The following is a 57,671-nucleotide window of genomic DNA, read 5'->3' as shown; positions in this document are numbered from 1 at the left end:
CGCTGACATTTACCAGCGGCGGCCCCGCGGGGATGTCCGCGCTCAGCTGCCCCGGTATGCCGGCGGCGCTGGGCACAACCAAGAACTGCACGTTCACGTACACGACGCAGGCGATGGACGTCGCGATCGGCAGCATCTCGGCGATCGGGCGCTGGCGCGCAACGCGCCCGAGCGGTGCCGCGCGCAGTGGCGCGACCAACACGCTGGTCGTCTCGTTCGCTGCACCGCGCCAGCCCGACGCACCGATCATTCGCACTGCTACGCCCGGCAACACACAGGCCACGGTGGCGTTCGACCCGCCGGATTTTGACGGCGGCTACCCCGTCGACAGCTACACCGTGACGTCGACCCCGGGCGCGCTGACCGCGACCGGCACCGGCGGTCCGATCACGGTTACCGGCCTGACCAACGGTGTCGCGTACCGGTTCTCGGTTACCGCGACGAACATCATGGGTACGAGCGCCGCGTCGGGCTTGTCCAATAGCGTTACGCCGACAGCGCCGCAGACGATCACGTTCGCGCATCCGGGCGCGCAGAACTTCGGCACCACGCCGACGCTGACGGCCACGTCGACCTCGGGTCTGACCGTAACCTTCAGCTCGACCACGATCGGCGTTTGCACCGTCACCTCGGGTGGCGCGCTGACGTTCGTATCGGCTGGCACCTGCAGCATCGATGCGGATCAGTCGGGCGACAGCGCGACGAATGCCGCGGCGACCGTGTCGCGCAGCTTCACCGTCGCAGCCGTCGCGCCGGGTGCGCCGACGATCGGCACTGCAACCGCAGGCGACGCGCAGGCGATCGTCTCGTTCGTCGCACCCGCCTCGACGGGTGGAGCCGCGGTCACGAGCTACACTGTGACGTCGATGCCCGGCGGAATCACCGCGACCGGTGGCACGTCGCCGATCACGATCAACGGCCTCACCAACGGTGTCGCGTACGCGTTCGTAGTTACCGCGACGAATTCGGCGGGCGCAGGCGCAGCGTCGTCGCAATCCAATAGCGTTACCCCGGCAGGACCGCAGGTCATCACGTTCGCGAATCCGGGCGCGCAGTCGTACGGCACCTCGCCGACGCTGACCGCCACGTCGACATCTGGCCTGCCGGTGTCGTTCGATTCGTCGACGCCCGCGGTGTGCTCGATCACGTCGTCGGGCACGCTGACGTTCGTTGCCGCCGGCACGTGCACGATCGACGCCGACCAGACGGGCGATGCCGCGTATCTGCCCGCGTCTCGCGTCAGTCGCAGCTTCACCGTCAATGCCGTCGTTCCTGGCGCGCCGACCTCGGCGAGCGCGGTCGCGGGCGATGCGCAGGCAACGGTCTCGTTCACGGCCCCGTCGAACACCGGCGGCGCGGCGGTCACCGGTTACACGGTGACGTCGGCACCTGGTGGGTTTACCGCATCGGGTGCGTCGAGCCCGATCGTCGTGTCGGGTCTCGTCAACGGCACCGCATACACGTTCACCGTTACCGCGACGAACACCGCAGGTGCGGGCGCTGCGTCGGCGCCGTCCAATGCCGTTACGCCGAAGCCGCCGCTCGCTGCAGGGCCGGTTAGCGCAACGGTGCCGTACGCGGCAGGTGCCACGCCGATCACGCTCGACATCCTCGGCACGGCGACGTCCATCGCGATCGGCACGGCGCCGTCGCACGGCACGGCCATTGCGAGCGGCACGACGATCACCTACCAGCCCGCAACCGGTTACGCGGGTGCCGACAGCTTCACGTACACGGCGAATGACGGCCTGACGACGACCGCGCCCGCGATCGTCACGATCACGGTCAGTGATGCGACCGTCACCGTCACGCCGTCCGGCAGCCTCAACGCGACCGTCGGTGCGGCATATACGCAGACGTTTACGTGGTCGGGCGGGAACGCCCCGTACCACGCGTACCAGGTGACCGGCCTCCCCGCGGGCGTCTCGATCGCATCGAACGCCACGAACAGCGTGACCGTATCCGGCACGCCGACGCAGGTGGGTACCTTCAACGTCGCCGTGCAGGCCACCGACAGCAGCACCGGCAATGGTCCGTACGCCGCCGGCCAGACCTTCGTAATTACGGTCGCCGCGCCCGTGCTTGCGCTGTCGCCGGCCAGCGGCTCGCTCACTGCGCCCTACGGCACTGCTTACACGCAGGCACTCGCCGCTTCCGGCGGTGTCGGCCCGTACACCTACGCAGTCACGGGTGCGCTGCCGGCCGGCATGTCGTTCAACGGCGCCGTCCTGTCGGGCACGCCGACCGTGCCGGGCAGCTACGGCATTACGATCACCGCGACCGACACCGGCTCCACCGGCGCCGGCGCGCCGTTCACCGCGTCGCAGACATACACGCTGCAGGTCGTCGCGCCATCGATCTCGCTGACGCCATCGACGCTGCCGAACGGCGCATCGACCGTGGCGTACTCGCAGTCGCTGTCGTCGACCGGTGGCGTCGCGCCGTACACCTATGACGTCGTCGCCGGAAACCTGCCCGCCGGCGTGACGCTCGCGCCCAACGGCCTGGTATCCGGCACGCCGACAGCTTCCGGCCACTTCGCGTTCACCGTCCGCGCGTCGGATGCACACGGGCAGTCGGGTACGCAGTCCTATGCGTTCGACATCGCGGCGCCGACGCTCGCGCTGTCGCCGACGACCGTCACGTCTGGCACCGCGGGCTCGCCGTATTCGCAGGCGTTCACCGTGACCGGCGGCATCGCGCCGTATACGACGACGCTGACCGGCACACTGCCGACCGGCATCACGTTCGATGCGGCCACACGTACGCTGTCGGGCACGCCGACGCAGTCCGGTTCGTTCGCGTTCGACGTCGACGTCGCCGATGCCACGACCGGCACGCCTGGCGCGACGAGTGCGCACTACACGCTGTCGATCGCGGCGCCCACGCTGACGATGACGCCTGCCACCGTGCCCGCCGGTACCGCGGAGACGGCCTACACGCAGACGTTCGTCGCAAGCGGTGGCATCGCGCCGTACCACTACGCGCTGGCATCCGGCACGTTGCCCGCCGGACTGACGCTCAATGCAGACACCGGCGTGCTGTCCGGCACCCCGACCGTCGCAGGCGCGTTCCCGATCTCGATCCGCGCGACCGACAGCACCGCAGGCACGCCGGCATCGACCGTCATCGCTTACACGCTGACGCTGTCCGCGCCATCCATCGCGATCACGCCGGCCACCTTGCCTGCCGGAGTCGCGAACACGGCCTACTCGCAGGCATTGAGCGCGAGCGGCGGCACAGCGCCGTATCGCTTCACCATCAGCGCGGGCACGCTGCCGACCGGTCTTTCGGTCGCGTCGAACGGTGGGCTGTCGGGCACGCCGACCGCGGATGGCGCATTTGCGTTCACCGTCACCGCGACCGACGCGCTCGGCTTCACCGCGACGCGTGCGTATGCGTTCGCCGTCGCTCCGCGTGCGGATCCGTCGCGTGACGCGCAAGTGCGTGGCCTCGTCCATGCGCAGGCACAGGCGACACACCGCTTTGCCGATGCGCAGATCAACAACTTCCAGTCGCGTCTGGAAAGCCTGCACGGTGGCGGTCGCGAAGGCAGTTCGCACAATTCGCTGAGCTTTAGCGACAGCGCACACTGCAGCGACAATCCGCATTCGACGAATGCCTGCATCGATACACGCATCGAACGCCCCGGCATCGGCGCGGCCGACGCCGGCGATGCAGATGTGGCGGCATCGAACGGTCCGACCGCGAAGGAAACGTCGTCTGCTGGCGGCCTCTGGATCGGCGGTGCATTGCGCTCGGGTAGTACCGGCGGGCATTCGGGCTCGTCGTCGCTCGACTTCGAAACCGACGGCGTCAGTGCCGGTGCAGACTACCGCGTCACCGATACGTTCGCGATCGGTGGAGGCGTCGGCTACGGCCGCGATGCCACCGACATCGGCAGTTTCGACACGCGCACGAAGGGCGAGTCCTACGCGCTGGCTGCCTACGCGAGCTTCCATCCGGGCGGCGCGCTCTTCATCGACGGTCTCGTCGGTTACGAGCGACTGTCGTTCGACACGCGTCGACATGTCACGGTGAACGGCGGCACGGTCGAAGGCTCGCGCGACGGTAGCCAGTGGTTCGGTTCCATATCGGCGGGTGCCGACCTGTTGCACGGCGGCTGGCTGGTCACGCCGTACGCGCGTGTCGACATCACCCGCGCGACGCTCGATGCGTACACCGAACACGGCGATGCTCTGTACGCACTCGCCTACAACGAGCAGTCGGTCGATGGCACCACCGGCGATCTCGGCATTCGCTTCGGCACGCGCCGCACCACGTCGTGGGGTGCATTCGCGCCGGAGTTCCGTGTCGAATACCAGCACGACTTCCAGGACGATGGGGACGCGTCGATGCACTACGCCGACCTGCCGTCCGGCGCGCTGTATACCGCGACCGTCGTCGGCTTCGACCGCACGCGCTACCTCATCGGCGCCGGCGCCACGTGGGTGCTGCGCAATGACTTCTCCATCCGCCTCGACTATCGCGGCATGTTTGGAACGTCGGGCGATCGCGACAACGGCATCCAGCTGAACTTCCAGAAGTCGTATTGAGGACGTAAGCGCGTCATCGGGCACGAGTGGCGCCCGCATTGCAGCCGAGGCGGGTCCGGAAGGGTCGCCTCGGCGGTGCTGCGATGCTGAAAGCGGCGCGTGACGAATAGGACCGGATAGCAAGCTCGGCTCGATGCGCTGTCGAACTTCGATAGGACCACTTCGTGAAGAACCGGTACGGCTGAACGAAGTCGCCTTAGGTGTATAGAGTGACGGCACTTATTCCGAAGGCTGCCCCCATGCCCAACCTCAATACCGTCCTGAAGACCGAGATCACGCGTCTGGCCCGCAAGGAGATCAAGACCGCGGTCGATCCGCTGCGCAAGTCGAATGCGGGCTACCGCCGGGAAATCGCGGAGCTCAAGCGCCAGGTGGCGCAGCTGCAGCGCCAGCTCAAGGCTTCGTCGAAGACGACGCGGGCGGCGGCACCGGCGGACGACGAGGGCGGCGTGCGTACGCGTTTCGTCGCAAAGGGCCTGAAATCACTGCGGGCTCGGCTCGGGCTGTCGGCTGCGGACTTCGGCCGCCTGGTCGGCGCGAGCGGCCAGTCGGTCTACAACTGGGAAGCCGGCAAGACGGTGCCGCGCGACGGCCAGCAGGCTGCGCTCGCCGCGGTGCGCGGCTTGGGCAAGCGCGAGGCTGTCAAGCGTCTCGAGGCGCTGTCCTGATCGATTGACGGCGCGGTCGGGCCGCTCCTTCGCGGGACGTTTTTCGACAACCGCGCGCGCCCCGACCGACCCCGAACAGCGCCGCTGTCCACGCGGCGCTGCGTACCCCTGACGTAAACTCCACGCTCCCACGGCTCGGCGCTCGACATGAATTCACGTGACGTAATGCGCGTGATCGAGTGCCTTCCGGGCAACTACGCGTTGCTGCGCGCGGTGCCGGGTTATCCGATCGCCGCGGTGAGCCGCCAGCTCGCAGGGTTCGCGACGGACGCCAACGACGTCATCGGACGGCCGCTTTTCGATGTGTTCCCGGAAGCCCCCGAAGCGCCGGGCAGCGTCGCGCGGCTGGCCGCGTCGTTCGACAACGTGATCACAACGCGTTTCGCCGCTCGTCACGAGCAACGCTTCGACGTCTTCAATCATGAAGCCGGCCGATTCGAAGAGCGCTACTGGTCGGCGTTCAACACGCCGATCTTCGATGACGACGGCAATGTCGCCTACATCCTCCATCACTCGGAAGATGCAGCGACCGAGGCCCGCCACGGTTCGACGGCCATCCTCGATGCGATGACGGAAGGCGTGTTCACGCTCGACCGGCAATGGCGCTTCAACTACGTCAATCCGGAGGCCTACCGCATCCTCAGGCACGAGCCGGGCTCGCTGCGCGGAAAGATGATCTGGGAGCATTTCCCGGGCACCGAAGAGAGCGCGTTCGGCGAGCACTACCGGCGCACGATGGAGGAGCGTCGCAAGAGTTCGTTCACCGCGTTCTATCCCGGCATGGACAGCTGGTACGAGGTGACGGCTTATCCGGCGCCCGAAGGCATCTCCGTCTACTTCCGCGACGTCACCACGCAGGTGCTGGCCGAGCAGGAGCGCGAGCGTGTCGCGTTCGATGCGGAGCGCCAGGCGCGCCTGTACGAGACCGCGCTCAACAACACGCCCGACTTCGTCTACATCTTCGATACCGACCACCGCGCGCTCTATGCGAACGAGGCGCTTCTGAAAGTCTGGGGCGTGGACGACGTGCGCGGCAAAACGTGGATGGAGCTCGGCTACGAGCAGTGGCATGCGGACATGCACGATCGCGAGCTCGCGCAGGTAATCGAAACGAAGGCGCCGATACGCGGTGAGATTCCGTTTACCGGAACGAATGGCCGGCGTATCTACGACTACATCTTCGCGCCGGTGCTCGACCCGTCGGGCGACGTGGTGGCCGTCGCCGGCACCACGCGCGACGTCACCGAGCGCAAGGCCGCCGAGCAGATCGTTCGCGACCACGCGGACCGCCTGAGCGACGCCGATCGCGCGAAGGACGCATTCCTCGCGACGCTTTCGCATGAACTGCGCAACCCGCTCGCGCCGCTGCGCAACGGCGTCGAAATCCTGCGGCGCATGTCCGACGCGACCGGGCCGCAGGCGCGCGTGCATTCGATGATGGAGCGACAGGTGAATCACTTGGTTCGCCTCGTCGATGACCTGATGGAGGTGTCGCGCATCACGCGCGGCAACGTGCCGCTGCACATGGAGACGTTCACGCTCGAATCGGTGATCGAGAGTGCAGTCGAGGCGGCGCGGCCGGTGATCGATGCCGGACGTCACGAGTTGTCTATCGAACTTCCGAACGAACCCGTCTGGCTGCAGGGCGATCGCGTGCGCATCGCGCAGATCGTCGCAAACCTGTTGAACAACGCCGCGAAGTATTCCGATCCCGATGGACAGATCGCAGTGCTGGCGTCCGTGGCACCCGGCAACGTCATGGTGTCGATCCGCGACACCGGCATCGGCATGGAGCTGTCGGAAATTCCGCACCTGTTCGAGATGTTCACGCGCGGCGATCGCGTCAAGGCGACGCACCAGGGCGGGCTCGGCATCGGGCTTGCGCTGGCACGGCGGTTGGCGACGCTGCACGGCGGTTCGCTAGACGCGATCAGCGACGGCCCGGGCACCGGAAGCACGTTTACGCTGACACTTCCGTGCATCCAAGGCGCCGACATGACCGAAACGGCGACGGTCGAGGTGTCGCTGCCGCAGCTTTCGTTGCGCGTGCTGGTCGTCGACGACAACGTCGACGTCGGCAACAGCCTCGCGCAGACGCTGGGCATGGCCGGTGCCGAGGTACAGGTGGAAGACAACGGCACCAGCGGCGTGGAGGCCTATGACCGCTTCCGTCCCGACGTCGCCATCGTCGACATCGGCATGCCGCAGGTCACCGGTTACGACGTCGCCGCGATGCTGCGTTCGAAAGGCGCGACGATTCCGCTGGTCGCACTCACGGGCTGGGGCCAGACGACCGATCGCGAACGCGCGCTGGCTGCGGGCTTTGACCACCATCTGGTAAAGCCGGTGGCGATTCCGCTGCTGATTCGACTGCTGAAGTCGATGGAAGACGGCGTGCGCGCTTCGAACTGAGTTGCGTTCGACGACGTTCGTTCGACTGCGCGTCGAACAATCGCGCTTCGTTCTAGCCGACGCCTGCCAGCGCGCGCGTCACGTCCGCCGCACTCATTCCGTCGAACCTGCCGCGCTTCATGCCCGACCACAACGGCGTGAAGTCGTCGCGCCCGGATGCTTCCGCGTGCGCGCGCAACGGCGCGAGTGCCTGCGATGCCCACGGAAACGTCGGCGCAAGATCGGACAGCGGGCCCAGATCGCGCATCAGGCGATTGACCAGCCCGCGTGCGGGCCGACCGCTGAAGAGGTTGGTGATCGCGGTTTCGCGTTCCACATCCTTCAGCGCCGCGCGATGCACCGACGTGGTCGTCGCTTCCGCGCAGGCGAGATACGCCGTGCCGACCTGCACGGCGATCGCGCCGGCGGCGAGCGCACGCTGCACGTCGCCGCCGTCGGCAATCCCACCGGCCGCGATGACAGGCAGCGAAAGATTCGACGACAGCGATGCGACGAGATCGAGCGTTGACGGCTGTAGCGCGAGGTCGTCCGACAGGAAATGCCCGCGATGCCCGCCGGCTTCGATGCCCTGCGCGATCACGACGTCCGCACCGTTGCGTTCGAGCCAGCGGCCTTCGTCGAGTGTTGTGGCCGAGGCCAGCACGAGCGCGCCCCACGCCTTGACGCGCGCCAGCAGTTCGGGCGCCGGCAGGCCGAAGTGGAAGCTGACCACGCGCGGCCGATAGCGTTCGAGTAGTGCGACGGTGTCGGCATCGATCGGTCGTCGCGCGCCCGCGTTGCTCGGCGGCGGCATCTCGATGCCGGCTTCGCGGTAGTACGGCGCAAGTACATCACGCCAGCGCTGCAGTTGCGTGGCGTTCGGTTCCGCCATCTCGTGGCAGAAGAAGTTGAGATTGATGGGGGCTTCGAGCGACGCGAAGCGATCGAGCGCACGTTCGAGCTGCTCGCGACCGAGAAGTGCGCAGGGCATGGAGCCCAGCGCACCGGCTGACGACGCGGCGATCGCGAGCGCTTCGTCCTGCACGCCCGCCATCGGCGCCTGGATGACGGGCAGTGCGATTCCGAGGGACTGCAGGACGCTCATGCATCGCTCCGCGCGGGGCCGCCGCATCGCGACGATACCGCGGTGAACACGACGGCGCGTCCATGCCGTCGTGTTCGTTGCAGCCAATTACGCCGCCTGCCGGTAACGTAGGTCGAAGCGGTCCAGCTCCATCACCTTCGTCCAAGCGGCGATGAAGTCGTGCACGAAGTCGGCTTCGCCATCGCTGGCCGCGTACACCTCGGAGAGCGCGCGCAGCTGCGAGTTGGAGCCGAAGATCAGGTCGACCAGCGTCGCCGTCCAGCGCAGTTCGCCGGTCTTGCGGTCGCGGCCTTCGAACACGCCCGGGTTGGATTCGGACTTCTGCCACGCGGTGCGCATGTCGAGAAGGTTGACGAAGAAATCCGGCGTCAACGTGCCGGGCCGCGCGGTGAATACGCCGTGCGGCGCGTGGCCGGTGTTGGCATCGAGCGCGCGCAGGCCACCGACGAGCACCGTCATCTCGGGTGCAGTGAGCGTGAGCAATGCGGCGCGATCGATGAGTGCCGTCGCGGCTGCGGCTTCGTTGCCGGCGCGCGTGTAGTTGCGGAAGCCGTCGGCCGCGGGTTCCAGCACTTCGAACGAGTCGACATCGGTCTGATCGAGCGATGCATCGACGCGGCCCGGCGTGAACGGCACGGTGATGTCGTGTCCCGCTTTGCGCGCTGCAGCTTCGACAGCCGCGCAACCGCCGAGCACGATGAGATCTGCCAGCGACACCTTCTTGCCGACGGATTGCGATGCATTGAAGTCGCGCTGGATCGCCTCCAGCGTCGACAGCACCTGCGCGAGTTCGGCGGGTTCGTTCGCTTCCCAGTTGTTCTGCGGCGCGAGTCGGATGCGTGCGCCGTTCGCACCGCCGCGAAGATCCGTGCCGCGGAACGTCGATGCCGATGCCCATGCCGTCTTGACCAGTTGCTGGATCGCGAGACCCGAGTCGAGCAGACGCTGCTTGAGCGACGCGATGTCGGCATCGTCCATCAGGGCATGGTCGATAGGTGGCAGCGGGTCCTGCCAGATCAGGTCTTCCTGCGGCACCAGCGGGCCGAGGTAGCGCACCTTCGGGCCCATGTCGCGATGCGTGAGCTTGAACCACGCCCGTGCGAATGCATCGGCGAACCTGTCGGGGTTCGCCATGAAGTCGCGCGAGATCTTTTCGTAGACCGGATCGAAACGCAGGGCGAGGTCGGCGGTGGTCATCATCGGCTGGTGCACCTTGCCGGGGATGTGCGCATCAGGCACGTTGCGGTTCGCATCGCCCTTGGGCTTCCACTGCTGTGCGCCGGCGGGGCTGGTGGTGAGTTCCCATTCGTTGCCGAACAGCGTCTCGAAGTAGCTCATGTCCCAGCGTGTCGGCGTCGCGGTCCACGCGCCTTCGAGGCCGCTCGTGATCGCATGCGCACCGATGCCGCTTTCGTACGAACTCTTCCAGCCCAAGCCGAGTTCCTCGATGTTCGAGCCTTCCGGTTCGGCGCCGACGTGATGCGCGGGACCTGCGCCGTGGCATTTGCCGAACGTGTGACCGCCCGCGACGAGCGCGACCGTCTCCTCGTCGTTCATCGCCATGCGGCCGAACGTGTCGCGGATGTCGCGCGCGGAACCAATGGGGTCGGGTTTGCCGTTCGGGCCTTCCGGATTCACGTAGATCAGGCCCATCTGCACCGCAGCAAGCGGGTTTGCGAGTTCGCGTTCCCCGCTGTAGCGCTCGTCGCCCAGCCACGTGGACTCCGGGCCCCAGTCGATCGGCTGCGGTTCCCAGATGTCCTCGCGCCCGCCGCCGAAACCGAACGTCTTGCAGCCCATCGATTCCAGCGCGACGTTGCCGGCGAGGATCATCAGGTCGGCCCACGACAGGCGCTTGCCGTACTTCTGCTTGATCGGCCACAGCAGGCGGCGCGCCTTGTCGAGATTGCCGTTGTCGGGCCAGGAATTGAGCGGCGCGAAACGCTGCTCGCCCGAGCGTGCACCGCCGCGACCGTCGAAGATGCGATACGTGCCTGCGGCATGCCAGGCCATGCGGATGAAGAACGGGCCGTAATGCCCGTAGTCGGCGGGCCACCACTCCTGCGAATCGGTCATCAGCGCATGCAGGTCGCGCATCACCGCATCGAAGTCGAGCTTCTGGAACTCGGCCTTGTAATCGAAGCCTTCGACCATCGGATCGGACAAGGCCGAGTGCTGATGCAGGACGCCGAGATTCAACTGGTCGGGCCACCAGTGCGCGTTGTTGCGCGTCTGTTTGGGATGGTGGGCGACCGGACACTTCGATTCGGCGTTCATTCGACGGCTCTCCTTGGGCGTTGCATGCATCGACTGTTGCGACCTGCGTGAATGCGGGATTCGTAGGCGACCTGCTTGTCGTGCGCGAACGCATCGGGACGTCGAAGTCGCGATGGATAGCGCCGCAGGATGCAGTGAACGATGCTATATCCGCGTCGTCGCCGGCCTAACGTAGGCCTGGACGACCGATTACGAAAATCGAATGTTCCGATCGCTGCTATAGCGCGGGGCTATAGGCGTCGAGGCGGAGGTTGTCCGGATGCGCGTCGTCGAGGCGAGCATCGTCGATCATGTCGACGCGCGATGCGTTTTGGACAGCGACTGGCGACGACGCTCAGCTCTTCGCGTCGTCACTCTTCGCCGAATCGTTCTTGGCGAGCTCGTCCTTCGCGGCCTTCGCATCCTTGCGCTTCTTCGCGAACCAGCCGAAAGCGGGCACGAGCAGCGTGGTCCAGACCCACTTGCCGTTGGCGTCGAGGAACGATGTCACGCGCTGGCGCGTGGTGACATCGACGTCGATCGGTTTGCGGAAGGTGCGCAGCGTGCGCGGCACGGTCTGGCCGTCCAGCGACACCAGCGCGTCCAGCGAGAGATTGAGCGTGTGATGCCCGGGCGCCTGCGGTGTGATCTCCCAGGCCCACTCGGTGACGCCGGACGACACCAGTTGGCGTTCGGGCGTCTGCGCGACGATGCGGAAGCCTTCGCCCGTAAGCCGCGCCTGCATCATGTTGGCGACCTGCACGGATTCGCTCGTAACCTTGCCCGGCCCTTCGATGCGCTCACGCAGCGTGGCTTCGTTCGCGTCGGGGCTGACGACGAGCTGCACGAGCACGGTCTGCTCGATGTTCACCGCCTGCGGCGCATTAAACGCGACGTGGCCGGGCTGCAGCTGCGCGAGAAGGCGATCGACGATGGCGGTCGAGCTTGCTGCGCTCGTGGTGACATCGTCGGGCGATGCTGCAGTTCGCGGCGTCGCGGTATCGCTCGCGTCCGCTTGGCTCGCCCGTGTTGCTGGCGCATTGCTCGCGCCCGTCGCTGCCGCTGCCGACGTTGTGTTGATTGCCGGTGTTGTGGGCGCCGACGCGTTGCCGTCGTTCGATGACGTCATCGCTGCGGATGACGCCGCGCGCCGCGACGGACGTGATGCATGCGGCGTCGCTGGTCCCGCAGCCCGCGTCGACCCATCGTCGACAGGCGGTGGCGGTGGCGGTGGCGGTGGCGGTGGAGGTGGAGGTGGAGGCGGAGGTGGAGGTGGAGGCGGAGGCGGCGGTGGTGGTGGTGGTGGTGGAACCGACATCACCGCAGTCGGCCCGCCTTCGCGCGTCGCGTGCATGCCCGCGCAGCCGGCCAGCAGCACGGCCGTCAGACCGAAGACGAGTAGCTTGCGCATCGATGGTCCCTCCCTCGGCCGCATGGTAGCCGAGCCGTCCCAGGGGCCGCGGCGCCACGGGACGCCTCATCGTTGCGAGCTGACGGCCGGCCGCCGACCCCGTCCCAATACCGTCCACCGGCACGTGCAATGCGCGAGCGCCCGCGCGCATGATCGGCAAGCGGCCCCGGGCGCCGGGCCGCGACAGGAAGATCGGAGGTGACATGACGTCGCTTGGGCTCCATCGTTCGCGCGTGGTCTGGATCGCGGTCGCATTGATCGTCGTGGCCACGGCATTGCCGGTCGTCGCATCGCTGCTGCTGGCGCGTGAGCAGGCGAGCGCCGACCAGGCGCGTCGCGCGTCGATCTATGCGCAGGACGTGCTGCGCCGTAGCGACAGTGCCGCCGGCCAGATCGAAGACGCGTTCAAGCATCTCGCCGCGACGCCCGGCGTCGACAGCTGCGGCCCGGCCGCGCGCAACGTGCTGCAGGGCATCGATGCGTCGTCCAGCTACGTGCAGTCGATCGGAATACTGCGCGGCAACCTGCTGTATTGCTCGTCGTACGGTGCGCTGGATCCGCCCATCGACCTCGGGCCGGTCGATTACACCTCCTCCGTCGGCATCCACGTGCGCCAGAACGTGGCGCTGCCGTTTGCACCAGCCAACCGCTTCATCGTGGTCGACAACGGCCACTTCGCGGCGGTCGTGCACAAGTTGCTGCCGGTCGACACCACGGTCACCGAATCGGGTACGTCACTCGCCGTCGTCGCGTTGACGGAGGACCGCCTGCTCGCGACGCGCGGGCGCTTCGACCCGGCGTGGGCCAAGGGCGCGACGTCGCTGAAGCCGGGCGCGCATCGCACGTTCACCGTCGACGGCCGCACGGTCGCGCAATACCGGTCGAAGCACTTCGCAATCGTTGCGGTGGCCACGCTCGACCCCGGCAGCTACAGCGGTGCGGTGGCGCGTGTCGCGCGCGTGCTGGTGCCGATCGGCGTGCTGCTCGGCGTGTTGATGGCCTACGCCACGCTGCGCGCTGCTCGCTCGCAGATGACATCGGCGGCGGCGATCCGCAGCGGCTTGCAGCGCGACGAATTCTTCGCCGTGTATCAACCGATCGTCAGCCTGATCGATCGCCGATGGGTCGGCGCGGAGGTGCTGCTGCGCTGGCAGCGGCCTGACGGCGCCATGGTGCGCCCGGACCTTTTCATTCCCGCCGCGGAAGATGCCGGCCTGATCGAGGCGGTCACCGCACGCGTATTGCGGCTGGTCGAACCCGTGCTCGCGGAACTCGCGATGCGCGAAGACCTGTTCTTCCTGTCGATCAACCTGTCGCCCGCCGACATGCTGCGCAACGAGACGCTCGAGTTGTTGCGTGACCTCGTCGAGCGCACCGGCGCGCGGCCGGGGCAGGTGCATGTCGAGGTGACGGAGCGTGCGTTCGCGAATACCGGCGAGGTGCGCGAGATGCTCAAGCGCATGCGTGCACTCGGCCTGCAGGTGTCGGTCGACGACTTCGGCACCGGTTATTCCAGCCTCGCCCAGCTCACCACGTTCGAACTCGATGCATTGAAGATCGACAAGGCGTTCGTCGACACCGTCGGCAGCGATGCGGTGACCAGCCACGTCGCGTTCCACATCGTCGAAATGGCGCGCGGGCTGTCGCTGGAAATGGTGGCCGAAGGCGTCGAGCAGGAACACCAGGCCGCGATCCTCGCCGAATGGCGTGTGCCGTTCGGACAGGGCTGGCTGTTCTCCAAGCCGCTTCCGGCCGACGAGTTCGTCGCGCGGCTGCCCGTGTTGTCACCCATCGATTCGACGGTCGCGTTCTAGTGCAGCGTGGCATCCGGTAGGCCGAACAGAAAGCCCTGCGCGTAGCAGACACCGGCCATGCGCAGTGCATCGGCTTCGGCCGCGGTTTCCACGCCTTCCGCCACAACGGTGACGCCGGTGCGCGCCGCGAACGCCATCATGCCGATTGCCAGCGCCTGCTTCACCGGATCGCCGTCGACGCTGCGGGTCAGGCTCATGTCGAGCTTGGCGATGTCCGGCGCGAGCTGCAGTACATGGCGCAGGCTGGAGTAACCCGCGCCGACGTCGTCGATCGCGATGCGCACGCCGACATCGCGTAGGCGCTTCGCGGCATCGAGCAGCGGCGCGTAGTCGTCGATCGCCGCGTGCTCGGTGATCTCGACGACGAGGCGTGATGCATCGACGCGCGCGATCGCCTCCATGAACTCCGCGCGCCCGACGGTTTCCGGCGATGCATTGAGCGAAAGGAACATGCCCTGCGGCAGTTGCTCGAGCACGGGCAGGGCGTTACGCACTGCGCAGAGTTCCAGGTCGACGCCGAGCCCGACCGCCCAGGCCTCGCGGAACCAGACGTCGGGCGCGGCGTGCACCGGAGCGTTGAACCGCGACAGGGCTTCGACGCCGATCGCACCGCGTCCGTCGAGCGACACGATCGGCTGGAACACCATGCCGGGCCCGCCGCGACGCAGTACCGCGTCGATGGCGTCATGGCGCTGCATGCGCAGGTCGTGCGCGCGCATCGATTCGTCGAGCTGCACGCCGACCAGCCCCGCGAGGAAGCGCAGCACGCCGAGATCGCGCGTTCGCGACTCCGGATGCGGCGGAAAGTTGATGCAGCAGAGCGTGCCGAGCACGCGGCCGTCGGGCAGCTGCACCGGCACGCCCATGTACGAGTCGATGCCGAGCCGCGCGGTGAGCGGGATATCGCACGATCGCGCGTCGTGGCCGGCGTCGTAGATGGCTTCGGGCAGCCGCCCCTGCAGCATGCGATGGCAGTAGGTGTCGTCGAGCTCGAAGCGCGTGCCGACCGATAGCCCGGCTGCGTCGGCGGGGCCGGCGGTCACGCGGATGAGTTTGGCGTCGGGCGTGAGTTCGGCGACGAAGCTGACATGCGCGCCAAGGTAGTCGCGCGCGGAGGTCGCGATGCGTTGCAGGAATGCCGCGGCAGCATCGTCCAGCTGCGCCAGCGGCGAAGGATGTGCATTCGTGTCCATGCGAAGCCGAATCCCGTTGACGCCGGCGATATCGCGCCGACGTTCCGACGGTTCCATATCGACGGGTATTCGAGGCGTGAACCGGCCGCGGCAGGCGGCCCGTCGGCTGCGGCGGCCACGCGGGACCGTGGTGCATTGCAGCGGCAGAGCGTGAAGTCCGTCACGCGCGGGCGGACCCGGGCTGGCGGCCTGCGGACGGCTAAACCCGCGTCGGGAAAGGGAATTGTCGGGATCGGCCGCCCTGATCGCCGGTATATAACGAGTTCCGGTCAGCGATCCGGCCGCCGTTCGTCGGAAATGGCGCGCTCCGTCACGAAAGTGGCGGAAACCGCGTCGACCATCGCCGGGCAGGACACCCCGCGCATGGATGCGGACTCCCACGGACGCCCCCATGACCCGATCCGCTCTTGCCGCCGCGCTCGCGCTGGCCATCACCGCCATTGCGACCGCCGCCTCCGCGACCGAGTTCGCCCATCCCGACCATTACGAATTCGACGCGTCGATCGCGGCGCCGTTCCATGCGCAGGCCGGGCGGTTCCCGGTGCAGCTGCACTTCGACTACCCCGGCGCCGGCGATCGCACCGCTGCGGCGTGGATGTTCGATGTCGTCGCGCCCGATGGCCGCGTCATCGCCAGTGACCGCGGTCTGACCAAGCTCGGCGGGCGCCACGTCGTCGTGCCGGCGACGTGGAACGGCGGCATGCAGAAGGGCGGTGTCGCACCGGCCGGTTACTACACGCTGCGCCTGCGCGCGGTGCCGACGGTGGTGGATGCCAGCGACGCGCGCCCGATCGGCACGCGCATCGACGAAGCCTTCCGCCTGTTCGGCGACGAGACCGTCGAGCAGAGCTACGACGTGCAGGTCGGTAACGTCGCGCCCGCGCGCGTCACGCCGCGTGCGCCGTTGCGCATCGGCGCGCAGTCGGCTGCCGGCTCGACGCAGACGATGACCGCGCAGTCGGAACCGCAGTCGCTCACCGCACAGGCCGCGCCCGCGACCGGCGGGCTCGCCTACACCGTCTACTACGGCAACCTGCACAGCCAGACCAATCACAGCGACGGCGGCACACCGCTGGCGCAGTGCAGCGGCGCCGAGAACCCGCAGGCGGGCACCTACGGCCCGACCGACGCCTACACGATGATGCAGAACCAGGCGCACGGCGACTTCCTGCTCACGTCCGAACACAACCACATGTTCGACGGCTCGACGAGCACGAATGCGAGCGCGAACCCGACGACCGCGATCAACCTGTTCCACAGCGGCCTGACGCTGGCGAGCAACTACCGCAGCGCGCATCCGACCTTCCTCGCGATGTACGGCCTGGAGTGGGGCGTCATCAGCAACGGCGGCCATCTCAACATCCTCAACGTCGACCAGCTCGCCGAGTGGGAAACCAATTCCTCGGGCCAGCTCATCGGTGAAGTGAACACGCCGAAGAGCGACTACCCGGCGCTGTATTCGACGATGAAGGTGCACAGCTGGATCGGCATGTTCAATCATCCGGCCAGCAGCGGACAGTTCCTCGTCAATGGCACCGCGCTCGGCTACGACGCGAACGGCGCGCAGGTGATGGTGCTCGCCGAAGTGCTCAATTCCTCGGCGTTCTCCACCAACATGACCGAGACCGAGACCGGCCGCAGCAGCTACCAGACGGCCTGGAACATCCTGCTCGAGCGCGGTTACAAGGTGGCGCCCGCGAGCGACCAGGACAACCACTGCGCGAACTGGGGTCTGAGCTTCACCAACCGCACCGGCGTGCTGTTGCCCAACGGCGCTGCACTCAACACGACGAACTTCTACGACGCACTGAAAGCGCGTCGCACGTTCGCCACCGAAGACCGCACCGGCCAGCTCGTGCTCACCGCGAACGGCCATGTCATGGGCGAATCCTTCAACAACAGCGGCCCGCTCACGCTCACCGCGAACTACGCCAGCACCAGCGGCCAGAGCGCGCAGCGCGTGCAGATCTTCGAAGGCGTGCCCGGCCGCAACGGCACGGTGACGCAGCTGTATGAAGGGAGCGACACCACGACGTTCACGCCCGCCAGCGGCGTGCACTTCTACTACGCGCAGATCACGCAAGCGAACGGCCTGCGCCTCTGGTCCGCGCCGGTGTGGGTGACGCAGGGCACGGGTGGCGGCGGTGGCGACACGCAGGCGCCGACGGTGAGCGCATCCGAATCGGGCAGCAGCGGCACGGTCACGTTCTCGGCGAGCGCGACCGACAACGTCAGCGTGACCAAGGTGGAGTTCTACGTCGACGGCAGCCTCAAGGGCAGCGACACCACGTCGCCGTTCTCGATGACGCTCGACTCGACCACGCTGGCCAACGGATCACATACGCTCGTCGCCAAGGCCTACGACGCGGCAGGCAATGTGGGTTCGTCGTCCAGCGTCGCGTTCTCGGTGAGCAATACGACCACCACGACCGAACTGGTCAAGAACGGTGGCTTCGAATCCGGCACCACCTCGTGGACCGCGACCAGCGGCGACATCACCAACAGCAGCACGTACGCGGCGCACGGCGGTACTTATAAGTTGTGGCTAAACGGCTACGGTTCGGCAGCCACGGATTACGGCTACCAGACCATCGCCATTCCGTCGACCGCGACTACGGTGACGCTGTCGTTCTGGCTGCGCGTGGCGAGCGATGAAACCACCACGACCAGCGCCTACGACACGCTCAAGGTGCAGCTGCGCAATTCCAGCAATACGGTGCTGACCACGCTCGCGACGTACTCGAACCTCAACAAGGGTTCGACCTACGTGCAGAAGACGTTCGACGTGTCGAGCTACCGTGGCCAGACGGTGCGCGTGTACTTCGAAGGCGTGGAAGGCTCGCAGGTCGCGACGTCGTTCCTCGTCGACGACGTGTCCCTGCAGTCGAAGTAAGCAGCGCGCAATACAACGGCGCCCCGGGTCAACCGGGGCGCTTTTTACAGGCGATCCAGTCGACCGCCGTCCACGCGAACTTCCGCGCCCTGCACGAAGCGCGCGTCGTCGGATGCGAGGTACGCGACCAGCGCCGCCACGTCTTCCGGCTTGCCGACGTCGTTCTCGTCGATGGTCTCGACGCCGCTCTTGACGTTCGGGTTCTCGCGCAGCATCGGCGTATCGATCGCGCCGGGCAGGATCACGTTCGCACGCAGCCCGCGCGGCTTGCCTTCCAGCGATGTCGAACGCGTCAGCGACACCAGCGCCGCCTTAGCCGCCGCGTAGTTCGCGACGTGCGGCGTGGTTTCCACCGCATGGATGCTCGACACGTTGACGATCGCGCCGCCGGTACCCATGTGCAGGAACGCCTGTTTGGTGAAGAAGAACGCGCCCAGCAGGTCGACGCCGAGCACGCGCAGCCAGTCGTCGCCGGTCAGTTCCTCCAGCGGTTTGAACTGCATCAGGCCCGCGTTGTTGACCAGCACGTCGAAGCGCCCGAAACGATCGAGCGTGGCTTTCACCGTCGCTTCGACCTGTGCTTCCACGCTGACGTCGCACAGGCTGGTCAGCACGTCCGCCGCGCCTGCGGAACGCACTTCCGGTTCCGCGTGATCGAGGTTGGCCTGGTTGTAGTCGACGATCACCACGCGCGCGCCTTCGCTTGCAAGACGTTTGCAGATAGCCAGTCCGATCCCGCTCGCGCCACCGGTCACCAGTGCGACCTTGTTCTCGAAACGTCGATCCATGATGCGTGCCTCAGGTTTCGGTCGATGGAGTGTTCGCGGGCGCCGTCGTCGTGTCGTCGCGCTTTTCGGCGGCGTCGGCCTTCTGTTCTTCGTCGTGCGCGCTCGCGTAGTCGGCAGGCATCGTCACCGGCACCTGCAGGCAGACGCTGTTGGTCGGCAGCACCTGTTGCCAGTCGGCGATGAGCTGCTTGTACGCGGTGCCGACCGGGCGGATCTTTCGATCGAGGTCGTACAGGCCGACTTCGAACACGCGCCCGTTCGGCTCGCGCAGCGCGGTGTCCCAATCGACCTGGTCGGTCAGCGAGTACCAGGTGAATCCGACCACCGGAACGCCGTCGTTGCGCACGCGCAGCACGTTCGCCCATTCCTTCCAGAGCCAGTTGACCGGCTCGTCGCCATTCGGACCCTGCCGAAGATTGGTTTCGGTGTGCATGACGGGCAAACGGTAGCGGTCGTGGTACTGCCGCGTAATCACGTGGTAACCGAACACTTCGCCCGACGAGCGCGTGCTGCCGTCGGCGCAGACGCGGTGTTCGTTGGTGACGTAGTAATCGTTGCCCATGATGCAGTTGTGCTTGTACCGGTGCCCCATGAAGAAGTGGTACTCGTCGCGCATCATTCCGTTGTCCATCAGGTACTCGTACATCTCCGAGTTCACCCGGCGGCCGTAGTTGAGATCGAGCGAAAGGAAGCGTCGCGCGTTCATGAATTCCGCAGGCGCGATCGCCGACGGATTCTCCGCGTGGAAATATTCCGACGACTCGCTCTGGATGAAGATCGCGTCGGGCCGCACCTCGAGGATCGCGCCCATCGCGAGCACGTTCGCCTTGACGATGTTCTTCAGCGCGGTGACGAAGGCGCGGTCGTTCGCGAGTTCCTCGTTCCACCAGCCGTACAGCGCGGAGAACGCCGCGCAGATGAACATCTCGTTGACCGGTGTGTAGAGCTGCACCCACGGGTAGCGACGCGCGAAGTCGTGCGCATAGCGCGCGAACAGCTGCGGGAAATCGGGGTTCTGGAAGTTGCCGACCCAGTCGGGCACGCCGAAATGGCAGAGGTCGGTGATCGGCGCGATGTTGCGACGTCGAAGGTCCGGAAACGTCTGGTCGGCGAAGGTCCAGTCGTAGCGGCCGTCGCCCAGCCACGTGGTGTGGATCGGCGGGCCGTAGCGCAGCACCGGCACGCCGAGGTCCTGCACCAGGTCGAAGTCGAGCTTCCACTTCTCGTAATGGCCGCACAGCGCCATCTGGTCGACCCGGTGCGTGCCGCCGCGGATGGTCGGATAGCTGTTCTCGATGCCGGTGGCGAACAGGAAGTTGGGGGACATCAGGCGACCAAGCGGGGCAGGCCGCCGCAGCCTAGGCGGCTGCTCGCGCACGGGGCATGAAATCGCCACGGCCGCATCGACGCACGGTCGACGCCGCGGGCGTGAAGGTGGGCGACCCGTTCCGTGGAGCACCGACATGGCCAACGCGACGAGCACGCGCGATCCGTCGATGGACGAATGCATCGCCAACTGCACCGACTGCCACGCGGTCTGCGTCGAGACGATGCGTCATTGCCTCGAGCGCGGCGGCGAACATGCCGCCGCCGACCACATCACGTTGATGGCGACCTGCGCCGACATCTGCCGCACCAGCGCGGACGCGATGCTGCGCGGCGCCGACGTGCACGTGCACACCTGCCGCGCCTGCATGGAGATCTGCCGCCGCTGCGCGGAATCGTGCGAAGCGATGGCGGGCGACGACGAGGTGATGCGTCGCTGCGCCGATGCCTGCCGCCGCTGTGCGGACTCGTGCGCACGCATGGCCGCGTGAGGCGGCTATAGTCCGCGTCCCCGCACCGGAGACGCGCCGTGGACCTGCCCGAACGCATCGAAAAGGAAACCGGCGAGTCGCCGCAGTGGTCGGTGATCTGGCTGCACGGCCTCGGCGCGGACGGCAACGACTTCGCACCGCTGGTGCCCGAGCTCGTGCGCCCGCAATGGCCGGCGATCCGCTTCGTGTTTCCGCACGCACCCGTGCAGCCCGTCACCATCAACGGTGGCATGCGCATGCGGTCGTGGTACGACATCGTGAGCTTCGATCTCACCGGTCGCGCGGATGCGAAGGGTGTCGATGAATCCGTCGCGCGCGTCGACGCGCTGATCGCGAACGAGATCGAACGCGGCGTGCCGGCGTCGCGGATCATCCTCGCGGGTTTCTCGCAGGGCGGCGCGGTGACGCTCGCGGCAGGCCTGCGTCGCACCGAACCGCTCGCGGGACTGGTCGCGCTGTCCACGTACCTGCCGCTTGGCGCCGACGCATTGTCTCGACTGGACAACACGCCGGTGGCGGCGCGCAGCCAGCCCGTGTTCGTCGCCCATGGACGTCAGGACCCGGTTGTGCCATACGCTGCAGGTGAGGATGCGGCACGGCGACTGCGCGCTCTCGGCTTCCAGGCCGAGTTCCACGCCTACCCGATGGCGCACCAGGTCTGCCTCGAGGAAATCGACGCGTTGCGTGGCTGGTTCGACCGGATTCTTGCGACCGGTTCAGAAACTCGCTGACGCGACGCTTCCACGGACCCGCGGTAAGGCTAATATCGGTGCCGGGGGGGTATCGACGGAGGGGTACGTGGATACGCTGAATGTAGTTGTTGCCGAAGACGAGCCGTTGGCTCGCGACCGCCTGCGCGCGCTGCTCGAAGAGCAGCCCGGCGTATACGTGGTCGCGACTGCGGCAGACGGCACGCAGGCGCTGCAGGCATGCGCCGAACATCATCCGGACCTGGTCCTGCTCGACGTATCGATGCCGGGCATGGACGGGTTGGAGACCGCGCGGCATCTCGCCGCGAGCGAACCGCGCCCGGCCGTCATCTTCTGCACGGCCTACGACGCGCATGCGGTGTCGGCGTTCGAAGCCGAAGCGCTCGACTATCTGGTCAAGCCGGTGCGGCCTGAGCGACTCGCCGCCGCGCTCGATCGCGTACGACGCCTGACGTCGGTGCGCACGAACGGCGATGGCAGCACGCGCAAGCGCACGCACCTGTGTGCGCGCCTGCGTGGGTCGCTGCGGTTGATCCCGATCGACGACATCCACTACCTGCAGGCCGAAGAGAAGTACGTCGTCGTGCATCACGCACGCGGCGAAGACCTCATCGAGGAATCGCTGCGTTCGCTGGAACTCGAATTCGGCGACCGCTTCGTGCGCATCCATCGCAACTGCCTCGTCGCGCGCCACGAACTGGTCGAACTCAAGCGCAGCCCGGACGGCCACGTGCAGGCAGTTCTGCGCCACGGCCGCCAGCCGCTGGAAGTGAGCCGACGCTGCGTCGCCTCGCTGCGCGAGCGACTCGCCCATCTCTGACGTGGGCGAGTCCCCCGAATCGCCGCGCAGGGATCCGGCCGAGGCGGAAGCCGCGGCCGAGCGCCTGCTCGCGATGCATCGCCTGCAGCAGGCGGCCGACAGCCATGGCGTCGCGCACGACCGCATCGTCTCACGCCTGATCATCGTGGCGATCGCCGCGCTGGTCGGCGCCAGCTGCGGCGCGGTGATGGGCGCGCTGCGCGGCCACGGCGTCGCAGGCGCGCTGCTCGTGGGCTTGGTGGGCGCGATGATCGCGCTGATCACCAGCCGGCCGCGCTGACCGCGTAAGCCCCGCCCGGTTGGGCTAGGGCGCCCGATCCGCGACAATGCCGCGGTGACTTCGACCCCGACTTCCGGCGTGCTCCGCATCGCCACCCGAAAGAGCCCGCTCGCGCTCTGGCAGACCGAACACGTCGCCGACCGCCTGCGTGCCGTGCATCCCGGCCTCAGTGTCGAGCTCGTGCCCATGAGCACGCGTGGCGACGAGGTGCTCGACCGTTCGCTGGCTGCGATCGGCGGCAAGGGCCTGTTCCTCAAGGAACTCGAGCTCGCGATGCTGCGCGGCGAAGCCGACTGCGCGGTGCATTCGCTCAAGGACGTGCCGATGGATCTGGAGCCCGGCTTCACGCTGCCGGCGATCCTGACCCGCGCGGACTATGCCGATGCGTTCGTCAGCAACCATTTCGACGGGATCGACGCGTTGCCGAACGGCGCGGTCGTCGGAACGTCATCGCTGCGTCGGCAGGCGCAGCTGCGCGCGCGCAGGCCCGATTTGGTGTTGCGCGACCTGCGCGGCAACGTCAACACGCGCCTCGCGAAACTCGATGCCGGCGACTACGACGCGATCGTGCTCGCTTGCGCCGGCCTGCAGCGCCTCGGCTTCGACGACCGCATCCGCGCGCGACTGGCCGCACCCGACTGGCTGCCCGCGCCTGCGCAGGGCGCGATCGCCGTCGAATGTCGCAGCGACGACATCGCGACGATCGCGTTGTTCGACGCACTCAACGATGCGACGACGCGCGCCTGCGTCGACGCCGAGCGCGCCATGAATCGCGCGCTGCACGGCAGCTGCCACGTGCCGGTGGCCGCGTTCGCGACGCTCGACGGCACGCGCATGCATCTCGAAGGTCTGGTCGGTTCCGCGCTTGACGGTCGCCATGTGCGTGCGTCGGCCGATGGCGGCATCGATACGCCGGACGCGCTCGGCCAGCTCGTCGCGCAGGAACTGCTCGCGCACGGCGCGGCGGAACTGATCGCGGGATCGTCGGAACCGGATACCGGCCCGTTCGTGTCATGACGTCGCGTCGCGACGCGCGTTACTCGTCGCTCGGTGCGCCGAGCAGGTTGGCGTCGCGCACCAGCAGCCAGTCGCCGTTCGCCTGCCGCGCGAAGATCGACAGCGCATAGCCGGAGCGCGAACTCGCTTCGCCGTCGGCATCGGTCGGAATGGTGTGTACCGACAGGCGGGACACCGCGAACGCGGCGTCGCCGGTGACCTGCACTTCTTCGATATCCGCACTCGATTCGATGCGATGCGTTTTCAGCAGCGAACGCAGGCCGGTTTCGAATCCAACGCGTCCCTTCATTGGCGCGCGGCCCGGCACGATGAACTCCGCGTCTTCGCTCATCAGGGCGAGCACCGCGTCGACATCGCCCGCGGCGGTCGCGTCGTGCCAGTGCTGGATCAGTGCGCGGATGCGGTCTTCGTCGGACATGGTGATTCTCCGTCGCGGTTGCCGCGTCAGTAGTAGAGCGACACCAGATGCCGGGCCTCGGCGAAGAACAGCCAGCGCTCGACGAACGCGCCAATCAGCACCGATATCGTCGCGACGATGAGCAGTGCTGCGGCCGCCGATGGCAGCACCCACGCCGCCGCGAGTGCCAATGCAGGCACCGTCGCGAACATGATCATCGCGATCGCACGCAGGGTCGACGCATGCTTGCGCGCGAGAACGAACACCATTTCGCGCGTGACGAAGTTGCCTTCGGTATGCGGGCGTTCGAATACGGTGACCGTGCGCTGTGGCAGACCGACCGCATCGCCACGCGTCATCGGCAGCGGCACGGTGTCGATCGCGGTCCAGTAGCGACGCTTCAGCAGCGCGAGTGCGCCCGTACCGATGACGGCCACTAGCAGCGTCATGCGCGACGGCGGCGAACCGAAGATCGCGCGCAGGGCAAGGAAGGCGATGCCGCCCGTCACCAGTGCGAACAGCAGATAGACCGTGGGCACCGTGCGATGCGTCCACGCGGGAATCGGCTTGAGCGACGCATAGATCATCGACGTGCAGTACACCGTGGCGAGCGCGCCGACCACGAGCAGCACGGCCGCGACGATGAGTGCGATGCCGACCAACTCTGGCGCGCCTGTGAAGCCCGTTGCGACGAACCGCGGCAGCAACGCCACGATCAGCACCAGCGCCGGCACAAACGTCGCGAGCGATACCACGCCCTCGCGCGACAGCCATGACGTGCGCCATTGCGAGAACGCGCGCCACGCTCGAAGCGGCTTGCCCAGGTGCCCGACCGAGCACAGCAGGCCAACGATCGACGCGAGCATCCCCAGAACGAGTGCAGCGAGCAGTGCACGCGGCGACGTGCCAATCAACGCGGCAAAGCCGCTCCACGCCAGCAGGCCGTAACCGAGGCCCGACAGCGCGGTAAAAAAAATGACCGAGAGAGCGGGGTGCATCAGGACCTCAGCGCGACAGCACGCGATCGAGCCAGCGCAGCACCGGCGGCAGCGCCTGCGTGTCGACCTGCTCGACAACGGGTGCGACGGCAGCGGCACGACGCGGACGCGGCGGCAGGTATTTGTTGGTCGGCTTGTAGCCGAGCTCGGCCATCAGGTCGACGCCGCCACGTGCGGCGACCAGCTTGGACACGGCTGACTCCGGATCGGCGAGATCACCGAAGTGGCGTGCGCGCGTCGGGCAAGCCTGCACGCAGGCCGGCTGGCGCTCGGCTTCCGGCAGGTTCTCGTTGTAGATGCGGTCGATGCACAGCGTGCATTTCTTCATGACGCCTTCGACGCTGCTGTACTCGCGCGCGCCATATGGACACGCCCACGAACACAGCTTGCAGCCGATGCACTTGTCCTCGTCGACCAGCACGATGCCGTCTTCCGCGCGCTTGTAGCTCGCACCGGTCGGGCAGACGGTGACGCAGGCGGGTTCCTCGCAGTGCAGGCAGGAGCGGGGGAAGTGCAGCGTCATCGCCGGCTGCGACGCTTCGGCAGCGATCGACATCGAACTGCAGCCCGGGCGTGATGTCGCATCGGGGCTGTCGGCTTGCGCAGGCTGCGCGCGCGCCGCATCCATGCCGACGCCGCGATCGAAATCGCCAAGATGGCCGGCGTCGCGCATCGACGTATCGGACTCGCGTGGTGCAGCCGGCGCGTTGTCGTCGACCAGCACGGCCGCCAGCTCGTAGCTGTGCACGCGGTTAAACCACACGCCGGTCGGTTTTTCGCCGTAAGGCTTTTCGTCCGGCAGCGGCGCGGCGAAACCGCCCGCGTTCCATTCCTTGCAGCTCACCGCGCAGGCATGGCAGCCGACGCAGGTGTCGAGGTCGATGACCAGGCCGAGCTTTTTCGGCGTCGGTGGCGGAAGCATCGTCACCGGCGGCGTCCTCCGCGCGCGAGCGCGATGCCGACCAGGAAGATCGCGAGCGGAATCAGAAAACTCGGCGCGACCACGCGCATCAGGCCGCCGATATCGTCCGCCTTCGAAATGTCGCCGAACGGCTCGATCACGCCGTAGCCGAGCAGGATGATCAGCAGGAAGCCGAGCGCGACGAGCGCGTAGCCGATGAGGGTTCGCGTTTTCATGACGCCTCGCGGGTATCGCGTTCGCGGCGGAAATCGGCGCCGTAGCGCAGCGGTGCGTCGTCGGCGGGCGCCTGCGCGATCGGTGCGAACTGTGGATGCGACTGCGCGTCGACCGCTGCACTCGGCGTGATGCGCACGCGCAGGTCGAACCATGCCGCCTGACCCGTTACCGGGTCGGCATTCGCGTAATCGCCGCGCGGCGTGATGTCGGAAATCAGGTGGTTCATCAGGAAGCCCTTGGTGGCTTCCGGCGTGTCCTTCGGCAGCTTCCACGCGCCGCGGCGCTTGCCGATCGCGTTCCACGTCCACACCGTGTCGGGCTGCACGTTGGACGCGGTGCGCGCCTGCACGGTGATCGTGCCGTGGTGCGAGGTCACGTCGATCCAGTCCTCGTCGCGGATGCCGTGGCGTTGCGCGGTGTCGGGATGCAGGTAGAGGTAGTTGCGCGTCGCGATCTGCCGCAACCACGCGTTCTGCGAATGCCAGGCGTGGTACATGAACATCGGGCGCTGGGTGATCGCCGAGAGCGGAAACTCGCGGTCGCCCGTGTCGCCCTGCTGCGCCTGTTCGAACGGTTCGTACCAGATCGGTAGCGGATCGAAATACGTGGCGACGCGTTCGCGATGCTGCGGCGGCGGCACGTGCGCGCCATGGCCCTGCGCGGCGAGACGGAACTTCTGCAGTGTTTCCGAATACAGCTGCAGCACGATCGGCTGCGTGCTGCCGAGGAAACCCATGGTCTGCGCCCATTCGAGATAGCCGCGATTGGCCATCTTGAAATAGCGCGCGTGCTCGGGAATCTCGCTGCGCCAGAACCCGTTGTTCGCGATGTAGGCATCGAGCTGCGACGGATTCGGCGCGCCCTTGGCTTCCAGTGAACCGTCCGCGCCGCGCCAGCCGGCGAGCAGGCCGACGCCCGGCGCGCGTTCGTGGTGGACGATGTAGTCGGCGTAGTCGCGGTACTTCGGCGTGCCGTCGTCGTTGACGAGGCCGGGAAACCCGAGGCGCGCGCCGAGGTCGATCAGCACGCTCTGGAAACCGCGGATATCGCGTGGTCGGCCCTGCGAATCGGGTTGCGTGGCGGGGTCGAAGATCGGATGGCGGATCGCGTCGGCGGCGCCGTCGGCATCGGAGATCGGGCGGTCGAGCAGGCTGATGGAATCGAAGCGCTCGAGATACGTCGGATCGGGGAACACGAGGTCGGCGTACGCGACCATCTCGGATGAATACGCATCGCAATAGATGACGCGCGGGATGCGGTACTCGCCCGATTCGTCCTTGTCGGTGAGCCAGCCGATGGTCTCGGCGGTGTTCATCGACGAGTTCCAGCTCATGTTTGCCATGAACATCATGAGCGTGTCGATCTTGTACGGATTGCCGGCCCACGCGTTGCGGATGACGGTGTGCATCATTCCGTGCGCGGCGAGCGGGTAGCTCCACGAGAACGCATGGTCGATGCGGCGCGGTTCGCCGTGTTCGTCGACGACAAGATCTTCCGGCCCGTGCACGAAGCCGAGCGGTGCGGCGTCGAGCACGCCGTTCGCCTGCCGCGTGCGGCCGGGGCGGTTCGGCGGTGGAATGGGCTTGGGAAACGGCGGCTGGTAGCGGAACGAACCGGGCGTATCGACCGCGCCGAGCAGGAGTTGCAGCACGTGCAGCGCGCGGCAGGTGTGGAAGCCGTTGCTGTGCGCGCTGATGCCGCGCATCGCGTGCATCGACACCGGACGGCCGATCATCTCGGCGTGCTCGCGACCCCAGGCGTCCGTCCATGCGACGGGCAGGCGCAACTCGTGGTCGAACGCGTTCTCGGCCAGTTCGCGTGCGATGCGGCGGATGGTGTCCGCCGGCACGCCGCAACGTTCGCTCACGGCATCCGGCGCGTACTGCGGATCCATGTAGCGCTCGGCGAGCAGCTGGAACGACGGCACGGCGATGCGCCCATCGGCCAACGTGTACTCGCCGACCACCGCGGGCTGGACGTCGATCGAATTCGCGTCGACGCAGGCGCCGCTCGCGCGGTCGAAGCACAGCGGGCGGCCTTCGGCGTCGCGCGCGAACAGGCCGTCGTCGGCCGCGCCTTCATCGCGGATCACCAGCCAGTGCGCGTTCGTGTAGCGCACGAGGTAGTCGAGATCGATGCGGTCGTTGCGCAGCAACTCGTGGATCAGCGCGAAGGCGAACAGGCCGTCGGTGCCGGGGCGGATGCCGATCCATTCGTCCGCGATCGCGCCGTAGCCGGTGCGCACCGGATTGACCGAGACGATCTTCGCGCCGCGTGCCTTGAGCGTGCCGAGGCCGAGCTTGATCGGGTTGGAATCGTGGTCTTCGGCGACACCCCAGAGCATCAGGTAGCGCGTGCGCTCCCAGTCGGGCTCGCCGAATTCCCAGAAGCTGCCGCCCAGCGTGTACAGCCCGCCGGCGGCCATGTTCACCGAGCAGAAGCCGCCGTGCGCCGCGTAGTTGATCGTGCCGAACTGCTGCGCCCACCAGCCGGTCAGCGCCTGGCTCTGGTCGCGGCCGGTGAAGAAGGCGAGCTCGTCGGGGTTGCGCTCGCGGATGGGCCGGAGCCATGACGTCGCGAGGTCCAGCGCCTCGTTCCAGCTGATCTCCTCGAACTCGCCCGCGCCGCGCTCGCCGACCCGCTTGAGCGGCCGCGAGAGGCGGGCGGGGGAGTAGTGCTGCATGATCCCGGCCGAGCCCTTGGCGCAGAGCACGCCCTTGTTGACCGGGTGCTCGGGATTGCCCTGGATGTACCGGATTCGACCGTGCTGCAGCCAGACCTTGATTCCGCAGCGGCAGGCGCACATGTAGCAGGTGGTGGTGCGGACCTCGTCGCCGGGCGTCGGGGACGTGTCGATCACCGGTTCTGATGGGCCTCGCATCGCGTCATTGTGCCCGAGAGCCACGGCGCCGCCGCTCCCTGTTTCATATCCCGTTTCACATCCCGCGACGACCGCCGCGTCGAGACTGCGCCCCGACCGGCCCTAGCCGCTGGTGCGAGGGCAGTGCCATGCTTGGCATCGGCCCCGGCCCCCACGACCTCGAGCCCGAATGGAACGCATCGAACGCATCCACGCCCTGCACCGCATCCTGAGCGCCTCGCGCTATCCGGTCACGGTGCAGCGCCTGCAGGAAGAGCTGCAGTGCTCGCGCGCGACGGTCTACCGTGACCTCGCCTACCTGCGCGACTACCTGATGGCGCCCGTCGTCGGCAACGGCGAGGCGGGTTTCCGCTACGACCACAGCGACGGCACGCGCTTCGAGCTGCCGGGGCTGTGGCTGTCGTCGGAAGAGCTCTACTCGCTGCTCGCCGCCCAGCAGTTGCTCGTGCGCTCGGGCGGCGGCGTGCTGTCGAACGCGCTGGCGCCGCTGCAGCAGCGCATCGAGAAGCTGCTCGGCGAGCATGCCGGCGGACGCCGCGTGCCGGTCGAGCGCATTCGCGTCATTCCGCATCGCCGCCGTCGCCTCGACGAAGCCAGCTTCCGCAACGTCGCCACCGCGGTGCTCGACCGCCGCCAGCTGGTGTTCGACTACCGCGCGCGTTCCACCGACGAGAAGACCCGCCGCACCGTGTCGCCGCAGCGCCTCACGCACTACCGCGAGAACTGGTACCTCGACGCCTGGGACCACGAGCGCGAAGCGCTGCGCAGTTTCGCCGTCGACCGCATCCAGAGCGCGCGCGTCTCCGACGACGCGGCGCGCGACGTGCCGGACGAGGAACTCGACCGCCAGCTGTCGTCCAGCTACGGCATCTTCAGCGGCGCGCCGAAGGGCTGGGCCACGATCGTGTTCTCGCCCAAGGCCGCGCGCTGGGTCGCCGACGAGCACTGGCATTCGCAGCAGCAGGGCCGCTTCCTGCCCGACGGCCGCTTCGAACTGAAGGTGCCCTACAGCACCGAGCGCGAGCTGCTGATGGACGTCATGCACTACGGCGCGGACGCCGAGATCATCGAGCCGGCCGCGCTGCGCCAGCAGGCGATCACGCATCTCGAGCTGTCGCTGGGCAAGTACGGGCGCTGACGACGACGCCTCATCCCGTGCGCAATACAACACACACGATCGCCACGCAGGTTCGCCCGCGTGGCGATCTGCTTTTCGGGGTTCGCGATCGCGCCGTCCGTCGACCCAATCCGGGCATCGCAGCCCATGAGACCCGCGGCGTCGATGGTGCAGACCCGTCCACTGCCGCTGCCGCCATGACGACCGAAGCCCGCACCCCGATGTCCGTCCTCGACGAAGTCCTGTGCACCGCGCTCGCCATCGGCGCCGTGCTGGTGACGCTGCTGCCCGCCGCGCGCGGCATGTCCGCGTTCGGCTGGCTGCCGATGTGGCTGGTCGGCATGCCGGCGGTCGCGTGGTGGGGCCTGCACGGCTTTGCGTTGCCGCGCCGCGCGATGGAACCGGAAGCGGTGGCCATCGCCGTCGCATCGCGTCGCACGCAGCCGCAGGCGCGACGTCGGGCGCGTCCGGCACGTCGCGTGGAGACGCGCCGCGCGGCGTGATCCCTGCCGCGCAGCGGCGTCCTGCGGCTGTGCTAGCGTCCGGGCTTTCCCGAAAACCCGCGACGCGATGACACGACGTACGACTGGCATTGTCCTCACTGCCGTACTGGCCACCGCGAGCGCCGCGAGCGCGCAGGAGGCCGCCGTGCAAACCCCCGACCCCTATCTCTGGCTCGAAGACGTCACCGGCGATCGCCCGCTCGCCTGGGTGCGCGAGCACAACGCCAAGACCGAAGCCGAACTCGCGACCACGCCCGAGTTCAAGCAGCTCGAAGGCGAGATCCGCGCGATCCTCGATTCCGAAGCGAAGATCCCCGCGGTCGAAAAACTCGGCGCCTACTACTACAACTTCTGGAAGGACGCGCAGCACGAGCGCGGCATCTGGCGTCGCACGACACTCGACGAATACCGCAAGCCGAACCCGCAGTGGGAAACGGTGCTCGACGTCGACGCGCTCAACAAGGCCGAGAACGCGAAGTGGGTCTTCCACGGCGCGAACTGCCTGAAACCCGACTACCGCCACTGCCTGCTTGCGCTGTCGAACGGCGGCTCGGACGCGGACGTCACGCGCGAGTTCGACCTCACCACGAAGTCCTTCGTCACCGACGGTTTCTATCGCCCCGAAGCCAAGGGCGGCATGGACTGGATCGACATCGACCACGCCTATGTCTACAGCGATTTCGGCGCCGGCACGATGACGCCGTCGGGCTATCCGCGCATCGTCAAGGAATGGACGCGCGGCACGCCGCTGGCGTCGGCCAAGGTCGTGTACGAAGGCACGGATGCCGACATGTACATCGCGGCGATGCACGACAGCACGCCCGGTTTCGAACGCGACTTCGTCAGCCGCACGATTGCCTTCTACAACGACGAGCTGTACCTGCGTCGCAAGGACGGCAGCCTGGTCAAGGTCGACGCGCCGAATTCCGCGCAGAAGTCCGTGCATCGCGAATGGCTGGTGCTCGAACTGCGTGATCCGTACGAGGCCGGCGGAAAGACTTACAAATCTGGCAGCCTGATCGCGACCAAGTTCGACGACTTCATGGCCGGCAAGCGCGACTTCGACGTGCTGTTCGAGCCCGACGAGCACAGCTCGCTCGCGAGCGCGACATGGACGCGCCACCACGTCGTCCTCAACGTGCTGGAGGACGTCAAGAACCGCCTGAGCGTGTTGACGCCGGGTGCGAACGGTTGGACGCGCAGTGCATTCGTCGGCGCGCCCACGTTCGGCACACTCGAGGTCACCGCCGTCGATCCCGACGACAGCGATGCAGTCTGGCTGACGGCGACGGACTACCTCACGCCGACCACGCTGTCGCGCGCCACGCTCGGCGAGAAGCCCGAAGTGCTGAAGACGATGCCGACGTTCTTCGACGCATCGAAGGACGTCATCGAACAGCATTTCGCGACGAGCAAGGACGGCACCAAGGTCCCGTACTTCATCGTGCATCCCAAGGGCATGACGCTCGACGGCACCGCGCCGACGCTGCTCTACGGCTACGGCGGCTTCGAGGTATCGCTGACGCCCGCGTATTCCGGCGGCGTCGGCAAGGGCTGGCTGGAGAAGGGCGGCGTGTACGTCGTCGCCAACATCCGCGGCGGCGGCGAGTACGGCCCGCGCTGGCACCAGGCCGCGCTGAAGGCGAATCGTCACAAGGCGTACGAGGATTTCGCGGCGGTCGCGCAGGATCTGATCGCGCGTAAGGTCACGTCGCCCAAGCACCTCGGCATCCAGGGCGGGAGCAACGGCGGCCTGCTGATGGGCAACATGCTCACGCAGTACCCGGAGCTGTTCGGTGCGGTCGTCGTGCAGGTGCCGCTGCTCGACATGAAGCGCTACAGCCACATGCTGGCGGGTGCGTCGTGGATGGCCGAGTACGGTGACCCGGACACGTCGGACTGGGACTTCATCCAGCACTTCTCGCCGTACCACCTGTTCGACCCGGCGAAGACGTATCCGCCGACCATCTTCATGACCTCCACGCGCGACGATCGCGTGCATCCGGGCCATGCGCGCAAGATGGCCGCGAAGATGCTCGATGCCGGCAAGAACGTGCGCTACTACGAGAACATCGAAGGCGGCCACGGCGGCTCGGCGAACAACGCGCAGGCCGCGCACATGAGCGCGCTGGCCTTCACGTTCCTCTGGACCACGCTCGGCACCCGGTGAGCGTCGCCACGTAATCGACCGATTCCAGGGCCGCCTCCGGGCGGCCTTGGCTTTTTCTTTCCACGAGGACACGCACAATGCGCGCCTTCCTGACGTTCCTGGCCTTCGCGCTCATGACCACGACCACCCACGCCGCCGACCTGCCCGCACCGCCCGACGTCGCCAAGAAGCCGCATACCGTGAAAGCGCCATTCGGTGCCGAGCGCAACGACGAGTACTACTGGCTGCGCGACGACAAGCGCAAGAACCCGGAGATGCTCGCCTACCTCAAGGCCGAGAACGCCTACGTCGACGCCTACATGCATCGGCTCAAGCCGGTCGAGGATCGGCTGTACGGCGAGATCGTTGGCCGCATCAAGCAGGACGACAGCTCGGTGCCCTATCGCGATAAGGGCTGGTGGTACTACTCGCGTTTCGAGACCGGCAAGGATTACCCGGTGCATGCGCGTCGTCGCGATGCACAGGGCATCAGCGCCGCATCGATCCAGCAGGCGAACGACGCCGGCGACTTCGCCAACGAACAGGTGCTGCTCGACGTCAACGCACTCGCGCACGGCCACGAGTACTACAGCGTCGGCGATTACGCGGTCAGCCAGGACGGCCGCATGCTCGCCTACGCCGACGACAGCGTCGGCCGCCGCCAGTACGTCATCCGCTTCAAGAACCTCGACACCGGCGAGGTGTACCCCGACGAGGTCCGCAACGCGTCGACCGACATCGTCTGGGCCGACGACAACCGCACCGTCTTCTACATCGAGAACGATCCGGAAACGCTGCTGACCAAGCGCGTCAAGAAGCACGTGCTCGGTGCGCCTGTCGCGCAGGACCCGGTGGTCTACGAGGAAGAGGACGACAGCTTCTACATGGGCATCGATCGCACGCGCGACGATCGGTTCATCTGCATATCGGTGAGCAGCACGGTGTCCGACGAGATGCGTTTCGCGCCGGCCGATGATCCGCGCGAGTTCGCGGTGTTCGCACCGCGCGAGCGCGACGTCGAATACACGGCCGACCATTACGCCGGTCGCTGGGTGATCCGCACCAACGAGGGCGGCGCTAAGAACTTCAAGCTGATGACCGCGCCGACCGAAGCGCGTTCGCGCAAGGAGTGGAAGCAGTGGATCGCCACCAGCGACGACGTCTTCATCGAAGAGTTCGAGATGTTCCGCGACTTCACGGTCATCGCCGAGCGTTCGGACGGGCTTGAGCGCCTGCGCGTGCTCAAGGCCGATGGTTCGCAGGACTACGTCAAGGCCGACGAGCCGGCGTACAGCATGGGCCTCGCGACCAACGCCGAGCCCGAGACCGACTGGCTGCGCTACACCTACACGTCGCTGACGACGCCGGCGACGACCTATGAGGTGAACACGCGCAACGGCGAGCGCAACCTGCTCAAGCAGCAGGCCGTGATCGGTTACGACTCGTCGAAGTACACGACCGAACGCCTGTGGGCCACCGCGCGCGACGGCACGAAGATTCCGGTGTCCATCGTCTATCGCAAGGGCTTCAGGAAGGATGGCACCGCTGCGCTGCTGCAGTACGGCTACGGCAGCTACGGCATGTCGATGGATCCCGGCTTCAACATGCCGGTGGTGAGCCTGCTCGACCGCGGCATGGTCTATGCGATCGCGCACATCCGCGGCGGCGAGGAGATGGGTCGTCGCTGGTATGACGCGGGCAAGCTGTTCAACAAGAAGAACACCTTCACCGACTTCATCGACGTCACCGACGCACTGGTGAAGGACGGTTACGCCGCGAAGGATCGCGTGGCCGCGTACGGCGGCAGCGCCGGTGGCCTGCTGATGGGCGCGATCTCGAACCTGGCGCCCGACAGGTACCGCCTGATCCTGTCGCAGGTGCCGTTCGTGGACGTGGTGACGACGATGCTCGATCCGACCATTCCGCTCACCACCAACGAATACGACGAGTGGGGCAACCCGGAGAAGAAGGACTTCTACGACTACATGGTCACGTACTCGCCGTACGACAACCTGACCAAGCAGTCGTATCCCGCGATGTTCGTCGGCACCGGTCTGTGGGATTCGCAGGTGCAGTACTGGGAGCCGGCGAAATACGTCGCGCGCCTGCGCGATCTCAACACCTCGCACGATCCGGTGCTGTTCCGTACCAACATGGACGCCGGCCACGGCGGCAAGTCCGGACGCTTCCGCCGCTATCGCGAGTTCGCCGAGATGTACGCGTTCGCGCTCGATCGACTTGGCGTGGCGGAACCGGCGACGAAGTAACGCGATAACGCACTGCGGCGGCCGACGCACGGTCGCCGCAGTGCGCGATGCGATGGCAGGGTGTCGGCACCGTCGCCACCGCCTGCGGAGTGCCCGATGTCCACGTCGTCCATGCGTCCAGTCGTCATCGGCGGACTGATCGCCGGCCTGCTCGACCTGCTGTTCGCGCTCTCGTTCGCCGGCGCCAACGGCGTCGGGCCGGTGCGCGTTTTCCAGACCATCGCGAGCGGCTGGCTCGGCAACGCGGCCTACGACGGCGGCATGACGACCGCCGCGATCGGCCTGGTCTCGCACTTCGCGCTCGCGCTGATCTGGGCGTTCGTGTTCCTCGCTGCCGCGCGTCGCCTGCCGGCGCTGGTCGCGCATCCCGTGGTCGCCGGCATCGTGTTCGGCGCGGTCGTGTTTTTCGTCATGCGGCTCGTGGTGCTGCCGCTGTCGGCCTACCCGCGACCGGTCACCTTCAAGCCGCTGTCGACGGCGCTGGACCTCGCCTCGCACACGCTGCTGTTCGGCCTGCCGATCGCGTTCGCCGTGCGCCGCGCGCTTCGAGGCCGCGGCGACGCCGCGATGGCCATGCCCGCGTCGGCCTGAGCACGGGCGCATCGCGGCCTCGCGCTACACTCGCGGCATGAAGCCTCGAATCCTCGTCGTCGCCCTCCTGTCCCTCGGTCTCGCCGCCTGCGGCAACAAGGGCCCGCTCGTGTTGCCGACCGCGCCGCCGCCGGAACAGGCGCCGCCCGTGGAGTCGCCGCCGGCCACGCCGCCGACCCCGGAAACGCTCAACGACACGCAGCACGCGACGCCGCCGCAGGGCAATGGCACCGACGCGGGCGACGCGCCGCCGCCGCCGAGCCCGACGCCGCAGCGATAAGGCCATGCGGTTTTCCAAGATGCACGGCGCGGGCAACGACTTCGTCGTGCTCGACCTGCGCGACGGCCGCGCTGCGCCGTCGCCGGAGCTGTGCCGCGCCATCGCCGACCGCCACACCGGCATCGGCTGCGACCAGATCCTGACCATCGAACCTGCGGATACGTCGGGCGTCGTCGCGCGCTACGGCATCTTCAACGCCGACGGCAGCCGGGCGGGCCAGTGCGGTAATGGCGCGCGCTGCGTCGCGGCGTGGCTGCGTCATGATGCGTCGGCACGTGGTGAGCCGCTTGCGGATCGTTTCGACGTCACCAGCCCCGCTGGCCGGCATGCCGTCGAGTTCGTCGATGGCGATCACGTGCGCCTGGACATGGGGCGCCCGCGCTTCGATCCGGCCGATGTTCCGCTTGCGGGTTTCGAGGCCGCGGACGAATACGGCGTCGATATCGATGGTCATGCCATCCGTTTTTCCGCGGTGTCGATGGGCAATCCGCACGCGGTGATCCGCGTCGACGATGTCGACGACGCACCAGTCGAAACACTCGGCCCCGCCTTGCAGGCCAACGCCGCATTTCCCGATTCGGTCAACGTCGGTTTTGCGCAGGTCGTCGATCGCACACATCTGCGCCTGCGCGTGTTCGAGCGCGGCGTCGGTGAAACCCTCGCCTGCGGCAGCGGCGCCTGTGCGGCAGCTGTCATCGCGATGCGTCGCGGCTGGGTGGACCGCACGGTCGACGTGGCGCTGCCCGGCGGCACCCTGCGCATCGAGTGGCCGGACGACGCGGCATCCGTCGCGATGACCGGTCCGGCCGCATTCGTTTTCGAAGGAGATTGGCTCGAATGACTGACACCACCGAAAAACTCGGCGCGCATGAAGTCGCGACGTGGCTGCGGCGGCATCCCGAGTTCCTGCGGCAGTTCCCCGACCTCGCCGCGTCGCTGGTGGTGCCGCGCGAATCGGGCCCGGCCGCGTCGCTGGCGAGCTACCAGCTCGAAGTGCTGCGCGAGAAGAACCGCGAACTCACGCGCCGACTGCAGGAACTGTTCGCGAACGCGCAGGAAAACGAACGCCTGTCGGTGCGCATCCACCAGCTCACGCTGGGCCTGATGCGGCAGACCAACGCGGCCGACACGCTGCGCGCGATGGCCGCGTCGCTCGCCGAGGATTTCAATGGCGATCTCGTGCGCATCGTGCTGCTCAAGCCCATCGAAGGCGTCGAAGCCGGCGACTGGCTGGACGTGATCGGCCCCGGCGACATGCGCTTCAAGCCGTTCGCGGATTTCCTGGCCGGCGACGAACCGCTCTGCGGCCGCCTGCAACCCGCTAAGCAGGACGTGCTGTACGGCGATCGCGTCGACGATGCGCAGTCCACCGCGCTGTTCTCGGCGCAGGGCTTCGCGATGATCGCGGTCGCCAGTCGCGATCCCAACCGCTTCTATCCCGGCATGGGCACGCTGTTCCTGCGCATGATGGGCGAGTCGCTCGGCGCGGCGCTGTCGAGGTATGTCGACTGACCTGCCCACCGCGGACGTCGCGACGTCGGCGTCCGTCGATGCGTTCCTCGCGCATCTCGCGGGCGAGCGCCAGGTCTCCGCGCACACGCTCGACGCGTACCGCCGCGACCTGAGCTCACTCGCCGCGTGGTCGGCGACGCACGCAGTGGCCATCGAACAGCTCGACGGCGAACACCTGCGCGCATTCATCGCCGACGAGCATCGTCGAGGCTGCGCCCCGAAGACCCTGCAGCGTCGACTGTCCGCATGTCGCAGCTATTTCGGCTGGATGCTGCGGCATGGCCGCATCGCCGCGAATCCTGTCGCCGGCCTGCGCGCACCGAAGGCAGCGCGCAAGTTGCCGCGCGTGCTCGACCCCGACGAAGCGAAGATGCTGGTCGAAACGCCGATCGACGCACCGCTCGGCCTGCGCGATCGCGCGTTGCTCGAGCTGTTCTATTCCTCGGGCCTGCGCGTATCAGAACTCTGCGGCCTGCGCTGGGCGCAGATCGACCTCGACGACAGCCTCGTCACCGTGCACGGCAAAGGCAAGCGCGAACGCACGGTGCCGATCGGTTCGCACGCCCGCGCCGCGCTCGGCGATTGGCGCGCGTCGAACGGCGCGAAGTCCGACGACGCCGTGTTTCCCGGCCGCGCGGGCGCACCGATCACCACGCGTGCGGTGCAGTTGCGCGTACGCCAGCTCGCCGAACGTCAGGGCCTGTTCAAGCAGGTGCACCCGCACATGCTGCGGCACTCGTTCGCCAGCCACATCCTCGAATCATCCGGCGACCTGCGCGGTGTGCAGGAGCTGCTCGGCCACGCGGACCTGTCGACCACGCAGATCTACACGCACCTGGACTACCAGCACCTGGCCAAGGTCTACGATGCCGCGCACCCGCGCGCGCGCCGGCGCAAGGCGGACGTGCCCGACGACGGCGCTTGAACACCGCAGGGGCGACCCTCATCTCCGGTGAACGCCGGCGCCGCCGGTAACCGACCGCGCATGCGGTCCGCTCCGGAGCCCGCATGGACCCCAGTCAGAATCCCAACGTCTTCCACGCGACGACCATCCTGTCGGTACGTCGCAATGGCCATGTCGCCGTCGGCGGCGACGGCCAGGTCACCCTCGGCAACACCGTGATGAAAGCGAACGCGCGCAAGGTGCGCCGGCTCGGTCGCGATGGTCAGGTGCTCGCCGGTTTCGCCGGTGCCGCCGCCGATGCGTTCACCTTGTTCGAACTCTTCGAATCCAAGCTCGAAAAGCACGGCCAGCTCACGCGCGCGGCCGTCGAAATGGCCAAAGACTGGCGCACCGAACGCCGCCTCGGAAAGCTCGAAGCGCTGCTGTGCGTCGCCGACAAGGAAACCTCGCTGATCGTGTCCGGCACTGGCGATGTGATCGAGCCGGAAGACGGCATCGTCGCGATCGGTTCCGGCGGGCCGTATGCGCTGTCCGCCGCGCGTGCACTGCAGGCGCATACGACGCTCGAAGCCCGCGAGATCGTCACCGAGGCGTTGAACATCGCCGGCGACGTCTGCATCTACACCAACCGCAACATCGTCGTCGAAGAGATCTGAGCGCACCGCGCCGATCGTCGACCGCCACCTCATTGCGAACCCCATGCCCGTGAAGCCCGACACCACCAGTGCCACCATGACCCCGCGCGAGATCGTGCAGGAACTCGACCGCCACATCGTCGGCCAGCACGACGCCAAGCGCGCGGTCGCGATCGCGCTGCGCAACCGCTGGCGGCGCATGCAGCTCGAACCGGAGCTGCGCAACGAGGTGATGCCCAAGAACATCCTGATGATCGGGCCGACCGGCGTCGGCAAGACCGAGATCGCGCGGCGCCTCGCCACACTCGCGAACGCGCCGTTCGTCAAAGTGGAGGCGACGCGTTTCACCGAAGTCGGCTACGTCGGCAAGGACGTCGAGCAGATCGTGCGCGACCTCGCCGACACGTCGGTGAAGATGTATCGCGAACAGGCGAAGACGCGCGTGCGCACGCAGGCTGAGGAACGCGCGGAAGACCGCATCCTCGATGCGCTGCTGCCGCGTCGCGAGAAGGGTCCGGTGTTCGGCTTCGAGGACACGCAGGCGCACGACGACGACGCCGAAGAACAGAAGAAGTACGAGGCCACGCGCGCCAAGCTGCGCAAGCAGTTGCGCACCGGCTCATTGGACGAACGCGAAATCGAGATCGAGACGGCGGTGAACGTCGGCGTCGACATCATGGCGCCGCCGGGCATGGAGGAAATGGGCCAGCAGCTGCGGCAGATGTTCTCGCAGGTCGCGGGTGCGAAGACGCATCGCCGCAGCATGAGCATCTCGTCCGCGCGCACGCAGCTGATCGAGGAAGAGGCAGCGCGCCTGGTCGACGAGGACGACGTGCGCGACGCCGCGATCGAAGCCTGCGAGCAGCACGGCATCGTCTTCATCGACGAGATCGACAAGATCGCCAAGCGCGGCGAAAGCGGTGCGACCGGCGGTGACGTCTCGCGCGAAGGCGTGCAGCGCGACCTGCTGCCACTGGTGGAAGGTTCGACGGTGAGCACGAAGTACGGCTCGGTGAAGACCGACCACATCCTGTTCATTGCGTCCGGCGCGTTCCACCTCGCGAAGCCGAGCGATCTCATCCCCGAGTTGCAAGGCCGTTTCCCGATCCGCGTCGAGCTGTCGTCGCTGAGCAAGGACGACTTCGTCAAGATCCTCACCGAACCGCGCGCGTCGCTCACTTACCAGTACGTTGAACTGATGCGCACCGAAGGCGTGGATCTGGTGTTCGCGCCGGACGCGGTCGACCGCCTCGCTGAACTCGCCGCACTGGTGAACGAGCGCCAGGAAAACATCGGCGCGCGTCGCCTGCACACCGTTCTCGAGCGCCTGCTCGACACGCTGAGCTATGAAGCACCGGATCGTGGCGGCGATGCAATCACCATCGACCGCGCGTACGTCGATGCGCATCTCGGCGAGCTGGTGAAGGACCCGGACCTGTCGCGCTACATCCTCTGACGCGCGGTCACTTCGATACGGAGGGATCCAGCTTCAGCAGTCGGCTCACCAGAGGCAGCACGATCCACAGCGCGACGAACACGCAGAGCAGCGCGATGGCGATGGCGGTGCCGGTATGCGGCCCATCGATCAGGCGGCCGACGAGGTAGGCGTCGAGCACCAGCGCGAGCATGAGCAGCGGCATGCCGGCCATGAGCAGGCGCGTCGACAGGCGCAGGAAGTGCGCGCTGATACGGTCGGGCGCGGTGAGGCGGTGGTACGCGGCCGGCGTCATGATGAGCGCGATCGCGACCACCACCAGGCCGATCGAGCCCAGGTGCAGCATCTTCTCGCCGTGGCTGAGCGCGGTGTCGAAGCGCTCGCTGAAGACCGCGACGAGCTGGAAACCGAACAGCGCCTGCACGCCGGGCAGGACCATGCGGCATTCCTCGATCAGATCGTCCGCGGCCTTGCTGAGCGATAGCGCCTCGACGCCATTGACGTGGTGTACCGACATCGAAATCCTCCGTCCCCCGACGATGCAAAGGCGGGTGTAGCGACGGTGTCATCGAAGCGTCATCGGGCACGTCGGGCGGATGAGGCCGGCTGGCCCGTTACGCGTGATCCCGTGCGGGCTCCTCTCCGTTTGCGGACGACAGGATGGTCGAAGACCTGCGGACAACGACGACATCCGGTTGTGCGCTCTAGCCAACACGCATCGTCGGGTATGTCATTCGCGAACCGAAACACGACGCCGACGACCACACGCACGTAACGAACGCGCACGTCGGGACTGAACTCTTCATGCCGTCGCTGTCGAAATCATGAATACCGCGCTGAATCACCGCGATTCCCGCGTCGCTTCGATGTCGTGTGCACATCGCGATGCCTAGGGTCGGCCATGCAGGTGGTGCATTGACGCAACCGCATGCCGACCCAGACAACGAGCGAGAGACAAGATGGCAATCGTGATGATTCAGGGGCCCGACAAGGCGGAGGGCCGACTACCCATCGAGGCCGTGGAGGCTGGCCTCACCGAACGAGCGCAGTGCGCGGGGCAGGCGCTGCTGCAGTACCGCTGCGATACCGAAGAGCAGCTCGTCGAGCGCCTGTCGCGCATCGACCGCGGGCAGGCCGACATCATCCTGCTCGACCCGGGCTTCGCCGCCGCGAACGGGCCGTTGCATCAGACCCTGGGTCACCTCGACGTGCCCTACATCGAGGTCCACACGGACAGCTTCGACCGGCCCGACCCGGTGATTCCCGCCGGCGCCGGCCCGCGGGTGGCGGTCGTGAACGGCTACGAGGCGCAGAGCTACACGCTGGCCATGTCGATCGCGCTGGAGACGCTGGGCTGCGCCGAATGCGAGAACGACTTCGCGGTCGGCACCTGAGGGCGACGGCCGGGGTGCGATAATCGCCGCATGAGCGAAGACCCGCGCCCCGGCACCACCCATTTCGGTTATCGCGACGTTCCCGTCGGCGAGAAGCAGAAGCTCGTCGGCGAGGTGTTCTCGTCGGTCGCGTCGAAGTACGACGTGATGAACGACCTGATGTCGCTGGGCATCCATCGCCTGTGGAAGCGCTACTTCGTCGCGACGGCGCAGGCCAAGCGTGGCGATCGCGTGCTCGATCTCGCGGGTGGTACCGGCGACATCGCGGTGCTGCTGAAGGATCGCGTGGGCGAGACCGGCGAAGTGGTGGTCGGCGACATCAACGGCGACATGCTGCGCGTGGGTCGTGATCGACTGACCGATCGCGGCCTGGTGCGTGGTCTCGACTGGGTGCAGTGCAATGCGCAGGCGCTGCCGTTCCCGGATGGTAGCTTCGACCTCGTCACCATCGCGTTCGGCCTGCGCAACGTCACCGACAAGGAAGCCGGCCTGCGCGAGATGCATCGCGTGCTGCGTCCCGGTGGACAGGCGCGGGTGCTCGAGTTCTCGCAGGTCACCGCGGAGTGGTTCCGTCCGATCTACGACTTCCACTCGTTCAACGTGCTGCCCAAGCTCGGCGCGATGATCGCCGGCGACGAAGGCAGCTATCGCTATCTCGCCGAGAGCATCCGCAAGCATCCGGCGCAGCGCGAGCTGCAGTCGATGATGGATGGCGCGGGTTTCGTGCGCACCAACTACCGCAACATGTCGGCCGGGATCGTCGCGATCCATACGGGTTACAAGGCCTGACCGTCGCGCGTAGTTGCTGCGCCGACGCGTAGTCGAAACACCGACCTGTTAAACGAAAGAGCCGCCTCGATGGGCGGCTCTTTCGCTATGCGCATCGATCGACGTTACGGCTGCCAGCCGTAACTCAGCTTGACGAACACGCCGCGCGTGCTCGCGAACATGTCGCGATTCTCGTCGTCCATGAATCCGCCGATGGTGCCGCCGCCGTAGATGGCGGTGCGCGGATTGACCTTGTACGAATAGATCAGCTGCGCGCCGACATCGCGCGAGCGGCGCTCGACCGGATCGACGTACAGCGTCGGATCCTTGTCGACGTTGCTGCCCTGCACGGCGATGCGCAGGCGCTGGCGCGGATCGAACTGCCAGCCGAAGCGCAGGTCGAACACGGTGGCTTCGAACGCGGTGCCGCCGTCACGACGCAGGCTCTGCTGGAAGACGTCGGTATTGATGCTCAGCCCGCGGCCAAAGGCGAAGTTGCCGTACACGTCGACGTAGCGGCCCTCACCCCGACGGGATGCGGCGAGATCGAGCTGCGGGCCCTGGCGGAATGTCGCGCCGACCTGCAGGCCCGAGCGCGGCGTCATGCTCGCGAACAGGCGCACGTACGACTCGTCGAACATCTGCTCGTTCCAGAAGCGCGTACGCGTCAGGCCGTGGATGCCGAAATTGCTCTGCCACGGACCGTTGACCGACAGCTGCGCCTCGAGTTCGCGCTCCAGCAGCTGGCCGTCGAAACGATGCGTGATGTCGAAGTCCGAATACAGCTGCACCTTCGTGATCTTCGCGTTGTCGAAGTGCCAGTTGTAGGAGCCGCCCAGCAGCGACTTGTCGTAGCCGACCTGGCCGATGAAGCCCAGGTCCGCGCGGAAACCGGGGTCGACCTGCTCGTGCCAGGTATCGAGCGACCAGTTGCGGCTGTCGTACATGTACTCGGCGCGGAACGCGTTGCCCTTCGGCGTGGTGTCGTCGAAGCCGAGCTCGGTCGGGTAGTCCGACGCGCTGCGCAGCAGCTGCGCGATGATCGTGTTCTTGCCCGACTGCCAGCGACCGTCGACGCCCATCACGTCGTTGCGGTAGTCATCGCCTTGTCGCGCGGTGGCGATCACGCCGAGGCTGGTGCTGGCGTTGAGGTCATGACGATAGCGGCCGACGAATACGTTGGTCGGCTCGTCCAGCACTTCGAAGCTCGAGCCGAGCACGCCGGGCACGAGCAACTGCGTGATCGAATCGCGCGCGACGAACGCGCCGAACGCGCCGCTGCCGGTGCGGCCCGTGGTGCGCAGCCCGAAGTCGGGATCGGCGATCTGTCGCGTGTAGAGCACCTGGAACGGCGTGTTGAAGTAGTCCGCGCCCTCCATGAAGAACGGGCGCTTTTCGGGCACGTAAAGCGCGAAGTTGCTGGTGAGATCCAGCTGCGCCTGGTCGGACTCGACCTGCGAGAAGTCCGGATTGATCGTCGCGTTCAAGGTGAGGTTGGGCGACGGCGCCCACGACACGTCGACGCCCGGCTCGATCTGCACGCCGTCGCCATGCCACGGTCCGTCGCGACTGTCGCGTTGCTGCGAATCGGTAACGGTCAGCGTCGGCACAATCTCGAGGCTGCGACCCTGCTGCGCGTCTTCCATGCCGACGACCTTCGCGGTGTGGCAGAGCAGACAGTTGCCGCCGCGCGGCACGACGACGTTGGCGAGCTGGTGGCGGATGTTGCGCGGATAGTTGCGGAACGCGATCACGCCCCAGGTGCGCGGGCCCGGGTTGTCGCGGAAGCGCAGCGTCGAGAACGGAATGCGGATCTCGACGTCGTAACCCTCGGGCGTGATGCGCCCGGCGCTGGTCCACAGCCCGTCCCAGGAGTCGTCCTCGTTGCCCGTGGCTTCCTCGCGGATCAGGTCCATCTGGATGCCGAGCGGGTTGACGAAGAACTCGTAGTTGCGACGGTGGTCGTCGAACGTATCGAGCATCACGCCGACGAAATCGTCGTTGAAGGCGCCGTCGCGATCGGTCAGGTGCGCGCGGATGTCCTTCGGGTTCGGCTCCAGCGCATGGAACGACAGGTACAGCGCGTCGCGTGTGGTCGCCATGCGCATCGTGGTCTTCACCGGCGCCGGCGTGTTGTCCGACGGCGAGATCTCGTAGGGAAGATCGACGGGCACGGCCTGCGACCAGCCCGCGTCGTCGAGCACGCCGTCGATGACGATGCCGCCCTCGACATGCGGAACGCGGGTGGCGTCCTGGGCGAAGACGGGCGCGGCGAGGAACAGCGCGGCGAAGGCGAGGGCGGTGCGAAGCGTCATCGGGGACTCGGGTTAGGCGTCATGCAGCAGATGCTGCACGGTGCACCGGGGTTTAGCTCGCGTCGGCATGACCGATGGCAGGTGCATGCGCATCGGTCGGAGGGGAAAGCGGCGCGCGAGGATGCGTGAATGCGGTCGCGATCACCCGTGCCGGAAGTCGGGCGCCCGGTGACACGACCCGCAGTACACTCGGCCGGTTCTCCGACGGGACCCCACGATGCGACCGATCCCCCTGCTTACTTTCACCGTGCTCGGCGTCGCGCTGACCGGTCTCCTGTTCGCCGCCGGCTGCCGCCGCGACAACGCGAACACCGCGTCCGCCAAGCCGGCGACCACCGCGCCGGCCGCGACCAACACCGAAGCCACGCGACCGGACGAGCATTCCTATGCCGAGCCCGACAAGGTCAAGACCAAGGACCTCGCGCTCGAACTCAACGTCGACTTCGACAAGAAGGAACTGTCGGGCAGCGCGACCTACACGCTGGACTGGCTGGACCCGAAGTGGGGCAAGCTCGTTCTCGACACGCGCGACATCACGATCGAGAAGGTCGTGGGCGAACGCGCCGACGGCAACTGGCGCGACCTGACCTTCGTGCAAGCCCAGGCCGACAAGATCCTCGGCAGCGCGCTCACCATCGCCGCGCCGGAGCGCAACAAGCGCATCCGCATCACGTACCACACGTCGCCGAACGCGTCGGGCCTGCAGTGGCTGACGCCGGAGATGACTGAGGGCAAGAAGCTGCCCTTCATGTTCAGCCAGTCGCAGCAGATCCACGCGCGTTCGTGGGTGCCGCTGCAGGACACGACGATGGTGCGCTTCACCTACACCGCGCACGTGACCTCGCCGAAGGACGTGATGGTGCTGATGAGCGCCAACAACGATCCCAAGGCCGTGCGCGACGGCGACTACTCGTTCGAGATGCCGCAGGCGATTCCGTCGTACCTGCTCGCGATCGCGGCGGGCGACCTGGTGTTCAAGCCGACCGGCCCGCGTTCGGGCGTGTGGGCCGAGCCGTCGATGGCGCCGAAGGCCGCCAACGAGTTCTCCGATACCGAAAAGATGATGGCGACGGCCGAGAAGCTGTACGGCCCGTATCGCTGGGGCCGCTACGACATCCTCGTGCTGCCGCCGTCGTTCCCGTACGGCGGCATGGAGAACCCGCGCCTGACGTTCGCCACGCCGACGGCGATCACCGGCGACAAGTCGCTGGTCTCGCTCATCGCGCACGAGCTGTCGCACAGCTGGTCGGGCAACCTCGTCACGTTCGCGCGTTCGCGCGATGCATGGCTCAACGAAGGTTTCACCACCTACGTCGAGATGCGCATCGTCGAACAGCTCTACGGCAAGGAGCGCGCCGACATGGAGAAGATCGTCGCGCGCAACGAACTGAAGGAAGAGTTCACCAACGCGAACCTCGACCTGCAGCCGCTCGCAGTGAAGGCCGGCGTGCTGAAGGATCCGGACGACAACCTCACCGGCACCGTCTACACCAAGGGTGCGTGGTTCGCCGAATTCCTGGAAACGCGTTTCGGTCGACAGGACTTCGACGCGTTCCTGCGCGGCTACTTCGACCACTTCTCGTTCCAGTCGATCACCACCGAGCAGTTCGCCGATTACGCGAAGGCCAACCTGCTCGACAAGTATCCGGGCAAGGTCACGCAGGCCGAGTTCGACGCATGGCTGCACGAGCCCGGCATCCCGGCCACCGCGCCGCAGGTGACGAGCCCGCGCTTCGATGCGGTCGATGCTATCCGCAAGGCTTACATCGACACCGGCAAGCTGCCGGACGCCGCGTCCATCTCCAAGTGGACGACGTTCGAGTACGTGCACTTCATCGAAGGCCTGCCGCCGGTGATGAAGCCGGAACAGCTCGCCGCACTCGACTCGGTATTCCACTTCACCGGCACGCCGAACGGCGAGATCGCGCAGCGCTGGTATCCGCTCGCGGTGCGCAGCGGTTATACGCAGGCGAACGATGCGATCGCCGAGTTCCTCGGTCGCGTCGGCCGTCGCAAGCTGATCATGCCGACCTACGGCGAGCTGGTGAAAACGCCGCAGGGCCTGCAGCTGGCCGAGCAGATCTACGCGAAGGCGAAGGCCGGCTACCACCCGATCACCTCGGGCAGCGTCGAGCAGGTGATCGCCAATGCGAAGGGCGGCAAGACGGCGCAGTAACCGTCACTGTGTGAGTCACCGGAAGCCGTCGATCGCAAGGTCGGCGGCTTTCGCGTATGCGGGGTTCAGCGACGCCCGCCTAAAGTCGCGATGCCGGCGCCGCCGGGAGGAGACACCATGCGTCGCATCGTCCTGTCGGTCGTGTTGTCCGCCATTGCATCCACCGCGTTCGCCGCGCCGCCGCCGGCTGTGCAGCACGAGATCACGCAGCTGTTCGACGCGCTCGACCATTCCGGTTGCCGCTTCAACCGCAACGGCAGCTGGTACGACGCGCACAAGGCGCGCGCGCATCTGCAGGACAAGTACGACTACCTCGTGCGTCGCGATGCGATCGCCAGCACCGAATCGTTCATCGACCTCGCCGCATCGAAGAGTTCGATGACGGGCCGTGCCTATCTCGTGCAATGCCCGGACTCGCCCGAAGTGCAGAGCGGCACGTGGTTCCGTCGCCTGCTCACGGGCCTGCGCGCCAAGCACTGACGCTGCGTCGGCGCGCGGCTGGTATCGTCGACGCCCACTGTCGAGGAGACCGAACGATGCGTCGCATGCGCGCCCTTCCGTCCGTGCTGGTGCTGATGCTCGCCGCGTGCGGGCAGGCACCCGATCCGAATGCTGCGGCCAACGCCAAGGCGCAGCAGGACGCCGTTGCAGCGGCCGACATGGCCAAGCAGCTCGAAGGCCAGATCGCCGCATCGAACTGGACGCTGGCACACGCGACCTGCGACGTGCTCGAGTTCCGTTATCCGCAGAGCGACGTCGTCAAGAAGTTCGCGACGCAATGCGCGGATGCGAAATCGAAGGCGGACGAACAGAACGAGTCGGCACGCCTTGCCGGCCTGTGGTCGTACCAGACCTCGCCGGTCGGCAAGGGCAAGCAGCTCAACGCCTCGATCTATTCGAAGAACGCGATCGATACCGGCGCCGGCAGCACGCACGTGCGTCTGATCTTCCGCGACCATCCGTCGTGGGGACGCAGCAGTTATCTCGTACTCGATAACGGCGACTTCAATTGCTATTCGGGTTGCGCGCTGAAGATGAAGGTCGACGGCGTCGCGAAGACGATGGCGGGAAGTCGTCCGAATACGAAGGAAGCGATCGCGATGTTCATCAAGGACGAGCGCGCGTTGTGGCGCACCGTCGGCAAGGCGAAGACGCTCGAGATCACCGTTCCGCTGAAGGGTGCGCCCGCGCAGACGGCGGTGTTCGAAGTGGGCGGAATCGATACGTCGAAGATGCCGGGCTGGTGATGTCGATCTGGTGTGGCGTTGCGCGAGTTACGGTCGCTTCGAATCGCATGTGAGCATTCGCGGTTGACGCGCCGTTCGTCGGCCGTGCACTCGTTGCGTCAACCCGCACGTAATTGAGGCGTTGTTCTGGCAGGTCACTGCTCCGGGCAGTGACGTTCGCCAGGAAGCCGCATGCGCAAGGACGCTCTTCTCACCGTGGTACTGCTGGTCGCTTGCGCGCTCGTGGCGACGCTCGCGGTGCAGAACCGCACGCTGCGATCGCAGTTCGTCGCGTTCATTGATGAATCCGCGCGGCCGAACGTCGGCGACTGGATGCCTAACATCGCGGTGCATGACGCCGCCGGTGCTGCGCACACACTCGGCCAGCCGCGCGATGGCCTTCAGGTGCTGTATTTCTTCGAACCCTGGTGTCCGCACTGTCGCGCGACTGCACCGACGCTGCGACAACTCGACGCGATGCTGCAGCGCGAGCATCGCGCGGTCGAGCTGATCGGCATCAGTCGTGCGTCCGCATCCGAACGCGCCACCTACGTGGACGAACAACGTTTCGATTTTCCGATCGTGCCATCCACGCCAAGGATCGGCTCGCTGTTCCGCGTGCACGTCATTCCGCTGCTGGTCGTCGTCGATCGCGACGGCCGCGTGGCGTATGCGCACGCGGGCGAACTCAACACCAGGGACGAGGTGGATCACCTCTTGACGGTCGTACGCCGCACGGACGCGCGCTATGCCGTCGCATCGATAAGGAACGAACGATGAAAGCGAAGATGAAGACCGCGATGGTGATGATGGTGGTGGCCGGTGCGCTGGTCGCGGGCTCGGTGCAGGCGCTGAGCTTCAGCAATCCGGCCAGCGGCTGCCGCGTGCACGCGCATTGCAGGTTCGGTGCGCTTCCGTCCGGCGCGTGCTGTTACGAGCCGTGATGTAAATCGCCGTGCCCGGATCGCTCCGGGCACGGCGTTTTGTTGGTGCCGACACAGCGCCGGACGGCTCTGTGTCTATCAACGAGCCCCGTGTTGTGTTCGCTGATCGCGATCGCGCGTAGTGGTCGCGCTCAGCGTCCCTGCGGCACGTACCCGGTCTGGACCGTGCGTACCGTGGTGCCGTTGAAGGTGAAGCTGCTGCTTTCCTTGCGCTCGCCATCGCTGGCCACGTGGCAGGTCACGGTTTCCTTGCCCGTTGCGCCATAGGTGCGACGCAGATAGGCAGCGAAGTCGTTCTCCAGCGACGAGTCCGAGATGTCGCCGAACGTCGGATCTTCCTTGTCGCCCAGGTCGTACTGGAACAGGTCGGAGTAGTAGCCGACGCCGTTGACGCTGGCCATGCATTCGCCGGTGACTTCGCGTGCGCTCGCGCTCGAGCTGACGCCCACGAGTGCGATAGCGAAAAGTGCGATTGAACGCTTCATCGTGGTGCCCCGGCTCACAGTGCGTACCCGAACTGGCCGCGGAACTCGTCGGCGAATTCGTCGTAGGTGAAGTGCTGGTTCTGCGTGCCGGGATGGCCGACCTTCAGCGCGCCCATCAGCGAGCCCATGCGGCCGCACGTGGGCAGGTCCATGCCGCGCATCAGGCCGAGGATGAGGCCGGCGCGGAACGCATCGCCGCAGCCGGTCGGGTCGACCACCGCACGCTCGCGCGCCGGGGCGATCTCATGGCATTCGGTCTGCGTGTGGATCTGCGAGCCGCGCGGGCCGCGCGTGGTGATGTACGCGCGCACCTTCGACGCGATGGTCGCTTCGCTCCAGCCGGTACGTTCCTGCAGCAGGTTCGACTCGTAGTCGTTGACGACCACGTAGTCGGCCAGCTCGATGAAGCGGCGGAACTCGTCGCCGTTGAACAGCGGCATCGCCTGCCCGGGATCGAAGATGAAGGGGATCCCGCAGTCGTGGAATTCCTGCGCGTTCTGCAGCATGCCCTCGTAACCGTCCGGCGCCACGATGCCGAAGGTAACCCCTTCGACGTCGCGCACGTGGTTGTCGTGCGAGCGGCTCATCGCGCCCGGATGGAAGGCGGTGATCTGGTTGTTGTCGAGGTCGGTCGTGATGAACGCCTGCGGCGTGAACATATCCTCGATCTCGCGGATCTGGTCGAGGCGGATGCCGCACTTCTGGAAATGCGCGCGATACGGCGCGAAGTCCTGGCCGACCGTCGCCATCGGGATGGGGTCGCCCCCGATGAGCTTGAGGTTGTACGCGATGTTGCCGGCGCAGCCGCCGTACTCGCGGCGCATGCGCGGGACCAGGAACGACACATTCAGGATGTGCACCTTGTCCGGCAGGATGTGGTTCTTGAACTGGTCCGGAAACACCATGATGGTGTCGTAGGCCAGCGAGCCGCAGATCAAGGCTGACATCGAATACGTCCCCAGGAGAGTCACCGCGCCCAGCGCGGCGCGGCGCGTAGGGTAGCGGCTGGGACACCGCGGCGGCCAGCCGTAGCCGCGCGTTCTGGCGACTGAATCGGGACCACCGCCGCTGTGTGACCCGGTGCGGCAGAAAACGCCGTGAAGAGCTGGTGATTCCTTGCCCCCGGGGGGTGGCGTTGCTAGGCTGGCGCACCTCTCGCGCCTGCACGGCGCAGCCCCCTCGCGTCACCCTATTTGCGGGCCATTCCCCCGATGTTGAAGAAGTTTCGCGGCATTTTCTCCAACGACCTGTCCATCGACCTGGGCACGGCCAACACCCTCATCTATGTGCGCGGCCAGGGCATCGTCCTGAACGAGCCGTCGGTCGTGGCCGTCCGCCAGGACCGCATGGTCGGCGGCAGCCGATCGGTCGCGGCCGTGGGCGCCGAGGCCAAGCAGATGCTCGGCCGCACGCCGGGCCACATCACGACCATCCGCCCGATGAAGGACGGCGTCATCGCCGATTTCACCTACACGGAGGAGATGCTCAAGTACTTCATCCGCAAGGTGCACAAGTCGCGCTTCCTGCGCCCGAGCCCGCGCGTGCTGGTCTGCGTGCCGGCCGGCAGCACCCAGGTCGAGCGCCGCGCCATCAAGGAGTCGGCCGAAGAGGCCGGCGCGCGCGACGTCTACCTGATCGAGGAACCGATGGCCGCGGCGATTGGCGCCGGCATGCCGGTGACCGAGGCGCGCGGCTCGATGGTGGTCGACATCGGCGGCGGCACGACGGAAGTCGCGGTCATCGCGCTCAACGGCGTGGTCTACGCGCAGTCGGTGCGCATCGGTGGCGACCGCTTCGACGAAGCGATCATCAATTACGTGCGTCGCCACTACGGCACGCTGATCGGTGAAGCCACCGCCGAGCGCATCAAGTTGACCATCGGCTGCGCATACCCGCAGCAGGAAGCACGCACGATGGAAGTCTCCGGCCGCAACCTCGCCGAGGGCGTGCCGAAGATGATCACGATCAGCAGCAACGAAGTGCTCGAAGCATTGCGCGAGCCGCTGGGTGGCATCGTCGCGGCGATCCGCCTCGCGCTGGAACAGACCCCGCCGGAGCTGTGTGCCGACGTCGCCGAGCGCGGCATCGTGCTCACCGGTGGTGGCGCGCTGCTGCGTGACGTCGATCGCCTGATCAGCGAGGAAACCGGCCTGCACGTGCAGGTGGCGGACGATCCGCTGACCTGCGTGGCGCGTGGCGGTGGCCGTGCGCTCGAGCTGGTCGACATGCACGGCAACGAGTTCTTCGCGCCTGACTGACGTGGGTTCGAACGGGACGCGGCGATCGCGATCGATGCCGGCGTCCCGCAGCGCGGATGCGGCGTGTGCCGCGTCCGCTGGGATCGCGAACTCCACCTAACGATCCGGCCCCGCCGCACGTGCCCCCACCGTCCGCTCCCGCCCGACTCGGGGATGCCGCTGGAACGCTGCGCCTGCTCGCGTATCTCGCGGCCGGGCTCACACTGGCGGTGCTCGATCATCGCGGCGGCTGGATGCATCGCATGCGCGAGCAGGTCGGCGTCGTCGCCGAACCGGTGCGTGCAGTGGCGGGCCTTCCGGGTCGCGTCGCCGACAGCACGGTCGACAACGTCGCCACCGTCGCGCAACTCGCGCATCGCAACGACCAGCTCCGTCGCGAGCTGCTGATCTCGCAGGCCCGCGTCGCGCGCCTCAGCACCGTCATCGCCGACAACACGCGCCTGCGTGCATTGCTCGACGCCGCACAGCGCGGCGGACTCGACGTGCAGCTCGCGCCCATCCTCGACGTCGACCTCGATCCCACGCACCAGCGCGTCATCCTCGACGCAGGCTCGCGCGACGCCGTGCGCGAAGGCCAGAGCGTGATCGATGCGTACGGCCTGCTCGGGCAGGTCACGCACGTCGGCGCGATCCATTCCGACGTGCTGCTCATCACCGATCCCGACCATGCGGTGCCGGTCGCGGTCGCGCGCAACGGCGTGCGGCTGGTCGCGTACGGAACTGGTCGCAGCGATCTGTTGTCGCTCGCGAACATTCCGCTGTCGAGCGACATCAAGGTCGGCGACACCATCGTGACGTCGGGCCTCGGCGGACGCTTCCCGCCGGGCTTCCCGGTCGGCCGCATCACCGCGTTGCGTCCCGACGAAAGCCGCGCCTTCCTCGAAGGCGACGTGCGCCCGGCCGCGCAGCTCGACCGCGGCCGCGAAGTGCTGCTGCTGCGTTCGAACACCGTCAGCCTGACGCCGCCTCCGATGCCGCCGCAGGCGACCACGGGCGAACCGGGCTCGACGGTCGGCATCTCCGGCGAGCCGGGCGTCACCGGCGCGGGCGTTCCAACGCGCACCCCCGCAAAGCCGTCGACGACCGCAACACCCGCGACCGGCACGCAGCGCACGCCAGCGACGAACAACGCACCCGCACCGACCACGGCCGCGCCGCCGCCCACGCCGGGAGCCCGCTGATGCGCGCGTATCCCCGCTGGATCCTCTACGTCAGCCTCATCGTCGCGCTTCTGCTCGGCCTGTTCCCGTTGCCGATCGACATCGCACCGCTGCGTCCGTTCTGGATCGCGCTCGTGCTCGCGTACTGGCTGATCGAAGACCCCGATCGCGTCGGGCTCGGCTTCGCCTTCATCGTCGGGCTCATCGCCGATGTCGTGTACGGCGGACTGCTCGGCGAGCAGGCATTGCGACTGGTCATCCTCGCTTTTATCGTGCAGCGCTTCCGCGCGCGGCTGCGGTTCTTCCCGCTGTCGCAGCAGGCGCTCACGCTGGGCGCGTTGCTGCTCAACGACCGCATCGTCAGCGTTGGCCTGCACGCGGCACTCGGTGAGCCGGCACTGCCCAGCGCGTACTGGTTCGCGCCGGTCGTTTCCATGTTCTTGTGGCCGCCGCTGTTCCTGATCCTCGACGCGCTGCGCTTGGGCGCCTGGCGACGTCGATGAGGAAAGTGCGCATCGCAATGGCACAGCGCAACCGACGCCGCATGAAGAATGCGGGCGCGGAAGCCGCGCAGTTCCGAGGTCGTGCGTTCCTCGCGCTGGCCTGCATCCTGGTCGCGCTGCTCGGCCTCGGCGGCTGGTACTTCCGGCTGCAGGTGCTGCAGCACGACGACTTCGTGACCCGTTCCGAAGCGAACCGCATCAAGTTGCAGCCCGTCGTGCCGGGTCGCGGGCTGATCTACGACCGCAAGGGCCGCATCCTCGCCGACAACGTGCCGGCGTGGCGCCTCGACGTCACGCCGAGCGAAGCCGGTGACATGGCGAAGTGGCTGCCGGGCATCGCGAAGATCATCGAGCTCGCGCCGGAAGACATCGAACGCTTCGACAACACGCGTCGCGGCTCGCGCGGCTTCAAGCCGATCACGCTGAAGATGCGTTTGAGCGACGAGGAAGCCGCGCGCTTCGCCGTCGATCGCTGGCGTTATCCGGGCGTCGAGCTCGTCTCGTATCTCAATCGTCGTTATCCGTACGGCGAGCTCACCGCGCACGTGATCGGTTATGTCGGTCGCGTCGACGAAGCCGACGCGAAGAATCTCGGCCCGGGCTTCGATGCACTCACGCACATCGGCAAGACCGGCCTGGAACGCGCGTACGAAGAACAGCTGCGCGGCAAGATCGGGTACGAGAAGGTCGAGACGAATGTCGAAGGCCGTCCGTTGCGCACCGTCGGCCGCGTGCCGGCACAGCCGGGCACGGACCTGCGACTGTCGATCGACATCGACCTGCAGCAGGCGATGGTCACCTCGTTCGGCGACATGGACGGCGCAGCGGTGGCGGTCGATCCGCAGACCGGCGACGTCCTCGCGATGGTCTCGCTGCCGTCGTACGACGCGAATCTTTTCGTCAACGGCATCACGCACAACAACTACAAGGCGCTGACGACGAATCCGTCGCGCCCGTTGTTCAATCGACCGGTGCTCGGCGGCGGCCCGCCGGGTTCCACCATCAAGCCCCTGTTCGGCCTTGCCGGCCTCGACAGCGGGCTGCGCACGCCGGAGACGGCGGTGTATTCGACCGGCGAGTTCCACATCCCCGGTCAGAGGCGCGGTTATCGCGACGCCGAGGGCGGTGCGGGCTGGACCGACCTTCGCAAGTCGATCGCGCATTCCGTCAACTTCTACTACTACAAGCTCGCGTTCGACATGGGCATCCAGAAGTTCGATGCCTACATGCGCAGTTTCGGCTTCGGCCAGAAGAGCGGTATCGACCTGCTCGGCGAAAACGTCGGCATCGTTCCATCGCCCGAGTGGAAGGCCAAGCGCAGCAAGGAGCCGTGGTACGCGGGCGAAACCGTGATCTCGGGCATCGGGCAGGGCTACTGGGTGGCGACGGTGCTGCAGCTCGCGCGCGGTGTTTCGGCGATCGCCAATGGCGGCGCGCTGCATCCGCTGCACCTGGTGATGGCCACGCGTGACCGCTACAACGGCCCATGGACGCCGACGCCGCATCCGCCCGGCCCGCGCATCACGCAGAACGAAGCGCATTTGCGTGCGGTGCAGGAAGGCATGATCGCGACGGTGCATGGCGGCGGCACCGCAGCCGGGATCGCGCGCGGCCTCACTTACCAGATGGCGGGCAAGACCGGCACGGCGCAGAAGGTCGGTCGACAGGGCGGTCGCAATGTCGACCCGCATGCGCTGCCGTTCAACCTGCGCCACCAGGCTTTGTTCGTCGCCTACGCGCCGGCCGATAACCCACGCATCGCGATCGCGGTGTCCGTGGAGCATGGCGGCTTCGGCGCGTCGTCGGCCGCGCCAATCGCGCGCAAGGTGTTCGACGCGTGGCTGACCGGCAAGATGCCGGAACCGGCCGAAGGCGTGCAGCGGTCGCCGCAGGGTGGTGCGCCGCTCGACTATGTGCCGCCAACCACGGTCCCGACGTCCGCGCCTCCGCCCAAGCCCGCGAGCAAGCCGGACGCGAAGCCGGAGTTGCCCACCGGCGAGCCGGAAGATGGAGAAGACGTTCCCACCTCGCCGCAGCCGGCGACCACCGCCCCGCCCGTCGCGAACGCACGCGGTGAAGCCGCGGCGCGGCGTGCACTCGCCGTGCTGAAGACATTGCAGGGTGGCGCGCGATGATCCTGCTGCGCTGGCTGTACGACATGGTGCAGCGCTTCACGCGCACGCTGGACCTGCCACTGCTCGGCGCACTGCTCGCGCTCATGGTGATCGGCCTCGCGGTGATCTACAGCGCAGGCGATGGTTCCATGCGCATGGTGATGGCGCGCGGCGCGCACTACGGCCTCGGCCTCACCGCGATGTGGGCGATCTCGCGCATCCCCGTGCATCAGCTGCGCAACTGGACGCCGTATCTCTACGGCGCGTCGATCGTGCCGCTGCTGATCGTGCTGATCATCGGCCGCGGCAAGCACGGCAACCTGTGGATCAACCTCGGCATCTTCTATTTCCAGCCGTCGGAAGTGCTCAAGCTGAGCCTGCCGATGATGGTCGCCTGGTATCTCAACCGTCGCCCGTTGCCGCCCAGCTTCAAGGTGACGATGGTCGCCGCGACGATCATTGCCGTGCCGACGCTGCTCATCCTGAAGCAGCCCGACTTCGGCACCGCGATGCTCGTCGCGTTGAGTGGCGCGTTCGTTCTGTATCTCGCCGGCCTGTCGTGGTGGTGGTTCGTCGCTGCGGGCGCGGGCGTCGCAAGCGCCGCACCGGTGGCGTGGTTCTTCCTGCTGCGTCCGTACCAGAAGGACCGCATCCTCACCTTCCTCAATCCGGAATCCGATCCGCTGGGTTCCGGCTGGAACATCATCCAGTCGAAGATCGCGATCGGCGCCGGCGGTTTCACCGGCAAGGGCTGGATGCACGGCTCGCAGTCGCACCTCAACTACCTTCCCGAGCACACTACCGACTTCGTGTTCGCGGTGCTGAGCGAGGAGTTCGGTTGGGTTGGCGTCATCACCGTGATCGCGCTCTACATGTTCGTGATCGCGCGCTGCCTGTGGATCGCGGTCGAAGCACGCGACGGTTACTCGCGCCTGATCGCAGGTGCACTCGCGATGGCGTTCTGCGTGTACGTGATCGTCAACGGCGGAATGATCGCCGGGCTGTTGCCCGTGGTCGGCGTGCCGATGCCGTTGCTGAGCTATGGCGGCACGTCGGCGGTGTCACTGCTCGCGGGGCTTGGCGTGGTGATGGCGGTGAAGGCGCACCGGCCGACGTACGGGCGCTAGCCGCGCTCAGTGCGTGTCGATGAGTTGCGCGCGATTGTGCGCGTCGTCGAACGTCGCCGCGGGTGCCGGCCGACCGAACAGATAGCCCTGGCCGAACGTGCAGCCGATCGCTTCGAGCGCCTCGTGCTGCGCAGCGGTTTCGATGCCTTCCGCGACCACATCGAGACCCAGCGCGTGCGACAGGTCGATGACCGCACGTACCACGGCGGATGCGACCGACGGTTCGCCTGGCTGCAGCTCGGTGATGAACGAGCGGTCGAGCTTGATGGTGTGGAAGCGGAACCGGTGCAGGTAGCTCATCGACGAGTAGCCGGTGCCGAAATCGTCCAGCGCGGTGTAAACGCCCGCGGCGCGCAGGCGGTCGAGGCAGGCGCCCACCCGATCGGGATTCGCGATCAGCGCGCCTTCGGTGATCTCGATGCGCAGCTGGGCCGGTGGCACGCCGTGGGTATCGAGCAGTGCGAGCAGACGTACGTCGAGATCGTCCGCAAGAAAATGTCGCGGCGAGACGTTGATGTTCACGTACTGGCCGGGCTGCAGCAGCGTCGGTATCGCGCGGCACACCGCGTCATAGAGTTGCCAGTCGAGCGCTTCGAGCATGCCGCAGGCTTCCGCGACGCGCATGAACGCATCGGACAGGCGAACCACGGGTTGAAAATACGGCTCGCATTCGCG

The 57,671-nt window shown here is 67.1% G+C and carries 50 protein-coding genes (2 of these 50 cut by a window edge); 33 read left to right on the top strand and 17 right to left on the bottom strand.

Annotated features, from left to right (window positions below; translation table 11 throughout):
- From ACVWWW_RS14935 to ACVWWW_RS14925, 3 genes are all read left to right on the top strand, one after another.
- Positions 1-4,556: the 3' portion of an autotransporter domain-containing protein gene (locus tag ACVWWW_RS14935; protein WP_196804301.1), read on the top strand. It extends 121 nt beyond the left edge of the window; 4,556 of the gene's 4,677 nt are visible here — the last part of the coding sequence; its start codon lies beyond the left edge, outside the window; the stop codon is at positions 4,554-4,556.
- Positions 4,557-4,795: 239 nt separating this feature from the next.
- Entirely contained in the window at positions 4,796-5,224 is a 429-nt protein-coding gene (locus ACVWWW_RS14930; protein WP_027081714.1) for a helix-turn-helix domain-containing protein, read from the top strand.
- 147 nt (positions 5,225-5,371) lie between these two features.
- Entirely contained in the window at positions 5,372-7,636 is a 2,265-nt protein-coding gene (locus tag ACVWWW_RS14925; protein WP_081671902.1) for a PAS domain-containing protein, read from the top strand.
- A gap of 52 nt (positions 7,637-7,688) precedes the next feature.
- Here ACVWWW_RS14925 and ACVWWW_RS14920 read toward each other — a convergent pair whose 3' ends face one another.
- The 4 genes from ACVWWW_RS14920 to ACVWWW_RS14905 form a co-directional block, all read right to left on the bottom strand.
- The gene (locus ACVWWW_RS14920) at positions 7,689-8,720 is read right to left on the bottom strand and encodes a nitronate monooxygenase (protein ID WP_027081715.1); all 1,032 of its coding nucleotides are present in this window, start codon (positions 8,718-8,720) and stop codon (positions 7,689-7,691) included.
- An 87-nt stretch (positions 8,721-8,807) separates the two neighbouring features.
- Complete coding sequence (katG, locus tag ACVWWW_RS14915; protein WP_027081716.1) at positions 8,808-10,997, bottom strand: catalase/peroxidase HPI; 2,190 nt, start codon at positions 10,995-10,997, stop codon at positions 8,808-8,810.
- A gap of 334 nt (positions 10,998-11,331) precedes the next feature.
- Entirely contained in the window at positions 11,332-11,847 is a 516-nt protein-coding gene (locus tag ACVWWW_RS14910; RefSeq protein WP_081671903.1) for a hypothetical protein, read from the bottom strand.
- Positions 11,848-11,860: 13 nt separating this feature from the next.
- Complete coding sequence (locus ACVWWW_RS14905) at positions 11,861-12,592, bottom strand: hypothetical protein (protein WP_456998727.1); 732 nt, start codon at positions 12,590-12,592, stop codon at positions 11,861-11,863.
- Here ACVWWW_RS14905 and ACVWWW_RS14900 point away from each other — a divergent pair.
- Positions 12,591-14,201 (top strand): EAL domain-containing protein, encoded by a 1,611-nt coding sequence (locus tag ACVWWW_RS14900; protein ID WP_051234620.1) that lies wholly within the window; start codon positions 12,591-12,593, stop codon positions 14,199-14,201. The two genes, ACVWWW_RS14905 and ACVWWW_RS14900, sit on opposite strands and share 2 nt — an antisense overlap.
- Here ACVWWW_RS14900 and ACVWWW_RS14895 read toward each other — a convergent pair.
- Positions 14,198-15,394 carry a sensor domain-containing phosphodiesterase gene (locus tag ACVWWW_RS14895; protein WP_196804302.1) on the bottom strand — a complete coding sequence of 399 codons (1,197 nt, stop codon included), beginning with the start codon at positions 15,392-15,394 and terminating at the stop codon, positions 14,198-14,200. The genes ACVWWW_RS14900 and ACVWWW_RS14895 overlap by 4 nt on opposite strands.
- Before the next feature lie 391 nt (positions 15,395-15,785).
- On the opposite strand from ACVWWW_RS14895, the gene ACVWWW_RS14890 reads away from it, so the two are divergent.
- A complete protein-coding gene (locus tag ACVWWW_RS14890) occupies positions 15,786-18,287 on the top strand; it encodes an Ig-like domain-containing protein (protein ID WP_027081718.1) in 2,502 nt (833 codons plus the stop codon).
- Positions 18,288-18,331: 44 nt separating this feature from the next.
- Here ACVWWW_RS14890 and ACVWWW_RS14885 read toward each other — a convergent pair whose 3' ends face one another.
- Positions 18,332-19,075, bottom strand: coding sequence for an SDR family oxidoreductase (locus ACVWWW_RS14885; RefSeq protein ID WP_027081719.1), 744 nt, complete (start codon positions 19,073-19,075; stop codon positions 18,332-18,334).
- 10 nt (positions 19,076-19,085) lie between these two features.
- Positions 19,086-20,402, bottom strand: a complete 1,317-nt coding sequence (locus ACVWWW_RS14880) for a family 1 glycosylhydrolase (RefSeq protein ID WP_027081720.1) — start codon at positions 20,400-20,402, stop codon at positions 19,086-19,088.
- A gap of 136 nt (positions 20,403-20,538) precedes the next feature.
- Here ACVWWW_RS14880 and ACVWWW_RS14875 point away from each other — a divergent pair, with 136 nt between their 5' ends.
- The 5 genes from ACVWWW_RS14875 (at position 20,539) to hemC (ending at position 23,719) form a co-directional block, all read left to right on the top strand.
- Positions 20,539-20,892 carry a four-helix bundle copper-binding protein gene (locus ACVWWW_RS14875; RefSeq protein WP_027081721.1) on the top strand — a complete coding sequence of 118 codons (354 nt, stop codon included), beginning with the start codon at positions 20,539-20,541 and terminating at the stop codon, positions 20,890-20,892.
- A 44-nt stretch (positions 20,893-20,936) separates the two neighbouring features.
- Positions 20,937-21,623 (top strand): alpha/beta hydrolase, encoded by a 687-nt coding sequence (locus ACVWWW_RS14870; RefSeq protein WP_027081722.1) that lies wholly within the window; start codon positions 20,937-20,939, stop codon positions 21,621-21,623.
- 76 nt (positions 21,624-21,699) lie between these two features.
- The gene (locus tag ACVWWW_RS14865) at positions 21,700-22,422 is read left to right on the top strand and encodes a LytR/AlgR family response regulator transcription factor (RefSeq protein WP_027081723.1); all 723 of its coding nucleotides are present in this window, start codon (positions 21,700-21,702) and stop codon (positions 22,420-22,422) included.
- A 1-nt stretch (position 22,423) separates the two neighbouring features.
- On the top strand, positions 22,424-22,702 hold the full coding sequence (locus ACVWWW_RS14860; RefSeq protein ID WP_027081724.1) for a hypothetical protein: 279 nt from the start codon (positions 22,424-22,426) through the stop codon (positions 22,700-22,702).
- Positions 22,703-22,780: 78 nt separating this feature from the next.
- The gene (hemC, locus tag ACVWWW_RS14855) at positions 22,781-23,719 is read left to right on the top strand and encodes a hydroxymethylbilane synthase (protein ID WP_051234624.1); all 939 of its coding nucleotides are present in this window, start codon (positions 22,781-22,783) and stop codon (positions 23,717-23,719) included.
- Between the two features lie 19 nt (positions 23,720-23,738).
- Here the strand turns inward: hemC and ACVWWW_RS14850 are convergent, their stop codons facing one another.
- The 5 genes from ACVWWW_RS14850 to ACVWWW_RS14830 are packed head-to-tail and all read right to left on the bottom strand — an operon-like array spanning position 23,739 to position 29,133.
- Positions 23,739-24,137 carry an SgcJ/EcaC family oxidoreductase gene (locus tag ACVWWW_RS14850; protein ID WP_027081725.1) on the bottom strand — a complete coding sequence of 133 codons (399 nt, stop codon included), beginning with the start codon at positions 24,135-24,137 and terminating at the stop codon, positions 23,739-23,741.
- 26 nt (positions 24,138-24,163) lie between these two features.
- Positions 24,164-25,114, bottom strand: coding sequence for a DmsC/YnfH family molybdoenzyme membrane anchor subunit (locus ACVWWW_RS14845; RefSeq protein ID WP_027081726.1), 951 nt, complete (start codon positions 25,112-25,114; stop codon positions 24,164-24,166).
- Positions 25,115-25,121: 7 nt separating this feature from the next.
- Complete coding sequence (locus ACVWWW_RS14840; protein WP_081671906.1) at positions 25,122-26,036, bottom strand: 4Fe-4S dicluster domain-containing protein; 915 nt, start codon at positions 26,034-26,036, stop codon at positions 25,122-25,124.
- A 2-nt stretch (positions 26,037-26,038) separates the two neighbouring features.
- Entirely contained in the window at positions 26,039-26,251 is a 213-nt protein-coding gene (locus ACVWWW_RS14835) for a hypothetical protein (protein WP_027081728.1), read from the bottom strand.
- Positions 26,248-29,133, bottom strand: a complete 2,886-nt coding sequence (locus ACVWWW_RS14830; RefSeq protein ID WP_036140971.1) for a molybdopterin oxidoreductase family protein — start codon at positions 29,131-29,133, stop codon at positions 26,248-26,250. The genes ACVWWW_RS14835 and ACVWWW_RS14830 overlap by 4 nt, the downstream gene beginning before the upstream one ends.
- A gap of 169 nt (positions 29,134-29,302) precedes the next feature.
- On the opposite strand from ACVWWW_RS14830, the gene ACVWWW_RS14825 reads away from it, so the two are divergent.
- The 11 genes from ACVWWW_RS14825 (at position 29,303) to hslU (ending at position 40,547) form a co-directional block, all read left to right on the top strand.
- A complete protein-coding gene (locus ACVWWW_RS14825; RefSeq protein WP_027081729.1) occupies positions 29,303-30,271 on the top strand; it encodes a helix-turn-helix transcriptional regulator in 969 nt (322 codons plus the stop codon).
- A 176-nt stretch (positions 30,272-30,447) separates the two neighbouring features.
- Positions 30,448-30,753, top strand: a complete 306-nt coding sequence (locus tag ACVWWW_RS14820; RefSeq protein ID WP_027081730.1) for a hypothetical protein — start codon at positions 30,448-30,450, stop codon at positions 30,751-30,753.
- Positions 30,754-30,820: 67 nt separating this feature from the next.
- Positions 30,821-32,923 carry a prolyl oligopeptidase family serine peptidase gene (locus tag ACVWWW_RS14815; protein WP_027081731.1) on the top strand — a complete coding sequence of 701 codons (2,103 nt, stop codon included), beginning with the start codon at positions 30,821-30,823 and terminating at the stop codon, positions 32,921-32,923.
- A gap of 77 nt (positions 32,924-33,000) precedes the next feature.
- Positions 33,001-35,169, top strand: a complete 2,169-nt coding sequence (locus ACVWWW_RS14810) for a S9 family peptidase (RefSeq protein WP_027081732.1) — start codon at positions 33,001-33,003, stop codon at positions 35,167-35,169.
- Positions 35,170-35,265: 96 nt separating this feature from the next.
- Positions 35,266-35,760 (top strand): hypothetical protein, encoded by a 495-nt coding sequence (locus tag ACVWWW_RS14805; protein WP_051234626.1) that lies wholly within the window; start codon positions 35,266-35,268, stop codon positions 35,758-35,760.
- Positions 35,761-35,797: 37 nt separating this feature from the next.
- A complete protein-coding gene (lptM, locus tag ACVWWW_RS14800) occupies positions 35,798-36,040 on the top strand; it encodes an LPS translocon maturation chaperone LptM (RefSeq protein WP_036140973.1) in 243 nt (80 codons plus the stop codon).
- Between the two features lie 4 nt (positions 36,041-36,044).
- On the top strand, positions 36,045-36,881 hold the full coding sequence (gene dapF, locus ACVWWW_RS14795; protein ID WP_027081733.1) for a diaminopimelate epimerase: 837 nt from the start codon (positions 36,045-36,047) through the stop codon (positions 36,879-36,881).
- The gene (locus ACVWWW_RS14790; RefSeq protein ID WP_027081734.1) at positions 36,878-37,552 is read left to right on the top strand and encodes a DUF484 family protein; all 675 of its coding nucleotides are present in this window, start codon (positions 36,878-36,880) and stop codon (positions 37,550-37,552) included. Before dapF ends, ACVWWW_RS14790 begins: the two co-directional genes overlap by 4 nt.
- Positions 37,542-38,477: a tyrosine recombinase XerC gene (gene xerC, locus ACVWWW_RS14785; RefSeq protein ID WP_051234630.1), complete on the top strand. Its 936-nt coding sequence runs from the start codon at positions 37,542-37,544 to the stop codon at positions 38,475-38,477. The genes ACVWWW_RS14790 and xerC overlap by 11 nt, the downstream gene beginning before the upstream one ends.
- 83 nt (positions 38,478-38,560) lie before the next feature.
- Entirely contained in the window at positions 38,561-39,112 is a 552-nt protein-coding gene (gene hslV, locus ACVWWW_RS14780; protein ID WP_027081736.1) for an ATP-dependent protease subunit HslV, read from the top strand.
- Between the two features lie 76 nt (positions 39,113-39,188).
- On the top strand, positions 39,189-40,547 hold the full coding sequence (gene hslU, locus ACVWWW_RS14775) for an ATP-dependent protease ATPase subunit HslU (RefSeq protein ID WP_027081737.1): 1,359 nt from the start codon (positions 39,189-39,191) through the stop codon (positions 40,545-40,547).
- A gap of 7 nt (positions 40,548-40,554) precedes the next feature.
- Here hslU and ACVWWW_RS14770 read toward each other — a convergent pair whose 3' ends face one another.
- On the bottom strand, positions 40,555-41,043 hold the full coding sequence (locus tag ACVWWW_RS14770) for a DUF6328 family protein (RefSeq protein WP_051234633.1): 489 nt from the start codon (positions 41,041-41,043) through the stop codon (positions 40,555-40,557).
- 442 nt (positions 41,044-41,485) lie between these two features.
- On the opposite strand from ACVWWW_RS14770, the gene ACVWWW_RS14765 reads away from it, so the two are divergent.
- Positions 41,486-41,920, top strand: a complete 435-nt coding sequence (locus ACVWWW_RS14765; RefSeq protein WP_081671907.1) for a type II 3-dehydroquinate dehydratase — start codon at positions 41,486-41,488, stop codon at positions 41,918-41,920.
- A 30-nt stretch (positions 41,921-41,950) separates the two neighbouring features.
- Positions 41,951-42,709 (top strand): bifunctional demethylmenaquinone methyltransferase/2-methoxy-6-polyprenyl-1,4-benzoquinol methylase UbiE, encoded by a 759-nt coding sequence (ubiE, locus tag ACVWWW_RS14760; RefSeq protein WP_027081739.1) that lies wholly within the window; start codon positions 41,951-41,953, stop codon positions 42,707-42,709.
- Between the two features lie 104 nt (positions 42,710-42,813).
- Here ubiE and ACVWWW_RS14755 read toward each other — a convergent pair whose 3' ends face one another.
- Complete coding sequence (locus ACVWWW_RS14755) at positions 42,814-45,003, bottom strand: carbohydrate binding family 9 domain-containing protein (protein ID WP_027081740.1); 2,190 nt, start codon at positions 45,001-45,003, stop codon at positions 42,814-42,816.
- 217 nt (positions 45,004-45,220) lie between these two features.
- Between ACVWWW_RS14755 and ACVWWW_RS14750 the strand changes: the two genes are divergently transcribed.
- The 5 genes from ACVWWW_RS14750 (at position 45,221) to ACVWWW_RS14730 (ending at position 49,349) form a co-directional block, all read left to right on the top strand.
- Complete coding sequence (locus ACVWWW_RS14750; RefSeq protein ID WP_027081741.1) at positions 45,221-47,179, top strand: M1 family metallopeptidase; 1,959 nt, start codon at positions 45,221-45,223, stop codon at positions 47,177-47,179.
- 117 nt (positions 47,180-47,296) lie between these two features.
- Positions 47,297-47,659, top strand: coding sequence for a YfeK family protein (locus ACVWWW_RS14745; protein ID WP_036140975.1), 363 nt, complete (start codon positions 47,297-47,299; stop codon positions 47,657-47,659).
- Between the two features lie 65 nt (positions 47,660-47,724).
- Positions 47,725-48,426, top strand: a complete 702-nt coding sequence (locus tag ACVWWW_RS14740; RefSeq protein WP_155914081.1) for a hypothetical protein — start codon at positions 47,725-47,727, stop codon at positions 48,424-48,426.
- A 171-nt stretch (positions 48,427-48,597) separates the two neighbouring features.
- Positions 48,598-49,185 carry a TlpA disulfide reductase family protein gene (locus ACVWWW_RS14735; RefSeq protein WP_027081744.1) on the top strand — a complete coding sequence of 196 codons (588 nt, stop codon included), beginning with the start codon at positions 48,598-48,600 and terminating at the stop codon, positions 49,183-49,185.
- Entirely contained in the window at positions 49,182-49,349 is a 168-nt protein-coding gene (locus ACVWWW_RS14730; protein WP_155914082.1) for a hypothetical protein, read from the top strand. The genes ACVWWW_RS14735 and ACVWWW_RS14730 overlap by 4 nt, the downstream gene beginning before the upstream one ends.
- A 131-nt stretch (positions 49,350-49,480) precedes the next feature.
- Here the strand turns inward: ACVWWW_RS14730 and ACVWWW_RS14725 are convergent, their stop codons facing one another.
- Entirely contained in the window at positions 49,481-49,834 is a 354-nt protein-coding gene (locus ACVWWW_RS14725; RefSeq protein ID WP_027081745.1) for a hypothetical protein, read from the bottom strand.
- 14 nt (positions 49,835-49,848) lie between these two features.
- Positions 49,849-50,781, bottom strand: a complete 933-nt coding sequence (locus ACVWWW_RS14720) for a carbohydrate kinase family protein (RefSeq protein ID WP_027081746.1) — start codon at positions 50,779-50,781, stop codon at positions 49,849-49,851.
- 264 nt (positions 50,782-51,045) lie between these two features.
- Between ACVWWW_RS14720 and ACVWWW_RS14715 the strand changes: the two genes are divergently transcribed.
- From ACVWWW_RS14715 to rodA, 5 genes are all read left to right on the top strand, one after another.
- Complete coding sequence (locus ACVWWW_RS14715) at positions 51,046-52,092, top strand: rod shape-determining protein (RefSeq protein ID WP_027081747.1); 1,047 nt, start codon at positions 51,046-51,048, stop codon at positions 52,090-52,092.
- A 119-nt stretch (positions 52,093-52,211) separates the two neighbouring features.
- Entirely contained in the window at positions 52,212-53,273 is a 1,062-nt protein-coding gene (gene mreC / locus ACVWWW_RS14710) for a rod shape-determining protein MreC (RefSeq protein ID WP_456998726.1), read from the top strand.
- The gene (gene mreD, locus ACVWWW_RS14705; RefSeq protein ID WP_027081748.1) at positions 53,273-53,755 is read left to right on the top strand and encodes a rod shape-determining protein MreD; all 483 of its coding nucleotides are present in this window, start codon (positions 53,273-53,275) and stop codon (positions 53,753-53,755) included. Before mreC ends, mreD begins: the two co-directional genes overlap by 1 nt.
- Before the next feature lie 17 nt (positions 53,756-53,772).
- Positions 53,773-55,890 (top strand): penicillin-binding protein 2, encoded by a 2,118-nt coding sequence (gene mrdA / locus ACVWWW_RS14700; protein ID WP_051234639.1) that lies wholly within the window; start codon positions 53,773-53,775, stop codon positions 55,888-55,890.
- The gene (gene rodA, locus ACVWWW_RS14695) at positions 55,887-56,996 is read left to right on the top strand and encodes a rod shape-determining protein RodA (protein ID WP_036140977.1); all 1,110 of its coding nucleotides are present in this window, start codon (positions 55,887-55,889) and stop codon (positions 56,994-56,996) included. Before mrdA ends, rodA begins: the two co-directional genes overlap by 4 nt.
- A 6-nt stretch (positions 56,997-57,002) precedes the next feature.
- Here rodA and ACVWWW_RS14690 read toward each other — a convergent pair whose 3' ends face one another.
- Positions 57,003-57,671 carry the 3' portion of an EAL domain-containing protein gene (locus tag ACVWWW_RS14690; protein ID WP_051234641.1) on the bottom strand. The gene runs 1,578 nt beyond the window's last position, so 669 of the gene's 2,247 nt are visible here — the last part of the coding sequence; its start codon lies off the right edge, out of view — the gene reads right to left on this strand; its stop codon occupies positions 57,003-57,005.

It is taken from the genome of Lysobacter sp. HA18, assembly GCF_054057595.1.
The sequence above is the reverse complement of the archived record's forward strand: the minus strand, read 5'-3'. Positions and strand labels throughout refer to the sequence as shown.

Coding starts and splice junctions, on each gene's coding strand:
- ACVWWW_RS14930 (WP_027081714.1), top strand. CDS start 4,796: ATGCCCAACCTCAATACCGTCCTGAAGACCGAGATCACGCGTCTGGCC.
- ACVWWW_RS14925 (WP_081671902.1), top strand. CDS start 5,372: ATGAATTCACGTGACGTAATGCGCGTGATCGAGTGCCTTCCGGGCAAC.
- ACVWWW_RS14920 (WP_027081715.1), bottom strand. CDS start 8,720: ATGAGCGTCCTGCAGTCCCTCGGAATCGCACTGCCCGTCATCCAGGCG.
- katG (WP_027081716.1), bottom strand. CDS start 10,997: ATGAACGCCGAATCGAAGTGTCCGGTCGCCCACCATCCCAAACAGACG.
- ACVWWW_RS14900 (WP_051234620.1), top strand. CDS start 12,591: ATGACGTCGCTTGGGCTCCATCGTTCGCGCGTGGTCTGGATCGCGGTC.
- ACVWWW_RS14905 (WP_456998727.1), bottom strand. CDS start 12,592: ATGTCACCTCCGATCTTCCTGTCGCGGCCCGGCGCCCGGGGCCGCTTG.
- ACVWWW_RS14895 (WP_196804302.1), bottom strand. CDS start 15,394: ATGGACACGAATGCACATCCTTCGCCGCTGGCGCAGCTGGACGATGCT.
- ACVWWW_RS14890 (WP_027081718.1), top strand. CDS start 15,786: ATGACCCGATCCGCTCTTGCCGCCGCGCTCGCGCTGGCCATCACCGCC.
- ACVWWW_RS14885 (WP_027081719.1), bottom strand. CDS start 19,075: ATGGATCGACGTTTCGAGAACAAGGTCGCACTGGTGACCGGTGGCGCG.
- ACVWWW_RS14880 (WP_027081720.1), bottom strand. CDS start 20,402: ATGTCCCCCAACTTCCTGTTCGCCACCGGCATCGAGAACAGCTATCCG.
- ACVWWW_RS14875 (WP_027081721.1), top strand. CDS start 20,539: ATGGCCAACGCGACGAGCACGCGCGATCCGTCGATGGACGAATGCATC.
- ACVWWW_RS14850 (WP_027081725.1), bottom strand. CDS start 24,137: ATGTCCGACGAAGACCGCATCCGCGCACTGATCCAGCACTGGCACGAC.
- ACVWWW_RS14845 (WP_027081726.1), bottom strand. CDS start 25,114: ATGCACCCCGCTCTCTCGGTCATTTTTTTTACCGCGCTGTCGGGCCTC.
- ACVWWW_RS14840 (WP_081671906.1), bottom strand. CDS start 26,036: ATGCTTCCGCCACCGACGCCGAAAAAGCTCGGCCTGGTCATCGACCTC.
- ACVWWW_RS14835 (WP_027081728.1), bottom strand. CDS start 26,251: ATGAAAACGCGAACCCTCATCGGCTACGCGCTCGTCGCGCTCGGCTTC.
- ACVWWW_RS14830 (WP_036140971.1), bottom strand. CDS start 29,133: ATGCGAGGCCCATCAGAACCGGTGATCGACACGTCCCCGACGCCCGGC.
- ACVWWW_RS14825 (WP_027081729.1), top strand. CDS start 29,303: ATGGAACGCATCGAACGCATCCACGCCCTGCACCGCATCCTGAGCGCC.
- ACVWWW_RS14820 (WP_027081730.1), top strand. CDS start 30,448: ATGACGACCGAAGCCCGCACCCCGATGTCCGTCCTCGACGAAGTCCTG.
- ACVWWW_RS14815 (WP_027081731.1), top strand. CDS start 30,821: ATGACACGACGTACGACTGGCATTGTCCTCACTGCCGTACTGGCCACC.
- ACVWWW_RS14810 (WP_027081732.1), top strand. CDS start 33,001: ATGCGCGCCTTCCTGACGTTCCTGGCCTTCGCGCTCATGACCACGACC.
- ACVWWW_RS14805 (WP_051234626.1), top strand. CDS start 35,266: ATGTCCACGTCGTCCATGCGTCCAGTCGTCATCGGCGGACTGATCGCC.
- lptM (WP_036140973.1), top strand. CDS start 35,798: ATGAAGCCTCGAATCCTCGTCGTCGCCCTCCTGTCCCTCGGTCTCGCC.
- dapF (WP_027081733.1), top strand. CDS start 36,045: ATGCGGTTTTCCAAGATGCACGGCGCGGGCAACGACTTCGTCGTGCTC.
- ACVWWW_RS14790 (WP_027081734.1), top strand. CDS start 36,878: ATGACTGACACCACCGAAAAACTCGGCGCGCATGAAGTCGCGACGTGG.
- xerC (WP_051234630.1), top strand. CDS start 37,542: ATGTCGACTGACCTGCCCACCGCGGACGTCGCGACGTCGGCGTCCGTC.
- hslV (WP_027081736.1), top strand. CDS start 38,561: ATGGACCCCAGTCAGAATCCCAACGTCTTCCACGCGACGACCATCCTG.
- hslU (WP_027081737.1), top strand. CDS start 39,189: ATGACCCCGCGCGAGATCGTGCAGGAACTCGACCGCCACATCGTCGGC.
- ACVWWW_RS14770 (WP_051234633.1), bottom strand. CDS start 41,043: ATGTCGGTACACCACGTCAATGGCGTCGAGGCGCTATCGCTCAGCAAG.
- ACVWWW_RS14765 (WP_081671907.1), top strand. CDS start 41,486: ATGGCAATCGTGATGATTCAGGGGCCCGACAAGGCGGAGGGCCGACTA.
- ubiE (WP_027081739.1), top strand. CDS start 41,951: ATGAGCGAAGACCCGCGCCCCGGCACCACCCATTTCGGTTATCGCGAC.
- ACVWWW_RS14755 (WP_027081740.1), bottom strand. CDS start 45,003: ATGACGCTTCGCACCGCCCTCGCCTTCGCCGCGCTGTTCCTCGCCGCG.
- ACVWWW_RS14750 (WP_027081741.1), top strand. CDS start 45,221: ATGCGACCGATCCCCCTGCTTACTTTCACCGTGCTCGGCGTCGCGCTG.
- ACVWWW_RS14745 (WP_036140975.1), top strand. CDS start 47,297: ATGCGTCGCATCGTCCTGTCGGTCGTGTTGTCCGCCATTGCATCCACC.
- ACVWWW_RS14740 (WP_155914081.1), top strand. CDS start 47,725: ATGCGCGCCCTTCCGTCCGTGCTGGTGCTGATGCTCGCCGCGTGCGGG.
- ACVWWW_RS14735 (WP_027081744.1), top strand. CDS start 48,598: ATGCGCAAGGACGCTCTTCTCACCGTGGTACTGCTGGTCGCTTGCGCG.
- ACVWWW_RS14730 (WP_155914082.1), top strand. CDS start 49,182: ATGAAAGCGAAGATGAAGACCGCGATGGTGATGATGGTGGTGGCCGGT.
- ACVWWW_RS14725 (WP_027081745.1), bottom strand. CDS start 49,834: ATGAAGCGTTCAATCGCACTTTTCGCTATCGCACTCGTGGGCGTCAGC.
- ACVWWW_RS14720 (WP_027081746.1), bottom strand. CDS start 50,781: ATGTCAGCCTTGATCTGCGGCTCGCTGGCCTACGACACCATCATGGTG.
- ACVWWW_RS14715 (WP_027081747.1), top strand. CDS start 51,046: ATGTTGAAGAAGTTTCGCGGCATTTTCTCCAACGACCTGTCCATCGAC.
- mreD (WP_027081748.1), top strand. CDS start 53,273: ATGCGCGCGTATCCCCGCTGGATCCTCTACGTCAGCCTCATCGTCGCG.
- mrdA (WP_051234639.1), top strand. CDS start 53,773: ATGGCACAGCGCAACCGACGCCGCATGAAGAATGCGGGCGCGGAAGCC.
- rodA (WP_036140977.1), top strand. CDS start 55,887: ATGATCCTGCTGCGCTGGCTGTACGACATGGTGCAGCGCTTCACGCGC.